At 47.8% G+C, this 57,671-nt stretch carries 51 protein-coding genes, 1 tRNA gene, 1 other RNA gene and 1 pseudogene (2 of these 54 cut by a window edge); 25 read left to right on the top strand and 29 right to left on the bottom strand.

Going from position 1 to position 57,671, the window contains the following annotated elements; genetic code table 11:
- The 7 genes from chvE to CAGA_RS04465 form a co-directional block, all read left to right on the top strand.
- Positions 1-47: the end of a multiple monosaccharide ABC transporter substrate-binding protein gene (chvE, locus tag CAGA_RS04495; RefSeq protein WP_135658199.1), read on the top strand. 1,081 nt of this gene lie to the left of the window's left edge; 47 of the gene's 1,128 nt are visible here — the last part of the coding sequence; the start codon falls outside the window, past its left edge; it ends in the stop codon at positions 45-47.
- Between the two features lie 78 nt (positions 48-125).
- Positions 126-1,682 (top strand): multiple monosaccharide ABC transporter ATP-binding protein, encoded by a 1,557-nt coding sequence (mmsA, locus tag CAGA_RS04490; RefSeq protein WP_135658196.1) that lies wholly within the window; start codon positions 126-128, stop codon positions 1,680-1,682.
- Positions 1,679-2,860, top strand: a complete 1,182-nt coding sequence (gene mmsB, locus CAGA_RS04485; protein WP_135658194.1) for a multiple monosaccharide ABC transporter permease — start codon at positions 1,679-1,681, stop codon at positions 2,858-2,860. The genes mmsA and mmsB overlap by 4 nt, the downstream gene beginning before the upstream one ends.
- Positions 2,861-2,963: 103 nt before the next feature.
- The gene (locus CAGA_RS04480; protein ID WP_135658192.1) at positions 2,964-4,037 is read left to right on the top strand and encodes a GntR family transcriptional regulator; all 1,074 of its coding nucleotides are present in this window, start codon (positions 2,964-2,966) and stop codon (positions 4,035-4,037) included.
- 78 nt (positions 4,038-4,115) lie between these two features.
- On the top strand, positions 4,116-5,774 hold the full coding sequence (locus tag CAGA_RS04475) for a ribulokinase (RefSeq protein ID WP_135658190.1): 1,659 nt from the start codon (positions 4,116-4,118) through the stop codon (positions 5,772-5,774).
- Positions 5,775-5,804: 30 nt separating this feature from the next.
- A complete protein-coding gene (gene araA, locus CAGA_RS04470) occupies positions 5,805-7,286 on the top strand; it encodes an L-arabinose isomerase (protein ID WP_135658187.1) in 1,482 nt (493 codons plus the stop codon).
- Positions 7,287-7,306: 20 nt separating this feature from the next.
- Positions 7,307-8,002, top strand: coding sequence for an L-ribulose-5-phosphate 4-epimerase (locus tag CAGA_RS04465; RefSeq protein WP_135658180.1), 696 nt, complete (start codon positions 7,307-7,309; stop codon positions 8,000-8,002).
- A gap of 228 nt (positions 8,003-8,230) precedes the next feature.
- On the opposite strand, the gene CAGA_RS04460 is transcribed toward CAGA_RS04465, so the two are convergent.
- The 10 genes from CAGA_RS04460 to murC form a co-directional block, all read right to left on the bottom strand.
- On the bottom strand, positions 8,231-8,944 hold the full coding sequence (locus CAGA_RS04460; protein WP_135658173.1) for a hypothetical protein: 714 nt from the start codon (positions 8,942-8,944) through the stop codon (positions 8,231-8,233).
- Between the two features lie 467 nt (positions 8,945-9,411).
- Positions 9,412-9,488, bottom strand: a tRNA-Met gene (locus tag CAGA_RS04455).
- A gap of 678 nt (positions 9,489-10,166) precedes the next feature.
- Positions 10,167-10,907 carry a sugar isomerase domain-containing protein gene (locus CAGA_RS04450; protein ID WP_135658165.1) on the bottom strand — a complete coding sequence of 247 codons (741 nt, stop codon included), beginning with the start codon at positions 10,905-10,907 and terminating at the stop codon, positions 10,167-10,169.
- Positions 10,908-10,909: 2 nt separating this feature from the next.
- A complete protein-coding gene (locus tag CAGA_RS04445; protein ID WP_243112932.1) occupies positions 10,910-12,169 on the bottom strand; it encodes a PTS ascorbate transporter subunit IIC in 1,260 nt (419 codons plus the stop codon).
- Between the two features lie 3 nt (positions 12,170-12,172).
- Complete coding sequence (locus tag CAGA_RS04440) at positions 12,173-12,457, bottom strand: PTS sugar transporter subunit IIB (protein WP_135658159.1); 285 nt, start codon at positions 12,455-12,457, stop codon at positions 12,173-12,175.
- Between the two features lie 74 nt (positions 12,458-12,531).
- Positions 12,532-14,457, bottom strand: a complete 1,926-nt coding sequence (locus tag CAGA_RS04435) for a BglG family transcription antiterminator (RefSeq protein WP_167875154.1) — start codon at positions 14,455-14,457, stop codon at positions 12,532-12,534.
- Positions 14,458-14,726: 269 nt separating this feature from the next.
- Positions 14,727-14,987 carry an HPr family phosphocarrier protein gene (locus CAGA_RS04430; RefSeq protein WP_135658139.1) on the bottom strand — a complete coding sequence of 87 codons (261 nt, stop codon included), beginning with the start codon at positions 14,985-14,987 and terminating at the stop codon, positions 14,727-14,729.
- 227 nt (positions 14,988-15,214) lie between these two features.
- A complete protein-coding gene (locus tag CAGA_RS04425; protein WP_135658136.1) occupies positions 15,215-16,351 on the bottom strand; it encodes a cadherin-like beta sandwich domain-containing protein in 1,137 nt (378 codons plus the stop codon).
- A 75-nt stretch (positions 16,352-16,426) separates the two neighbouring features.
- Positions 16,427-16,942: a glycosyl-4,4'-diaponeurosporenoate acyltransferase CrtO family protein gene (locus CAGA_RS04420; RefSeq protein WP_135658134.1), complete on the bottom strand. Its 516-nt coding sequence runs from the start codon at positions 16,940-16,942 to the stop codon at positions 16,427-16,429.
- A 114-nt stretch (positions 16,943-17,056) separates the two neighbouring features.
- Positions 17,057-18,436 carry a UDP-N-acetylmuramate--L-alanine ligase gene (murC, locus tag CAGA_RS04415; protein WP_135658132.1) on the bottom strand — a complete coding sequence of 460 codons (1,380 nt, stop codon included), beginning with the start codon at positions 18,434-18,436 and terminating at the stop codon, positions 17,057-17,059.
- 283 nt (positions 18,437-18,719) lie between these two features.
- Between murC and dpsA the strand changes: the two genes are divergently transcribed.
- The 4 genes from dpsA (at position 18,720) to CAGA_RS04395 (ending at position 22,066) form a co-directional block, all read left to right on the top strand.
- Positions 18,720-19,580, top strand: coding sequence for a dipicolinate synthase subunit DpsA (dpsA, locus tag CAGA_RS04410; protein ID WP_243112931.1), 861 nt, complete (start codon positions 18,720-18,722; stop codon positions 19,578-19,580).
- Between the two features lie 3 nt (positions 19,581-19,583).
- Positions 19,584-20,165: a dipicolinate synthase subunit B gene (locus CAGA_RS04405; RefSeq protein WP_135658130.1), complete on the top strand. Its 582-nt coding sequence runs from the start codon at positions 19,584-19,586 to the stop codon at positions 20,163-20,165.
- A gap of 73 nt (positions 20,166-20,238) precedes the next feature.
- Entirely contained in the window at positions 20,239-20,766 is a 528-nt protein-coding gene (locus CAGA_RS04400; protein WP_135658128.1) for a hypothetical protein, read from the top strand.
- Positions 20,767-20,791: 25 nt separating this feature from the next.
- Positions 20,792-22,066 carry an O-acetylhomoserine aminocarboxypropyltransferase/cysteine synthase family protein gene (locus CAGA_RS04395; protein WP_135658126.1) on the top strand — a complete coding sequence of 425 codons (1,275 nt, stop codon included), beginning with the start codon at positions 20,792-20,794 and terminating at the stop codon, positions 22,064-22,066.
- Between the two features lie 88 nt (positions 22,067-22,154).
- Here CAGA_RS04395 and CAGA_RS04390 read toward each other — a convergent pair whose 3' ends face one another.
- The 5 genes from CAGA_RS04390 to CAGA_RS04370 are packed head-to-tail and all read right to left on the bottom strand — an operon-like array spanning position 22,155 to position 27,148.
- Complete coding sequence (locus CAGA_RS04390; protein WP_135658124.1) at positions 22,155-22,877, bottom strand: GltB/FmdC/FwdC-like GXGXG domain-containing protein; 723 nt, start codon at positions 22,875-22,877, stop codon at positions 22,155-22,157.
- Complete coding sequence (locus CAGA_RS04385) at positions 22,867-24,105, bottom strand: NAD(P)/FAD-dependent oxidoreductase (RefSeq protein ID WP_135658122.1); 1,239 nt, start codon at positions 24,103-24,105, stop codon at positions 22,867-22,869. Before CAGA_RS04385 ends, CAGA_RS04390 begins: the two co-directional genes overlap by 11 nt.
- 5 nt (positions 24,106-24,110) lie before the next feature.
- Positions 24,111-24,542: a 4Fe-4S dicluster domain-containing protein gene (locus tag CAGA_RS04380; protein WP_135658120.1), complete on the bottom strand. Its 432-nt coding sequence runs from the start codon at positions 24,540-24,542 to the stop codon at positions 24,111-24,113.
- Positions 24,543-24,545: 3 nt separating this feature from the next.
- Complete coding sequence (locus CAGA_RS04375) at positions 24,546-26,054, bottom strand: glutamate synthase-related protein (protein WP_135658118.1); 1,509 nt, start codon at positions 26,052-26,054, stop codon at positions 24,546-24,548.
- A complete protein-coding gene (locus CAGA_RS04370) occupies positions 26,054-27,148 on the bottom strand; it encodes a class II glutamine amidotransferase (protein WP_135658117.1) in 1,095 nt (364 codons plus the stop codon). The genes CAGA_RS04375 and CAGA_RS04370 overlap by 1 nt, the downstream gene beginning before the upstream one ends.
- A gap of 368 nt (positions 27,149-27,516) precedes the next feature.
- Between CAGA_RS04370 and CAGA_RS04365 the strand changes: the two genes are divergently transcribed.
- The 3 genes from CAGA_RS04365 to CAGA_RS04355 all read left to right on the top strand — a co-directional run bounded on the left by CAGA_RS04365 (position 27,517) and on the right by CAGA_RS04355 (position 31,940).
- Entirely contained in the window at positions 27,517-29,610 is a 2,094-nt protein-coding gene (locus CAGA_RS04365) for a glutamine synthetase III family protein (RefSeq protein WP_135658115.1), read from the top strand.
- A 261-nt stretch (positions 29,611-29,871) separates the two neighbouring features.
- Positions 29,872-31,335 (top strand): outer membrane protein assembly factor BamB family protein, encoded by a 1,464-nt coding sequence (locus tag CAGA_RS04360; protein ID WP_167875153.1) that lies wholly within the window; start codon positions 29,872-29,874, stop codon positions 31,333-31,335.
- Positions 31,332-31,940 (top strand): DUF4430 domain-containing protein, encoded by a 609-nt coding sequence (locus tag CAGA_RS04355; RefSeq protein WP_135658111.1) that lies wholly within the window; start codon positions 31,332-31,334, stop codon positions 31,938-31,940. The genes CAGA_RS04360 and CAGA_RS04355 overlap by 4 nt, the downstream gene beginning before the upstream one ends.
- Before the next feature lie 96 nt (positions 31,941-32,036).
- Here CAGA_RS04355 and CAGA_RS04350 read toward each other — a convergent pair whose 3' ends face one another.
- From CAGA_RS04350 to CAGA_RS04330, 5 genes are all read right to left on the bottom strand, one after another.
- Positions 32,037-33,032 carry an SPL family radical SAM protein gene (locus tag CAGA_RS04350; RefSeq protein ID WP_207669543.1) on the bottom strand — a complete coding sequence of 332 codons (996 nt, stop codon included), beginning with the start codon at positions 33,030-33,032 and terminating at the stop codon, positions 32,037-32,039.
- 195 nt (positions 33,033-33,227) lie between these two features.
- Positions 33,228-34,055: an AmmeMemoRadiSam system radical SAM enzyme gene (gene amrS, locus CAGA_RS04345; RefSeq protein WP_135658106.1), complete on the bottom strand. Its 828-nt coding sequence runs from the start codon at positions 34,053-34,055 to the stop codon at positions 33,228-33,230.
- Entirely contained in the window at positions 34,052-35,437 is a 1,386-nt protein-coding gene (gene amrA / locus CAGA_RS04340; RefSeq protein WP_135658104.1) for an AmmeMemoRadiSam system protein A, read from the bottom strand. The genes amrS and amrA overlap by 4 nt, the downstream gene beginning before the upstream one ends.
- A gap of 157 nt (positions 35,438-35,594) precedes the next feature.
- Positions 35,595-35,937, bottom strand: an RNA gene (rnpB, locus tag CAGA_RS04335) — RNase P RNA component class A.
- Positions 35,938-35,992: 55 nt separating this feature from the next.
- The gene (locus CAGA_RS04330; RefSeq protein ID WP_243112930.1) at positions 35,993-37,450 is read right to left on the bottom strand and encodes a nicotinate phosphoribosyltransferase; all 1,458 of its coding nucleotides are present in this window, start codon (positions 37,448-37,450) and stop codon (positions 35,993-35,995) included.
- A 405-nt stretch (positions 37,451-37,855) separates the two neighbouring features.
- Between CAGA_RS04330 and CAGA_RS04325 the strand changes: the two genes are divergently transcribed.
- Both CAGA_RS04325 and ytvI read left to right on the top strand, forming a co-directional pair.
- The gene (locus CAGA_RS04325) at positions 37,856-38,113 is read left to right on the top strand and encodes a helix-turn-helix domain-containing protein (RefSeq protein WP_407932286.1); all 258 of its coding nucleotides are present in this window, start codon (positions 37,856-37,858) and stop codon (positions 38,111-38,113) included.
- A 131-nt stretch (positions 38,114-38,244) separates the two neighbouring features.
- Positions 38,245-39,366: a sporulation integral membrane protein YtvI gene (gene ytvI / locus CAGA_RS04320; RefSeq protein ID WP_135658100.1), complete on the top strand. Its 1,122-nt coding sequence runs from the start codon at positions 38,245-38,247 to the stop codon at positions 39,364-39,366.
- Between the two features lie 273 nt (positions 39,367-39,639).
- Here the strand turns inward: ytvI and CAGA_RS04315 are convergent, their stop codons facing one another.
- The 3 genes from CAGA_RS04315 to CAGA_RS04305 form a co-directional block, all read right to left on the bottom strand.
- Positions 39,640-39,795, bottom strand: a complete 156-nt coding sequence (locus CAGA_RS04315) for a rubredoxin (protein ID WP_135658098.1) — start codon at positions 39,793-39,795, stop codon at positions 39,640-39,642.
- 44 nt (positions 39,796-39,839) lie between these two features.
- A complete protein-coding gene (locus CAGA_RS04310; protein ID WP_135658095.1) occupies positions 39,840-40,091 on the bottom strand; it encodes a DUF6514 family protein in 252 nt (83 codons plus the stop codon).
- Between the two features lie 157 nt (positions 40,092-40,248).
- Complete coding sequence (locus CAGA_RS04305) at positions 40,249-40,770, bottom strand: phosphatase PAP2 family protein (protein WP_135658093.1); 522 nt, start codon at positions 40,768-40,770, stop codon at positions 40,249-40,251.
- A 92-nt stretch (positions 40,771-40,862) separates the two neighbouring features.
- Here CAGA_RS04305 and CAGA_RS04300 point away from each other — a divergent pair, with 92 nt between their 5' ends.
- Complete coding sequence (locus CAGA_RS04300; RefSeq protein ID WP_135658091.1) at positions 40,863-43,445, top strand: calcium-translocating P-type ATPase, PMCA-type; 2,583 nt, start codon at positions 40,863-40,865, stop codon at positions 43,443-43,445.
- Positions 43,446-43,548: 103 nt separating this feature from the next.
- Here the strand turns inward: CAGA_RS04300 and CAGA_RS04295 are convergent, their stop codons facing one another.
- Positions 43,549-44,589, bottom strand: a complete 1,041-nt coding sequence (locus CAGA_RS04295; protein ID WP_135658090.1) for a lysylphosphatidylglycerol synthase transmembrane domain-containing protein — start codon at positions 44,587-44,589, stop codon at positions 43,549-43,551.
- Positions 44,590-44,755: 166 nt separating this feature from the next.
- Here CAGA_RS04295 and CAGA_RS12600 point away from each other — a divergent pair, with 166 nt between their 5' ends.
- The 4 genes and pseudogenes from CAGA_RS12600 to CAGA_RS04280 all read left to right on the top strand — a co-directional run.
- Positions 44,756-44,920, top strand: a complete 165-nt coding sequence (locus CAGA_RS12600) for a ferredoxin reductase domain-containing protein (protein WP_167875152.1) — start codon at positions 44,756-44,758, stop codon at positions 44,918-44,920.
- A gap of 150 nt (positions 44,921-45,070) precedes the next feature.
- Entirely contained in the window at positions 45,071-45,271 is a 201-nt protein-coding gene (locus CAGA_RS12955) for a spore coat associated protein CotJA (RefSeq protein ID WP_135658088.1), read from the top strand.
- The gene (locus CAGA_RS04285) at positions 45,268-45,528 is read left to right on the top strand and encodes a spore coat protein CotJB (protein ID WP_135658086.1); all 261 of its coding nucleotides are present in this window, start codon (positions 45,268-45,270) and stop codon (positions 45,526-45,528) included. The genes CAGA_RS12955 and CAGA_RS04285 overlap by 4 nt, the downstream gene beginning before the upstream one ends.
- A pseudogene (locus tag CAGA_RS04280) lies at positions 45,528-45,722 on the top strand (manganese catalase family protein); the annotation flags it as partial. The gene CAGA_RS04285 and the pseudogene CAGA_RS04280, both read left to right, overlap by 1 nt.
- A gap of 168 nt (positions 45,723-45,890) precedes the next feature.
- Here the strand turns inward: CAGA_RS04280 and CAGA_RS04275 are convergent.
- The 5 genes from CAGA_RS04275 to CAGA_RS04255 all read right to left on the bottom strand — a co-directional run bounded on the left by CAGA_RS04275 (position 45,891) and on the right by CAGA_RS04255 (position 53,841).
- On the bottom strand, positions 45,891-48,800 hold the full coding sequence (locus tag CAGA_RS04275; RefSeq protein WP_135658082.1) for a hypothetical protein: 2,910 nt from the start codon (positions 48,798-48,800) through the stop codon (positions 45,891-45,893).
- Between the two features lie 347 nt (positions 48,801-49,147).
- Complete coding sequence (locus CAGA_RS04270; protein WP_135658080.1) at positions 49,148-50,413, bottom strand: hypothetical protein; 1,266 nt, start codon at positions 50,411-50,413, stop codon at positions 49,148-49,150.
- 23 nt (positions 50,414-50,436) lie between these two features.
- Complete coding sequence (locus CAGA_RS04265) at positions 50,437-51,816, bottom strand: MORN repeat-containing protein (RefSeq protein ID WP_135658078.1); 1,380 nt, start codon at positions 51,814-51,816, stop codon at positions 50,437-50,439.
- A 100-nt stretch (positions 51,817-51,916) separates the two neighbouring features.
- Complete coding sequence (locus CAGA_RS04260) at positions 51,917-53,113, bottom strand: hypothetical protein (protein ID WP_167875151.1); 1,197 nt, start codon at positions 53,111-53,113, stop codon at positions 51,917-51,919.
- A gap of 545 nt (positions 53,114-53,658) precedes the next feature.
- On the bottom strand, positions 53,659-53,841 hold the full coding sequence (locus CAGA_RS04255; protein ID WP_135658074.1) for a hypothetical protein: 183 nt from the start codon (positions 53,839-53,841) through the stop codon (positions 53,659-53,661).
- A 117-nt stretch (positions 53,842-53,958) separates the two neighbouring features.
- Between CAGA_RS04255 and CAGA_RS04250 the strand changes: the two genes are divergently transcribed.
- The 4 genes from CAGA_RS04250 to gpmI all read left to right on the top strand — a co-directional run.
- Positions 53,959-54,459: a tRNA (cytidine(34)-2'-O)-methyltransferase gene (locus tag CAGA_RS04250; RefSeq protein ID WP_135658072.1), complete on the top strand. Its 501-nt coding sequence runs from the start codon at positions 53,959-53,961 to the stop codon at positions 54,457-54,459.
- A 119-nt stretch (positions 54,460-54,578) separates the two neighbouring features.
- Positions 54,579-55,772, top strand: a complete 1,194-nt coding sequence (locus CAGA_RS04245; RefSeq protein ID WP_135658070.1) for a phosphoglycerate kinase — start codon at positions 54,579-54,581, stop codon at positions 55,770-55,772.
- 200 nt (positions 55,773-55,972) lie between these two features.
- Complete coding sequence (gene tpiA / locus CAGA_RS04240; RefSeq protein ID WP_135658068.1) at positions 55,973-56,740, top strand: triose-phosphate isomerase; 768 nt, start codon at positions 55,973-55,975, stop codon at positions 56,738-56,740.
- A 33-nt stretch (positions 56,741-56,773) separates the two neighbouring features.
- Positions 56,774-57,671, top strand: the 5' portion of a protein-coding gene (gene gpmI, locus CAGA_RS04235) for a 2,3-bisphosphoglycerate-independent phosphoglycerate mutase (protein ID WP_135658066.1). Its footprint extends 614 nt past the window's final position; the window shows 898 of its 1,512 coding nt (coding positions 1-898); the start codon lies at positions 56,774-56,776; the stop codon falls past the right edge of the window.

The raw sequence follows: 57,671 nt of genomic DNA, 5'->3' as shown, positions 1-57,671 counted from the left end.
AGGAATTGATTGATTCCAACTATTATAAGGAATCAGATATTTCCTGATTCGTTTGAAGCTCAAAACTTGGGCGACAGTTTATGCTGCCGCCCAACCGATTACTATACAAGAGCGAGGTGCGTAGCATGGCTGATGTCATCCTGGAAATGAAGCATATCACAAAGGAATTTTCCGGGGTAAAGGCCTTGGACGATGTAAATTTTACGGTGGAAAGAGGTGAGGTTCACGCCCTTTGCGGGGAAAACGGAGCGGGAAAATCCACCCTGATGAACATTCTGTCCGCCGTTTACCCGTACGGCGAATATTCCGGTGAAATTATTTACAATGGCGAGGAATGCAAATTCCGCGACATCCGGGACAGCGAGCGCAAAGGCATTGTTATTATCCATCAGGAGCTTGCTTTAAGCCCATATCTTTCGATCGCGGAAAACGTGTTTCTGGGCAATGAAATTACAAATATAAAAAACGTGATCGATTGGAGCAAAACCAGGAAAAAGGCAAAGGAAATCCTCGAAAAAGTCGGGCTGCCGGACGAAAATGTGAACCTGCCCGTCAATAAGCTGAGCGTCGGCAAACAGCAGTTGGTTGAAATTGCGAAAGCGCTGGCAAAAAAAGTGGAGCTGCTTATTCTGGACGAACCCACGGCTTCCCTGAATGATGAGGACAGCAAAAAGCTTCTCAATATTATACTGGGCTTAAAAGAGCGCGGCATTACCTGCATTATGATTTCCCATAAGCTGAATGAACTGAGTCAAGTAGCGGACAGCATCACCGTCATCCGCGACGGCAAAACAATTGAAACCCTGAAAAAAGGAAGGGACGATCTGAACGAAGACCGGATTATAAAGGGCATGGTCGGCCGTGAACTGACAAACCGCTATCCTCCCCGCGAAAGCAAGCCGGGGGATATTGCGTTCGAGGTGAAGAATTGGACGGTGCACCATCCGGACGACCCCAAGCGCGTCGTGCTCAAAGATGTAAACTTCTATGTTAGAAAAGGTGAAGTAGTTGGTTTTGCGGGACTAATGGGCGCGGGACGCACGGAGCTTGCCATGAGCATTTTCGGCAAATCGTACGGAAGCAACCTTTTCGGGGAGCTTTATAAAGACGGAAAAAAGATCGTTTTACGCGATGTTCAGGACGCCATCCGCAACGGAATTGCCTATGCTTCGGAGGATCGTAAGGATTGCGGCTTGGTGCTGATCAACGATGTCCGCTGGAATATGACGCTTTCCAGCCTGCGCGACCGTTTTTCCCGGCATTGCGTCATTGACAAAAACGAAGAAATCCTGGCAGCCGAAGAATACCGGAAAAAGCTCAACATTAAGACGCATTCCATCAAACAGATTACGGGTTCACTTTCCGGCGGAAATCAGCAGAAAGTGGTTCTTTCCAAATGGATTCTTGCCAACCCCGACATCTTGATTTTGGATGAACCAACGCGGGGAATTGATGTAGGTGCAAAATATGAAATTTACGAAATCATCAACGACCTTGCGAAAGCGGGAAAGGCAGTCATCTTTATTTCTTCCGAAATGCCGGAGCTTCTCGGCGTTTGCGACCGGATTTATGTCCTGAATCAGGGCGAAATAGCGGGCGAACTGGAAAAGGAAGATTTTTCTCAGGAAATGATCATGAAAATCATAATGTCACACACCAGAAGGGAGAAGCAGGCGATATGAATTCTAGTCTTGAAAAGAAAAGATCCGGGAGTACGAACATCAAGCAATACGGAATGCTGATTGCTCTCATTGTCATCTATTTCATTTTTAATCTGCTATCAGGCGGAAAAAATGTCAGCCCAATGAATATCAACAATCTGATCATGCAGAACAGCTATGTTGTTATCCTTGCGGTCGGCATGCTGCTGTGTGTGTTAACCGGCAACGTCGACCTTTCCGTCGGCTCCGTGGTTGCCTTTACCGGCGCCGCATGCGCCATCATGGTTTTAGACTTACATATCCCTACTCCCGCCGCGTTTTTCGGGATCCTCGTAAGCGGACTGCTAATTGGCGCTTGGCAGGGTTTCTTTATCGCCTATCTGAAGGTACCGGCATTCGTTGTCACACTTGCAAACATGCTGATTTTCCGCGGGCTGACCATGGTTATCCTCGGCGGTCAGACAAAGGGCCCGCTGCCTACGGAATATGTGCAGATCGGGGCGGGCTATCTGCCGGAAATTTACACCAATATCGGCGGGCAGAAAATCGAACTGCTTTCCATATTGGCCGGAATTGTCACATCCCTGATTGTCATTTATCTTGAAATCCGCTCTGTCAACAAGAAAAAATCCTACGGATTTGAAGTTCCTGCCGCATGGCAGGAAGTTCTGAAGCTCGCCATCATTGTTTTAATTATTAATTTCTTTACCATTAAGCTTGCCTTTTACAACGGCCTGCCGGTTGTGCTTGCGCTGATGCTGGTACTGATTATTATTTACACATTCATTACCAACAACACGGTTCCGGGCCGCCAGATTTACGCCGTTGGCGGAAACGAAAAAGCGGCAAGGCTTTCCGGCATCAAAACCCAGCGCGTGATGTTCTGGATTTACGTAAGCATGGGGCTTATGAGTGCGTTGGCCGGCATTGTCCTTTCCGCGAGAAACGCCTCCGCTACACCGAAAGCGGGCGACGGTTTTGAGCTTGACGCAATTGCATCCTGTTACATAGGCGGTGCGGCCGCGCTCGGCGGAAGCGGCACAATCATCGGCGCGGTAGTCGGTGCTCTCATTATGGGCGTGCTGAACAACGGCATGTCGCTGATCGGCTGGTCCGTTGATATCCAGCGCGTTGTGAAGGGACTGGTCCTTCTGGGTGCTGTAACAATCGACCTTCTTTCAAAGAAAAAGGCTTCCTGATACGGCCGATAGTGCTGCTTAAGATGTATTGACAATGTATAAAATATTCATGTATCATGGTTTCAAAAGTAACGCTTTACGCTAGAAGGAGAGGCAGCACTGAATGGAAATGCCGAAATATATGACTCTGGTCACCTGGATCAAAAAGAAAATCGAATCGGGAGAACTAAAATACGGTGAAAAGGTGTATTCCGAAAACGAACTGAGCGCCATGTTCCATATCAGCCGGCAGACGGTTCGGCAGGCAATCAATATTCTGGCTCAGGACAAATACCTTGAAAGCAGGCAGGGCAGCGGTACCTATGTCGTTTTCAACACAACGGTCAAACGGGAACCGACCAAGACGATCGGTGTAGTGACCACTTATGTTCGCGCATACATTTTTCCGCAGATTATCCGTGGAATTGAAGATGTGTTGACAAAGAATGGGTATTCCATGCAGCTTGCATTCACGCACAACAAGATTCAGAATGAAAGCCGGGTGCTGCGCTCCATGCTGGAAAAGGGCATGGACGGAATGATCATTGAGCCGACCCAAAGCGGCCTGCCAAATCCAAACTTTAAAATTTATGAAGAAATCCAGCGACAAAGAATACCGGTAATATTTATCAACAGCGGCTATCCGGGCATGAAAATCCCCCATGTGTCCCTGAATGACCGCGCGGCCGGGCTGCTCGCCACAGAATATCTGATCCGCGCCGGGCACAAGCGGATTGCGGGTATTTTTAAGTCGGACGACCATCAGGGGCATCTACGCTACGCCGGATACCTGGATGCCCTGTTGAAAGCAGGGTATGAAATCCATGATGAAAACGTGTTTTGGTATTCCACACAGGATGTCCCCGATTTTTCGAAGTTTGAGCAAATTATCCTGCGGCGCATAGAGGGCTGCACCGGGCTGCTGTGCTACAATGACGAGGTCGGCATGCGGATTGTGGAGATTATGAAAAGGAACGGTATTGCGATCCCGGAGGACCTGTCGCTGATAAGCATTGACAATTCGGATCTCGCAGCTCTTTGCGAGGTGCCACTCACCTCGGTCGCACATCCCATGAATGTTTTAGGAGAAACCGCCGCACAAAACCTGCTGCGCCTGATTCAGGACCATACATTTAAGGCTACGGTTGATTTTGAACCGAAAATTGTAGAGCGCAAGTCCGTAAGAGTGCTTGAATAGGTATCAGAAAGGGCTGAAAGGCCTTTCTGTTTTCGGCAAAGTTGTACGTACATTTTTTTAGGATTGGAGGATGTTGTAATGGCAAAATATACAATTGGAATTGATTATGGTACGCTTTCCGGTCGAGCGGTTTTGGTGGACGCCAGGAGCGGAAACGAACTTGCTTCTTCCGTTTACGAGTATCCCCACGGGGTAATGGATAAAACCCTGCCGGACGGAACGCCGCTCGGCCACGACTGGGCACTACAGGATCCGCAGGATTACCTGGACGTGCTGGCGCATACCATTCCAGCCGTTCTGAAAGAATCCGGCGTATCCCCGGACGATGTGATCGGAATCGGAACCGACTTTACGGCCTGCACGGTTCTTCCGGTAAAGGCGGACGGAACGCCGCTGAGCTTTCTTTCGGAATACAAAAGCCGCCCGCACGCCTATGTAAAGCTTTGGAAGCACCATGCCGCGCAGGATCAGGCAAACCGGCTGAATAAAATTGCAGAGGAAAGGAACGAACCGTGGTTGAAAAACTACGGCGGAAAAATTTCTTCGGAATGGACGATTCCGAAAATCTGGCAAATCGTTGAAGAGGACCCAGAGATATACGACGCGATGGATCGGTTCATCGAAGCAGCGGACTGGATTATCTGGCAACTTTGCGGAAAAGAAACGCGCAACTCCTGCACCGCAGGCTATAAGGAAATCTGGAACAGGCGCACGGGCTTCCCCACTAACGACTTTTTTAAGGCGCTTCATCCGAAGCTTGAACATGTGGTGGACGAAAAGCTTTCCCGCGACATCCTCCCGCTTGGCAAAAGGGCGGGTACGTTGACCCCGGCAGCGGCAAAGCTGACCGGTCTGAAAGAGGGCACCGCAGTTGCTGTGGGAAATGTTGACGCGCATGTGTGCGTGCCCGCAGTCGGAATCGACGGGCCTGCCAAAATGCTTGCGATTATAGGCACCTCCACATGCCATATTATGATGGGGGAAGATGAACGCCAGGTGCCTGGTATGTGCGGCGTGGTGGAAGACGGCGTCATGCCGGGCTATTTCGGCTACGAGGCCGGGCAGTCCTGCGTGGGGGACCATTTCGCATGGTTTATCAACAACTGCCTGCCGGCTTCCTATTATGAGGAAGCAAAACGGCAAAAGAAAAATATCCATCAGTACCTGCGGGAAAAGGCGGAAAAACTGCGTCCCGGGGAAAGCGGACTGCTCGCGCTGGATTGGTGGAACGGAAACCGCTCCGTTTTGGTCGACGTTGATTTAAGCGGCATGATGCTAGGAATGACGCTTCAAACCAAACCGGAGGAAATTTACCGCGCACTAATTGAGGCAACCGCCTACGGCACGCGTATGATCATTGAAAATTACCGCGCCCATGGCGTTCCGGTGGAAGAATTTTTCGCCTCCGGCGGAATTTCCCAAAAAGACCCCATGACCATGCAAATTTATGCGGATGTGATTAAGATGCCCGTAAAAATCGCAGGTTCGCTTCAAGGCCCCGCGCTTGGCTCCGCGATTTTTGCTTCCGTCGCGGCGGGTAAGGAAGCCGGCGGCTACGATAGTGTATTTGAAGCAGCCCGCGCAATGGGAAAAATCAAAGATACCGTCTATTATCCGATTCCGGAAAATTCGGAGCGGTACGATGCGCTTTTTAAGGAATACCGCATTCTGCACGACTATTTTGGGCGCGGCGAAAATGATGTAATGAAGCGCTTGAAAGCCATAAAGAAGAACTAGCGGTTCGAAATTAGAAATCGGAGGATACATATGTCAACTTTAAAAAAATATGAATTCTGGTTCGTGGTTGGAAGCCAAGACCTTTACGGGGAAAATGTGCTGAAAACCGTTGACCGGCATTCGCAAATCATGATAGACGAATGGAATACAGATCCATCCATTCCCTGCACACTGGTTTTTAAGCCTGTGGTGCGCAATTCCGAAGAAATCTGCAAGGTTATTGCAGAGGCAAACAATGCCCCCCGGTGCGCGGGAATTATCACCTGGATGCATACCTTTTCCCCGTCAAAAATGTGGATCCGCGGGTTTTCGGCCCTGCAAAAGCCGCTGCTCCACCTCAACACACAGTTCAACCGCGACATCCCGTGGGACGATATTGATATGGATTTCATGAATCTGAACCAATCCGCCCACGGCGACAGAGAACATGGCTTCATCCTTGCGCGCATGCGCATTGCGCAAAAGGTGATTTCCGGCTACTGGAAGGACCCGGTAATGCGAGAACGCATGGGGCGCTGGATGCGCGCGGCGGTCGGCGCATTTGAGAGCCGCAGGCTTCGCGTGCTCCGCATTAGCGACAATATGCGCGAAGTGGCCGTAACAGAAGGCGACAAGGTGGAAGCGCACATCAAATTTGGCTGGCAGGTTGACCATTACGGCGTCGGCGATATCATCCGTATGGTGGATGCCGTTACTGAAGAGGAAATCGACGCCCAGATGAAGGCGTACATGGAAGTTTACGATATGGCAACGGATAACCTCGAATCTGTACGTTATCAGGCACGGGAAGAAGTCGCGCTTCGGAAGTTTATGGAAGAAGGAAAGTTTGGCGCCTTTCATACCAATTTTCAGGATTTGCAGCAGCTTCGCCAACTGCCCGGCCTTGCCGCACAGGACCTGATGCGCCTGGGATATGGCTTTGCCGGGGAAGGCGACTGGAAGACCGCCGCGCTTTGCCGCATTATAAAGCTCATGACGGCCGACTGCCAGGGTGGTACGGCATTTATGGAGGATTATACCTACAACTTTGACCCGGAATGCGCAATGAATATGGGCGCCCATATGCTTGAGGTATGCCCATCGATTGCCGCGGATCGCCCAAAAATCAAGGTGGTTCCGCTGGGTATCGGCGACCGCGAAGACCCGGCGCGTCTTACCTTCAAGGCGAAAGCCGGCCCGGCGGTGCTTGCAACAATTATCGATATGGGCGATCGGTTCCGTATGATTGTCAACGATGTGGAATGCCAGGAGCAGGTTCACGAAATGCCGAAGCTCCCGGTAGCCGCAGTCCTCTGGAAGCCGCTCCCGAACCTTGAAACCTCCGCGGAAGCGTGGATCTACGCGGGCGGCGCACATCATTCCGTCCTCAGCTATTCGATTACGGCAGAAGAACTGCGCAATTTTGCAGAAATCATGGATATTGAATTCATTCATATCGGTAAGGAAACCGAGATCAACGCGCTTTGCAAGGAACTTACATGGAACGAACTGGTCTGGAAGCTGAAAAAGTGATCCGAAAGGGATGAAAACAAATGCTGGAAGAATTGAAAGAACAGGTTTGTGAAGCGAACCGTCAGCTCCCCATCCACAATCTGGTGGTATTCACATGGGGGAATGTTTCGGGAATCGAGCGAAAATCCGGACTGTTTGTAATTAAACCCTCCGGTGTGGAATACGACAAGCTTCGGCCGAAGGATATGGTTGTTGTGAATTTGGACGGTGAAAAAGTGGAGGGCGACCTGAACCCATCCTCTGACACACCGACACACTGCGTCCTGTACAAAAACTTTGCTGCGGCAGGCGGAATTGTCCACACCCATTCTCGCTGGGCGACAATTTGGGCGCAGATGGGGAAGCCTATTCCGGCTTACGGCACCACGCATGGCGACTATTTTTACGGGGCAATTCCCTGCACCCGGAAGATGACTCCGGAGGAAATCGCAGGCGCTTATGAAGCGGAAACCGGCAATGTGATTGTAGAAAGCTTCAAAGGGACGGATCCCGCTACGATTCCCGCCGTTCTGGTGAATTCTCACGGACCCTTTGCCTGGGGCAGGGATTGCTTTGAGGCGGTGCACAACTCCGTCGTATTGGAAGAACTGGCCATGATGGCCTGGCACACGCGGGTAATGACTGCGGGCTCGGATGAAGCAATGCAGCGCGAGCTGCTTAACAAGCATTTTTGGCGTAAACACGGCACGCACGCATATTACGGACAAAACACTTAACAAAAACCTCTTCCCTCTATTCACAGAGGCCATGGCGAATACGCCATGGCCCTCAATTTATTTTTATAAAACTATGTTCCAAGTTTGCAAAAATATAACTGTGCTTATAAGTCTAAAGGTTAATTGGCACATTAAATCTACATAACCATTTCCATCTGCCGAAAATGCCGGACCCCCCCTTTTTTCAAGCCTTTATCAAGGCATTGCCTAAGGCAAATTGGGCGTTGTTCATTTTTCCGCTCCCTCAAGATAATCCGCTGCGTTAAACAGACTGTTTTCAAATGTGATTTGTGGCAGAAAAGATTCCGGAAGATTAAAAAAATCTCCGTCACATGAAAATGCATCCCCTTGTATACTCTTTGGCCTGCTTTCGTAAGCGTATAAGCTTTCGTCTTTATCCCTTGCAAACCACGGATACCCGGCTTCGACACACAGCCGCATGAAAGCCCTTTCGTCTTCGGAAAACTGCGGTTGCCGGATGATTTTTAGTTCGCCGTTAATAATGTCTTCAAGGATGAAATGCAAAGCCTTTCCACAGCTACTGACGCCGTAAACATGACCATCTGCTCCGATTGCAAAAGTGCCGCTGCACCCGGAAATTTTAAACTTTTCCCCCACTTTCAGCGGGTTATCTTCTCCGCCGAGTATATAGCAAATACGGGGCAAATCAGGCTTGTAAAGATCAGAAAATTCGAAAATGGTATAGCCTTCTTCCTTGAAGTGTGAAATACTTGAAAATGTCAACCCTTCTTTTTCATCTGAAGGTCCAATGTAGTATACTGTGCTTTCCTTATATATCTCCCAATTACTTTTGCTGGAAGCTATCCCCTCACGACACCACTCTATTCCTCGCTTATCGCACTCGGTAAGGAACATTTCGGCTTCCTTTTCCGTCTTACAATGGACGGCGTTTTTGTTTCCAATCTTCTCCCAATCAAACATGATACTTGTCTCCTTTCTTCTTAGCCTTCGGCTGGGAAGAATATGTCCAACCGTAAAAGCCAGCTTGAAGTTTATCATGGTTCCAACCGGGTTACCATCCTTGCACAGCTTCTCGTATGAGTTTTAAAAAAATAATGCCATATTACCGGACAACTCTTGCAGTCATAGACCTCCGCAATTCACCCCGTGTAAATCAGATATAAAAGAGCAAAAAATAAGCCCCGCGCCAATAACGGCGAAGAGCTTATTGAATATGGAAAGTATTTAAACACACCAAAAATAAAGATGTTTCGATCCTGCTGTATGCGCTTACGAAGCCTAAGCGCTTCAGCAGGCTATATAAAGTCAAAAACATCAGCGAAAAAGACTCCGAAACGGTTTCCAACATGATTGTGAAATACATTCTAAATGATGCCGGCAAATAAAAACAAAACAAGCTAGGAACCGCATAATTCCTAGCTTTTGTTTGGTTGCGGAGGCAGGATTTGAACCTACGACCTTCGGGTTATGAGCCCGACGAGCTACCGGACTGCTCCACTCCGCGATATTTACTTGTGCATGCTTAATAAGCCAATCTGCACTACTTCGTTTAGAGCGCCTTAATATAATAGCATAGGTGCGCCTATATGTCAACACCTTTTTTAATATTTCCATCTGTAGGATTGTAGGACTACAATAGATGTTGGACAGTTAAAAAAATAAAGGCAGGAATGGATCCATCGGTTAAAATTGAGTTACCACACAAAATTCATCGAAAGGACATGCCATTCCTTCATGAACAGTATAACACAAGACATGAAGTATAGGCAACCCCTAATTCGCTATGTGGAAAAGTTTCGAGTTAGCCGCGCCAGTAGAAAATACCATAAGAGCCGTTCGTACAATTACTTCTGAAAAGCCCGGTACGATGGGACAATTGAATCTCTGGCGTGTCATTCTCGCCAGACACGGCAATATCCACATTGCCGAAACTGGTTCATAAGGTCTTGTTACTGTGCCCGTTCCGGCTGTTTGATTGCAGCGCCCGCTGGAAAGCGTCTATACCGTAGTCTTTTTGGATGCCATCCATTGTGTTGCTTCCATTCTACACCTCAATGAAGGTTTACACAAACTTCGGGACGGTCTCAAAATTGAAGACATCGCCATTTATACAGAGGTTCCCTAACGTCTTATAATAGACTGAGGAGGAACCAACCTTGAGATTCCTCCCCAAATCCATATGTTAATAACTGTAATGTATGTTTTGCTTGTATTCCTCATAGATCTTTCGGTTAAGCTCATCTCCGCCGTCTACATTCGCACTATAAAAAATCGGCGGGGTTTTCAGCCCTGCATCCACTAATGCCTGTGCAGTTGCCGCAACTATTGAGTTTAAAATGGATGCGCCAATTACGGTTGATGTCGGGCTTACTTTCTGTTTGATTCCCTTAATTGCAACACAGGCATCGCCCTTTTCGCCATGGTTATCAATGACGATATCACTCACTTCGTACAGTTTTTTCCCAGAGGGATGTCTGGATGTTACCGACTTTGAATAGCGAAGATTCGTAATGCAAATAACAGTAGTGTTCCGTTTTTTTGCCTCCAATGCCACTTCAATGGTGACCGGATTCCTGCCGGAAACGGAATGGACAATTAATACATCGCCTGCCCGCATTGGTGTTTTCTGCGCAAGGAGTGTACCGTAGCCGACCAGCCTTTCCATTTTGCTAGTGTGCGTAATGGGGAAAGTATCCAACATTACCTCTCTCCCAAAAATCGGGTTGATTACAACCAATCCTCCGGCGCGGTAGAACATCTCCTGCGTCAGGATTCCTGCATGGCTTGCACCAAAAACGTAGACTGCATGCTTTTCCAGTACTGCTTTTGTCAGCACCGCCACCGCATTTGCCATTGACGCCGATTCCTTCGTTTCTACTGCATCAATGAGCCGCCGGATTTCACTAAAATACTGAAATTGCATGATTAAAACACCGCCAGAAGTTTATCAATTAGATTCGCAATGATGCCGAAGAGCGAAAGATCGTTGCCTCCGAAAATCAGCATCCAATTCTGAATGGTACCGGAATACATTACAGCAGAAAACCCTACCAAGCCTACCATCACAACAGATGCAACAGCTGTCCCTACAATACATCCGCGCAGTCCTCCCTGTCCTTCGCCGATAACAGCCGCCGCGCCGCATTCAAAGAAAGAAGTGATGACCAGCGGAATCAGCATAAGATGAAACACATTTGTCATGTTGCAGATTAAAACAAGGATTGTCGATGTTATGATCGCAGTAACAAATCCGATCAGAACCGCATTCGGTTTATAGTTGAATATAATCGGACAGTCAAAGGCCGGAATCGCATTGGGAACAAGCTTATCCGAAATTCCCTTAAAGGCCGGAACAATCTGATTGATGAGCATGCGCACACCCTGCAGCATTACAATAAGTCCTGCGCCGAAGTTCAGCCCCTGATTAACAGCAGTCATAAACAAATTCTGGTCCTTCGCAACGGAAGAAGGAACCGCAAGGCCTACCGCAATAAACATAACAAATATCACAACCGCGCCGGTAATGGAAATCTCACGGAAAAAAGAAAGTCCCTTTGGCAGCGCCAAGCTTTCCGTAGATTTTTCCTTATTCCCTACTTTTCCCGCTACAAAGCCGGAAATCAGGCTTAAGATACCCGTTGGGTGACCCAATGTAAAGGATTCGTCGCCGGTAACCGCAAAAACATATTTACGAAGCAGCCATGGCATAACGGACCAGTAAAGAGCGGAAAATACCGCACTAATGCCGATCAGCGCCGGCCCTTTGAGCCCTGCTTCCACACCGGCGGCCACAAAGATGAACGGGAACCACCAAAGCATATGACCGGTTAGGAATATCGTCTTGACCGGGGTAAACCTTGCAATCAGCAAATGCAGGAGAAGGCCTATAAACATAGCCAGCCCGACATCGCCGCCGTAAGTGCCGGTAAACGTCACATCGTTCAGTCCTTCCGCGGTGCCGCTGCCGGCGCCGGAGAGTATCTGAAACGCGGAATTAATCGGCGATATGGAATTTACCAGCATACCCACGCCCGCATTTAAAATTAACATACCAAATGCCGCAAGAAGAGTTCCTTTTACAATTTCCGTAAATTGCTTTTTTTGTAAAATGAGACCAAGCATTGCAATCAACCCAAGCAAAACCGGTGGATTGCGCAAAATATTCGTTGTAATGAAATCCATCATGAATTATACCCCCTTCATATCACTCAAAAACTTTTCAAAAACTTCCTTTACTTCCGCTAAATCCATATACTTCTTTACACTATAAATGGGTACGGTACACGAGCCTTTCAATTCGCCGGCTAATTCTGCACTTGTGAAAATGGCGTCACATTGTGCCCCACGGGCTGAATTGATATCCGTTGTTTCCACCTCGCACGCAACATCCATCTGCTTGCAAACCCTGTCTAGGCTCATCTTTAAAATCATGGACGACCCGCAGCCAAAACCGCAAACTGCAAAAATTTTCATTTTTTACACCTCCTTAATCAATTCTTTTTAATGTTTTCGAAGGAAAGCCACGTTAAAATGCTCCGCAAAACGACTTAATACCGGTTCAGCAAATCCAGAATTTCTTCCCTATCCCCTTTGCGGAACAATTGAAGATTTTCCCGATCGCTAAGAATATCGGAAAGATTTGCGAGTGCATCCAAATGGGAGGAAGAATCGACCGTTGCAAGCACTAAGAACATATTCACCGGATTTCCAACCAGATCGACCTCCTCTTTTACAACCAACAGCGACATGGCAAGCCGGTTCACCCGACCATCCGGCTTTGCATGCGGAAGCGCAAAATAATCGTCGAGAACGATATACGGCCCAAAACGATTCACGCTTTCAATCATGGCATCCACATAAGGCGGTTCGATGGAATGGTCATCCAAAAGGGGTTGAGCCGCCAGCCGTATTGCCTCCTGCCAATTTTCTACATGCTGGATAATTTGAATTCTGTTTCCATAAATAAGGTCTTTGAGCACAGGATTTTTTTCCTCCTTGTTTTCTTGTAACCGAGGGCAGATCAGCCTGCTTAAATTCTTGCGAAGTTGATCTTCATCGAAGATATCTGCGCTTTGACGAATGACATTCATGAGCAATTCAACATCATACGCGTAGGAAAACCCGGAAAAATCAAGCAATTTATTCATGATATGCTGTATGTCCATTTTTGTAAGAATCGGGTTGACAACCATCACATTTTCATAGCCCGGCAATTCAATCGTAGAAATGATATAGTCATAGCTTCCGGTATAGTGGGGAAGGCTGCTCATCGCAATGGTGTCCACGACTTCTACGGCTGGAATATATTTATAAAGCTGAATTTTTAGTGTTTTCGAAACCATCAATCCATTCGGGCAAACGAGGAGCACTCTGTTCCTGCGCACTCCGTTGCTCCGGCTGCCGGAAAGATAGCCACCGAAATAGGCTGTAATGTATCCGATTTCTTCATCGCTCATATTGCTTAGTTCACGGAACTCTTTCCCGTTTTCATAAACAACCGAACGAACAATTTTGTAAAGCGATCCATGCTGCACATTGATTTCAGAAAGGCAGGGGTTGTTTACCGGAAAATGAAACTTGATGCGGTAGTAGGACGAGAGCAGGTGCCGCTTAATATTCTCTTTGAACTCCTCTTTGGACTCCAGAGTAATCGCCGTTCTGGACTCAAATTTTTCAATCAAGCGGTTTACGTAACGGTCAATCCGGCTGTCATCCACCTGATGGTTCCAGCTGGGAAGGGACGCAATGTAAGCGGCGAGATACTGCCATTCATGCAAGTTTTCCGTATCGATTAAAGCGGAAAGCGCATGGAAGTAAGAGAACTCCTCCGTTTCGGCGAAATCGCCTTCCGCCTGCACAAAATGCCTTTGCGCGATCCTGCGGCTGACAAAAGCGAGAAACACAGAAAGGTTTCCAAGGGAATAGTCCGTCAATTGAAGGTTCTGGTCTTGGTTAAACGCAACAACCCGCGGTGAAATTCGGCTGATAAGATCCACGTTTTCCTGCATAAGCGCCAGATAAAGCTCTCGGATTTTTATTTCGTTACCCAAAACAGAATATTGCGGTTTTGTCCGAAGGGAAAGCCCTTTCCCTTTTAACAGGCGCTTAATCTCCTCTATATCACTAATACAGGTGTTTTTGCTCATTCCCATCTCGTCAGCGAGTTTTTCAAGCGTGAAAGGTTCTTCGTCCAAAATCTTACCGAGGATATAATTCTGTCTGCTGTAAGCCGCATAAGGGTCAACCGGACCCGCGCCGCTGATAAATTTTCGCAGGGCGTTATAATTGCCAATACAGGCAAATTTTTGCCCGATTCTTCGGATTTGGCCGCAGCCTTTAATCTGGTGGTTAATGCTTTCAATATCATAATACAGTGTTCTTTTTGAGATTTTAAACGTATCAAGAAGCTTCTGCAAGGTCGCACCGTTGTTATTAAAAATAAAACTTAAGATATTGCTCTCCCTGTTTTTCATAATCCTTCTTTCCATCAGCCAAATAGTGACTGTAACCCTCGTTTTTTATTATATTGGATAAATAATAAAGCTCAATACCAATCTATTGCACACGTATTGCACAAGAACTATCCAAACAGAAGAATCGATTTAGGGATTCTCCATAGATTTCATGAAATAATTATGAATAAAACTCCTATGAATAAGCGCAAGCCGTCGAACGGGCGGCTTGCGCTTTTAAAGAGTATTCGGATTTTTCAGAACCGAAACCGGATAATCTGAATGTTCCCTTAAAGATTTTGCTCAAAATACTTTTTCAGTTCATCTGCAGCTTTCTCCTCATCGGTACCTTCCACGGTAACAGTAATCGTTTCATCCTGCTTAACGGCCAGACTCATAACGGAAAAGATTTTTTTCGCATCTGCCGTTTTGCTTCCCCCTTTATCAATTTTTATTGAGGAGGCATACTGGGCCGCCTGCTTAACAAGCAACCCTGCCGGACGAGCGTGAAGTCCGTCCGGATCCGTTATTTTGTAGGTAAACGTCTTCATTTAAATTCCCTGCCTATCAACAATTTTTCGGAGTTCACGACTCCTTTATATCAATCATAACATAATCCCAACACTTTGCAAGAACATTTCTCTGCACAGGTTTTGCACAGGCAGGAAATCGCTACTTCCCGCATACCGGAGGTGTTCGCATGGCAGCAAATAAGGCCCGTCTTCTTCATGAAAACGGGCCTTATTTAAGCATTTCACAAATACTTTTTTGCTCAAATTTACTTTCTGGGTGCTATGCGGAGATAAAACGTCAAAAGGATTCCCACCATCAAACAAAGGACAGTTGTGAGCATCCCGATAAAAAACGTGGGTATCTGATTCCCAATCACATAGATATTGCGGTCGCTGTGGTTGGTATAAGACGGCTGCTGAACGGCTGCCTGTATCGCCTGCTGATCCTCCTGTCCGGCTTCGGCAGGTACTGCGGCGGCATACTTTCCCGCCTGTTTCGTTTGCCTTGTCTTTACGCTGTTCTCTTTCTTCCGTGTTTTCTGGTTCTGACTGGAAGCTTTCCCCTTTGGCAAGGTTTCGCTTTCGAGCCTGTCCGGCTCCTCATTGGAAACAGGTACCGGTTTTTCGCCGCGGAAAACCGTTATAACATATTCGGTCTTTACCTTTTTATCGGCTGACGTTACCGTCGCAATAATTGGCGTTGTCGTTCCTACTTTATACAAGGACTTCCGGTTAATACGCACCGTTCCGCCGTCCCGTGCGGCAGCGGAAAACTCGATGGAATCCACATGGCTGTCCACATACAATTTGTATTTATAGACATCGGGAGAAAAGGGAGGAATCAGCTCGCCCTGATAGGGCTGGAGCGAAGCAAGCGAAGCTTCATCGGAAGGCTCTTCCTTCGGGGGATTCACAACCGCCGTCAAAGTTTGGTTAACGGAAACATCAAGACGCATTGCATTATAATTGCAAACGTCGTTAATGTGCGCCCCTATATTTGCTTTTCCCGCAGGCGCATTGTTCTTTACCTGAAAGACAAACGACAGAATATTCCCGGAAAGCTCCGGCGCCGTTGGATGATCCACATTACACACATACACACTACGGATGGGATTCCCAGTACTGTTGGTGTACATGGTGCCGCTTTTAATCTGTGCCGACGTTTCTGTGCGTACAAAACTGAACACCGCGGCATCATAGTCAATCGCCATACGAAAGCCCGCAGCGGTATCAGCCGTCTGGTTTGCAATAAGCTGTACCTTTATAAAATCACCGGCGGACACAGACGATTTATCCAGGCTATATGTAAAATAAGGAACCGGATCCGCACTTGCGCTTACCTTGATTACCGTAAGGCATAAGAAAGCGAAAACAAAAGTGAAACAACACGTATGCCTCTTCACAGCTTATCCTCCCGCTTATAAAAAATCAGCCGTGCCGTCAAACGGCAAAGCTGATCTCATCTTTTCTACATATCATTAAGCGGTAACAGTTTGACTCATGCCGTTTTCATGGCTATCACGCAAAAGCTTCTTGCGCAGAATTTGCAAACGGAAACGGTTATAACGCTGTATAATCGCAAACGGCAAATTGCCCAGCATGATCATGAAAGAAAAGACTAATCCGACTAACAATGGATTAATCAACAGGATGACCACCGCGCAGATACAGTTTTTCATATGCATCCATTCGCCGCGGCAGGTTTCAAAAATAAATTCGTCAACATACTCTATGGAAATATCCGTAAGATGTTCTTTCGAAAAGCCGCCCTTCCCTATATGCTGCGGAACCTTATCCTTCCAATATTGAATCTTCAGCTTCTCCCGGTACCAACGACCGCCGTGTTCCCACTCTCTCGGGGCAAACCGTTCTTTTTCCGGGGTGAATTTGGAATGCGGAAGGTAAACGCAAGCAAAAAAGACTGTTAAATGCCATACGAAAATAATGAACAAATTCCAAAGATACATGTTTAGAAATGAAAGATTTTTCAGCATTTAATAATGTCCCCCTACAATCCTATTCAAAAGCACATGCCCTATTATGACACATATATGCTTATTTGAACATAGACATTATAATCCATTTGTAGATTTTTCGCAAGAAGAAGGTCAATTCCGCTTCTTATATTTCTCTACAATCATATTAGCACATTTGTAAACATCCCCGCCGCCCAGCGTAAGGATTAAATCCCCTTTCTGCGCATTGGCGGTAACATATGCGGTGATTTTCTCAAATGTTTTAAACCATACGCTCCCGGGAATCTTTTCCGCCAGATCTTTGGCGTAAATATGGTAGGTATTTGTTTCGCGCACCGCCAAAATTTCGGAAAGGACAACCCTGTCAGGAATGGAAAGCGCCTTTGCAAACTCATCCAGAAGCATATAGGTTCTGGAATACGTATGCGGCTGGAATACGGCCCATACCTTGCGGAAACCCATCTGCATGGCCGCCGTCAGCGTAGCGGTCAGTTCCGTGGGATGGTGCGCAAAATCGTCCGCCACCGTAATTCCGTCAAAAGTTCCCAGAATTTCAAAGCGCCTGTGCACACCGGTGAACCGCCCAAGACTGGCTGCGATTTTCTCCGGCTCCACGCCGAGCTGGTCGGCAGCAGCAAAAGCCGCCAGCGCATTATATATGTTATGCTTTCCCGGTATGACCAGTTGTACGTCCGCGACTTTTTTTCCGTTCTTTACAACACTAAAGCTTTCTCTTGCTTCTTTTGTGTCCGCTATATTCTCCGCGTGAAAATCATTCTTCGCATCCAAGCCGAATGTTACAATAGACGCATGCACAAGACCTTCCACCGCTTTCATGGAGTTTGCGTCGTCCCCGTTAACAATCAGCGTTTTGGAAGTCTGCTTTGCGAACCGGCGAAACGACTTGATGATATTCTCCACCGTCCCGAAATAATCGAGATGGTCGGCGTCCACGTTCAGAATTACGGAAACCTCCGGATGCAGTTGCAGAAACGTATCCACATATTCGCAGGCTTCACAGACAATCGTACCGGAATTGCCGACACGGCCGTTCCCGCCGATCAAGGGCAGCTTCCCGCCGATAACGGCGGAAGGATCCTTCCCGGCGTCCAGCAGGATCTGGGTGATCATCGCGGTGGTCGTCGTTTTTCCATGTGTACCGGAAACCGCCACCGGATGCGGATAGCGCCGGGTAACGATTCCCAGCATCACGGAACGCTCCACGGTCGGAATTCCCTTCGCACGCGCGGCCATCAGCTCCGGGTTATCGTTTTTTACAGCCGCCGTATAAACCACCATGTCGGCGTCGCCAATATTTTCGGCCCTATGCCCCATGAAAACAGGAATTCCGTAGGAACGAACCCGGGCAAGCGTATCGGATTCATTCATATCCGACCCGGTCAGCTCGAATCCCCTGCTATGCAGGATTTCGGCAAGGGGGCACATCCCGGAACCGCCGATCCCCACAAAATGTATTTTTTTCACATCTGATAATTCGTCATGATACTCCATCTTCGAATTGCTCCTTAAATATAAATATATGTTTACAGTCTGCCGTTATGTAGCGGCCCGGCAAATCTTGGCAAATCGAGAAAAGTGGCAGCCATGTGCCTCACGGCTGCTTTCTTTGTTAACACATTTGAATTGTCTTTTTTCTTTCTATTATATTGCCATACCCGTTTATAATAAACATATTTTTGAATATTTGCAACAGAAAATATTAATTCGCCGGAATATCACACTGACCGTCCGACTCCCATAGTATAAAGGAAAGAAGTGTTCGGAGGTTTGAGTGATGATTGATATAAATAGTTTTGGCGTTCTAGGAGGAGACAAACGACAAATCGCTCTGGCTGAATCCATCGCATCGGACGGTTACACCGTATATGCTTTTGGATTTGAAAACGTTGAATTTTCAAGGGATGTCAAAAAAGCGGGACTGGAAGAAACAACAGCACATTGTGAAAATCTGATTCTGCCCCTCCCCGTTACAACCAACGGGCTGCACCTGAACGCACCGTACTGTCAAGAAAAAGTGGAGTTAAACGACAGCTTTGCAGAGCTTATGCGCGGAAAACAGGTTTACGGGGGCATGATTGGAAAGCTGATTCAAACCAGCGAGGTCTGGGACTCCATTGATATTTACGATTATTACAACCGGGAGGAATTTACCATTCATAACGCAGTACCGGCTGCCGAAGGAGCAATCGAAATCGCCATGCGCGAGTATCCCGGGACCATAAACGGCAGCAAATGCCTTGTTGTCGGCTTTGGAAGGATTGGGAAAGTCCTTGCCTGGATGCTGCGCGGCATCGGCGCGGCAGTAACGGTAAGCGCCAGAAAGCACGCGGATATTGCCTGGATTGAAGCGTACGGATACACCTCCGTTTTCACGGATAATATCTGCGAAAAGGAACAATACGACGTGATCTTTAATACCGTTCCCGCTATGATTTTTAACCGGCGAATACTTTCCAAAATGCATGCAAAACCGTTGATTATCGACCTTGCATCCCAGCCGGGAGGCGTTGATTTCGAATCTGCTGAAAATCTCGGCATCAAAGCGGTGCACGCCCTCTCCCTTCCCGGAAAGGTGGCGCCAAAGGCAGCGGGAGAAATCATTAAAACGACCATATACAACATTATGGAGGAGTAAGGAATGGATAGCATGAGAATCGGATACGCTCTTTGCGGCTCCTTCTGCACTTTCTCAAAAGCGATCGAACAGATGCGGGGGCTTGCCGAAGCGGGATACGCAATTTTACCAATAATGTCGCAAAACGCCGCTTCAACAGACACCCGTTTCGGTAAAGCGGATGATTTCATCTGGGAAATCGAAGACATCTGCGGAAGGAAGGTTCTGAAAACAATCGTTGATACCGAACCGATCGGTCCAAAAAAAATGCTTGACCTGCTGATTGTCGCGCCCTGTACTGGAAACACCCTTGCGAAAATCGCAAATGGAATTACCGATACAAGCGTAACCATGGCGGTGAAATCCCACCTGCGCATCGGCCGCCCGGTGCTGCTGGCCCCGGCGACGAACGACGCGCTCGCGGCTTCGGCCCAGAACATCGGAAGGCTGTTAAACTGCAAAAACATTTATTTTGTCCCGATGCGGCAGGATGACCCGGAAAACAAGCCGTCCTCGGTCGTCGCGGATTTCAGCCTCATTCCGGCCGCCGCGCTCTGCGCGCTGGAGGGCAGGCAAATGCAGCCGGTCCTGCTGGGAAACAGATAATATTTATTCATGTTTCTTGTAATAAGATCAGGAAATATGTTATTATAAAAGATAAAGAAACGGAAGTGAAATTATGCTGTATTGTTCCAAATGCCAATTGCTTGTAAACGACAAGATGCAGCGCTGCCCGGTATGCAGCTCCAAAAAACTCAGGACGCTGGAACAGGATGATCCGGTGCTTCTGATGACGGCTTCCGAAGAAAAAGCCGGGATGATCCGCGCCGCCTTCCGGGAAAAAGGCGTTGTCTTTGAAGAACGCAACTGCGGTATCGGCGGTCCGCCCGCCGCGATTGTGGGGAAGCCCTCAAATACCGACATAAATTTTTTTGTACGGTACGGGGAACTGCATGCCTGCGAAGACATTCTCCGCGGCATTGGAATTTTGGACGCTTCCGATGCTGAGCTACAAAAGCCTGCGAATAAAACGGATCGTACAGATAATTCGGACTCCACACCGGAGGAAGCCCCGGTGGAAATGAGCGCTGGAAAACGTTTTTTCATCCGGGCCGTTTCCGCGATTGTGTTTATATTTTTAGTCTGGGGTGTGGTTGCCTTCGCAGATTGGGCGGCGGAAGCCTTAAAAGCCTTTTTCACCAGATAAAATGATAATATAAAGGAGATTGAAAATGAGCCAGTATCACATTGACACAAGGTGTATCCACGCCGGTTACGAGCCGGAAAACGGCGCTCCGCGCGTACTGCCGATTGTTCAGAGCACAACCTTCCAATATGACAGCGCGCAGACGCTCGGCGAATTGTTTGATTTGAAAGCCGACGGCTTCTTTTATACACGTCTGGGAAACCCGACCATTGACGCAGTCGAGAAGAAAATCGCGGCGCTTGAAGGCGGTGTTGGTGCGATGCTAACCTCCTCCGGGCAGGCAGCCTCTCTGATATCCGTTTTCAACATCTGCCACGCCGGCGACCATGTCGTAAGCTCCAGCGCTATTTACGGCGGTACCTTTAACCTCTTTTACAAAACAATGAAGGAAATGGGGATTGAATTTACATTTCTTCCCCCCGACTGTTCCGAGGAAGAACTGAATGCTGCATTCAAGCCCAACACGCGCTGCGTTTTCGCCGAAACGCTTTCTAATCCGTCCTTGATTGTTACGGATCTGAAAATGTTTGCAAAGACGGCGCATGCGCACGGCGTGCCTTTGATTGTTGACAATACCTTCCCCACTCCGATAAACTGCCACCCCTTTGCATTCGGAGCGGATATCATAACACATTCCACAACAAAGTACATGGACGGCCACGCCGTTCAGGTTGGCGGGGCCATTGTGGACAGCGGAAATTTTGACTGGAACAACGGGAAATTCCCCTGCTTGACGGAACCGGACGAATCCTATCACGGGATTATTTATACGCAGCAATTCGGAAAAGCGGCTTACATCACAAAGGCCCGCGCGCATCTGATGCGCGACCTGGGCGCGCAGGCAAGCCCGACAAACGCCTTCCTGCTCAACCTGGGGCTGGAAACGCTGGGCGTCCGCATGGAGCGGCATTGCAAAAACGCCCTTGCCGTCGCAGAGTATCTGGAACAGAGCGAAAAAATCGCATGGGTGAATTATCCCGGTTTAAAGAGCAACAAGTACTATGACCTTGCGAAAAAATATATGCCAAACGGCACCTGCGGCGTTATCTCCTTCGGCGTGAAGGGCGGCAGGGAAGCGGCGGCAAAATTCATGGAGGGGCTGAAACTTGCCTCTATCGTCATTCACGTGGCGGATCTGCGCACCTGTGTGCTGCACCCGGCAAGCACCACGCACCGCCAGCTCAGCGACGAACAGCTGAAAGAGGCCGGTATCGGTCCAGACATGATCCGGATGTCGGTCGGCATTGAAAATGTGGAAGATATTCTTGCCGACATCGACCAGTCCCTTGCAAAACTTTAATCTATATTGCAACATAACAGAAGCGGCGGAGCATCACGCTCCGCCGCTTATCTTTAGATTATATTTAAGGGATTGCAGCTTAAAAGTATTAATTAAAGGTATAAAGGGATTTGTACGGGTTTTTCGTATTCGGGGTTAAAACAAAGAAGCCCTTCGACAGCACTTCTTTTTTATCAATTCCAAAGACAGCACAGAATTCGTCGAGCCAAACATCGATTTCCGCCATATCCTGTGGCGTGGCAGGGGTCGCCTGCACCTGCTTCGGCAAATCCGGAGGAAGCTCTTCGCAGCGAAGATAAATCCTGCCGCCGTGCATCCCCGTACCGCAATGGCTGCCGACCGGCGCTTTTTTATCAGAATTTAGCCCAAGCACAATAATCGTACCGCCCGCCTGGTATTCGCCCAGAAAGCTTCCGGCCTCGCCGCCGATGATTAAGAGCGGATGATGCGTTTGATACGCCTTCATATGAATGCCCGCGCGGTATCCGGCGTTATGGCGGACGAAAATTTTCCCGCCGCGCATAGCGTAGCCTGTCGCATCGCCGCTGTTCCCGTTGATAATGATTTCCCCCTCGTTCATCGTGTCCCCCGTCGCGTCCTGCGCGTTTCCGTTTACGCGGATGGTTCCGCCGTTCAGATAACTCCCCAGATCATTTCCCGGGATTCCGTTGATCGTAAGGCGCTTTCCGCTCATGCCGGACCCGATGTACCGCTGTCCCATGCAGTTATCAATCATAATTTCCGTGTCTTTCGCGAAACGCACTTCGTTATTTAAATCTTGAAAGTGCTTCTTCTCCGCGTTAATTTTCATTTCTGGCACCTCCAAGTTTTACGGCCCGTTCAGCAGCGGTAAACGCCATGAGCTGCGGCTTTTCTTTAATCAATTCGTAGTCGATGCTGTCCAGCGGAGTCCTTTCCCGAATCAGGGAGGTATAGATGCCGGCTCGCGCCACGTCCCCGATTAAAATATATCCCTTTAAAAGATTGTCTTTGGATACCATTTTTTTATAATTGCTGCCTTCCTTTACAACATACGCCTCGCCGTCATAGCTTCCGGCGGTAACAATGTGCAGCCCGAAGAAACCGACCGCGTTCATCGGAATTGCCTTATTGTAGCTCTTTTCTCCACCCGCCATGGTGATTCCCGCGGTTTCTCCCTGCATGTAGGCATTCGGAAGAAGCGCGAGCACCCGCTGCTGATTGACCGTAATATCCAGGCTTTCGCTGCAATCGCCCGCCGCGTAAACATCGGGAAGATTGGTTGCGCAGTGAGCGTCGGTCAGAATTCCCCTATTCACCTTACAGCCAATGCCGGCGGCTAGCTTCGTTTCGGGCCGGACGCCGACCGCCAGCACCAGAAGATCAAATTCAAGCTCCGTTCCGTCTTTCAGGCACGCGGTGTTTTTATGGAACTGCGCCACGCTGTTGGCAAGGTAAAATTGCACGCCCTGCTCCTCAATATGCTTCCGTACAATTTCAGAGCCCTCTTCGTCGAGGATGCTTGGCAGGATACGCGGCGCCAAATCCACCACGGTTACTTTCTTTACCTTGCGGAGAATTCCCTCCGCGCATTTCAGGCCGATAAGCCCGGCGCCGAGAATCAGCACGCGGCTTTCGGGATTCAGTTCCGACTGCAGCACTTTCGCGTCATCCAGCTTCATGAAGGAAAACTTCTTTTTTACTTCGTCCAGCCCCGCCATCGGCGGCACAAACGGCGCGGAGCCGGTCGCGAACAAGAGCTTGTCAAACGGGACCTGCTCCCCGTTCTCCAAAAGGACCCGCCTTTTTGTGTAATCTACTTTTTCCACCGCAACGCCAAGCATCGCCTTCACTCCGTTGTCCTCATAAAAGCTGTCGGGACGGTATTTCATCCGCTGTTCGTCGGTTTTCCCATAGATAAGGTAAGAAATGAGCGGGCGGGAATACACATGGTACGGTTCCTTCGAGATCACCGTAATGGCTCCGTCCGGATCGACGGAACGGATTCCCTCGATACAGCCGACCGCGGCGGCGGAATTGCCGATAATCACATAATTCATCTCGCTCACCTCTCCTCAAATACAATGGCCCTGTTCGGGCAGCCCTGCACACAGGCCGGCTCGCCGAACGCGTTGTTTGTGCAAAGCTCGCATTTCTGAACAACGCTACCGTCGACGCCCGGCATGATGGCGCCGTAGGGGCAAATCATAATGCAGGTGTAACAGCCGACGCATTTGTTCTTGTCAACCGCAATCACGCCGTTATCCGCACGGAGCGCTCCGGTAATGCAGCTTTTTACGCAGAGCGGCTCCGCACAATGGCGGCAGGAAACCGCAAAGCTGATGCCCTGCTTTTCTTCAATCCGTATTCTCGGATGGATACGAATGTCCTTCAGCGCCTTTACCATATCGTCGCTTCCGGAATTGGCAAACGCACAGTAATATTCGCAAAGATGGCATCCGAGGCACCATTTCTCATTTACATAGATTCTTTTCATCGCTTATTCCCCCGCGTGCTTGATACCCAGAATTTCAAGCTCTTTCTCGTTGAGTCCGATTCCGCGCAGCATCAGGCGGTTGCCTTTGAGCGCTTCGATCGAATTGATGCCCATGCCGCCCATCATTTCCTTTATTTCGTGCTGCCACGCGGAAACGAGGTTGACTAGGCGTTTGTAACCGATATCGGGATTCAGGCGCTTTACAAGGTCGGGCCGCTGGGTTGCAATGCCCCAGTTGCATTTGCCTGTTTGGCAGCTTCTGCAAAGGTGGCAGCCAAGCGCCAGCAGCGCCGCCGTAGCAATGTAAACCGCATCCGCGCCCAGAGCGATCGCTTTCACAATATCCGCGGAGTTTCGGATGCTCCCGCCGACCACAAGGGAAACGTTGTTGCGGATTTTTTCCTGCCGCAGCCGTTCGTCCACCGCCGCAAGCGCAAGCTCGATCGGGATACCGACGTTGTCGCGTATGCGGGTCGGTGCCGCGCCGGTGCCGCCGCGGTAGCCGTCAATCGCAATGATGTCCGCACCGCTGCGCGCAATGCCGCTGGCGATCGCGGCCACGTTATGGACCGCCGCGATCTTGACGATAACCGGCTTTTTATAATCGGTTGCTTCCTTTAAGGAGTAGACAAGCTGGCGCAGGTCCTCAATCGAGTAAATATCATGGTGCGGCGCGGGTGAAATCGCATCCGAGCCTTCCGGAATCATGCGTGTACGTGACACGTCGCCGACGATTTTCGCCCCCGGCAGATGCCCGCCGATGCCCGGCTTCGCACCCTGCCCGATTTTAATTTCGATTGCGGCGCCCGCCTCCAGATAGTCCTTATGGACGCCGAAACGTCCCGAGGCCACCTGGACGATCGTGTTCGCGCCGTACCGGTAAAAGTCCTCGTGCAGGCCGCCTTCGCCGGTGTTATAATAAATTCCAAGCTCCTGCGCGGCCCGTGCAAGGCTTTCGTGCGCATTGTAGCTAATGGAACCGTAGCTCATGGCGGAAAACATGACCGGTACTGAAAGCTCCAGATTCGGCGGAAGGTTTTCCGTTTTTAGGGTGCCGTCCAGATTGCGCTCCGGTTTTTCTGGCCGCTTGCCCAAAAAGGTTCTGGTTTCCATCGGCTCGCGCAGCGGGTCAATGGACGGGTTTGTCACCTGTGACGCATTAATCAGGATTTTATCCCAGTAAACCGGATAGGGCTTTGGATTCCCCATGGAAGAAAGCAGCATACCCCCTGTTCCGGCTTGGCGGTAAATTTCGCCGATCACCTCGTTTGTCCAGTTCGCGTTCGTCTTGAATGTATGGTCTGTTTTTACAATTTTCAACGCCCTAGTGGGACAGAGCGCTACGCAACGGTGGCAGTTCACACATTTGGATTCGTCGCTCTTCATCAGGTTCAGTTCCTGATCATAGGAATGCACCTCGTTGGCGCATTGCCTTTCACAGACACGGCAAGCAATGCAGCGCTGCGGATTGCGGATTACTTCATATTCGGGATATAAAAAATCAATCGGCATTATGCATCCACCCCCTTGTTCAGCGTTACGATCACCGGTTCTCCGCCCTTTGGCGACCAGATTTTATCCAGGTTCGGTTCGATCGCCCGAATCGCACATTCTTCGCTTGCGACGTAGGTCATGCCGCCCTTTTCGGCAACGACCATGGAACGCAGCTTTAACCGGTCGTTCAAGGCCATCATCCCGCCGCTGAAGCCCAGCAGGATGGAGAACGGACCTGTGATAAGCAGGCTTGAATAGACATTGCGCAGGTACGTAAACCTTTCCTTTTCCTTCTGCGGCAGCCGGTCAATTTCGCTCCAGAACGGGGCGGCAATCACATCCGCCACCTCGTGGAGGGTCAAGTGCTGCTTGCGGTTCAGATAGTCGATGATATAGGTGATGACCTCCGTATCCGTCAGAAGGGTACATTTATAGCCGAACATTTCGATGAACCGGCGGTTCGCGTCATAGGAGGAAATCTCACCGTTATGTACAACCGAATAATCCAGCATGGCAAACGGGTGCGCGCCGCCCCACCATCCCGGCGTGTTGGTTGGGTAACGCCCATGCGCCGTCCAGCAGTAGCCTTCATATTTGTCCAGGCAGTAATACCGGCCAACATCCTCCGGAAAGCCGACCGCCTTGAACACGCCCATATTTTTTCCGCTGGAAAACACATAGGCCCCTTTTATCTGCGTATTGATCTTAACAACACAGCGCGCGACGAATTCCCTTTCGTCCAGCTGCGTATCCTTCAGCAATTTTTCAAACGGAATTCCGAAATAGCGCCAAATGGCGGGTTCATCCGTAATGATCGGCATTTTCCTTGTGGGGATCTTCTCCGCGACGGTTACGTCAAAGTTCGCCATAATTTCCTTTTCACATTCCTCTTTCGCGCGGACGCTGTCATAAAAAACATGAATGGCATACAGATCCTTGTTGCGCGGATAAATCCCGTAGGCCGCAAAACCGCCGCCCAAACCGTTGCTCCGGTCATGCATAGTGGAAATTGAACGGATAATGGCTTCGCCGTTCAACTTCTTGCCGCTGCGCGAAAATATCCCTGATATGGCGCAGCCCGAAGGTATCCTTACATCTCCCTCTAATCGCATAAAACTGGCCCCCTGCAATTTTTGTTAGCAAATTCATTTACACTATCAATATCAATAATGCAATTTTTACATTTTGATAATGCATATTAAATTCTTTTTGGTATTCATAATATATTTTTATAAGGCCTATGTCAATACATATTGCATGATTATATGATCGAAATTGCAATTTGTTGCAATCTGTCATAAAAAAAGCCTGTTATAAACCAGTTTTGCATGAAATATTATCAAATCTTGCAAATTTTGATTTTTTCAGTTGACATTTATCCCTGAACGTCATATAATAATCGCATAACAGCAAAGGCGCTGTAGGGTTTGGCCCTATAGTGCCTTTTTATTTTTTGAAATTTATGCAGGGAGTGATATTCATGGGCAAAGTTCCTGAAATGTTCGGCAGCATGGTTTTCAACGATTCGGTAATGAAGGAAAAGCTGCCTAAGGAAACCTATAAAGCACTAAAAAAAACCAGGGAAGAAGGAAAGCCGCTGGACCCCAGCGTGGCGAACGTGGTCGCGAATGCGATGAAGGAATGGGCCATTGAAAAGGGGGCTACGCATTTTACGCATTGGTTCCAGCCGATGACTGGGATTACCGCAGAAAAACACGACAGCTTTATTTATCCGGTCGAAAACGACAGGGTGATCATGGAATTTTCCGGCAAGGAGCTGATTAAGGGGGAACCGGACGCTTCCAGCTTCCCGTCCGGCGGGCTACGCGCCACCTTCGAAGCAAGGGGCTACACAGCCTGGGATCCGACGAGCAATGCTTTCATCAAGGACGGCACCCTATGCATCCCTACAGCGTTCTGCTCCTACGGCGGGGAAGCACTCGATAAGAAGACTCCCCTTCTGCGCTCCATGAACGCCATCAACAAGCAGGCTATGCGCATTTTACGGCTTTTCGGAAACACCGATGCAAACCGCGTCATTACCACCGTCGGCTCGGAACAGGAGTATTTCCTGATTGACAAGGCAATGTACGAGAAGCGCAAAGACCTGATTTACACCGGCAGAACCCTATTCGGTGCGAAACCCCCGAAGGGGCAGGAACTGGAAGATCACTATTTCGGCGTCATTAAGCCGAGAGTATCCGCTTATATGAAGGAGCTGGACGAAGAGCTTTGGAAACTCGGTATCTTAGCCAAGACGAAGCATAATGAAGTTGCCCCTTCCCAACATGAACTCGCTCCCATTTTTACGACTGCCAATGTTGCTACCGACCAGAACCAGCTCACCATGGAAATCATGAAAAAGGTTGCCACAAAGCACAACCTTACCTGTCTGCTCCACGAAAAGCCGTTTGCCGGCGTAAACGGAAGCGGCAAGCACAATAACTGGAGTATTTCGACCGACACCGGCGTGAACCTTCTGGAACCGGGCGACTCCCCGCGTGAAAACGCGCAGTTCCTGCTTTTCCTTGCCGCAATTATTAAGGCGGTCGACGAACATCAGGATCTGCTCCGCATTTCCGTGGCCAGCGCCGGAAACGACCACCGTCTGGGGGCAAACGAAGCGCCTCCGGCCATTGTTTCCATATTCATCGGCGACGAGCTGATGGGCGTTCTGAAATCCATTGAAGACGGTACGGCTTATAAGCAGAAGGACAAAGCCTTCATGAAAATCGGCGTGGACGTCCTACCAACCTTCCCGAAGGATTCCACCGACCGCAACCGTACCTCCCCGTTTGCCTTTACCGGCAATAAATTTGAGTTCCGCATGCTCGGCTCCACGGTTTCCATCGCCTGCCCGAACATAATGCTCAACACCATTATTGCGGACGCATTGTGCGATTTTGCAGACGAGCTTGAAAAGGCGGAGGATTTCAACAGCACCTTGACGGAACTGATTCGGAAGACCGTGAAAGAGCACAAGCGCATCATCTTTAACGGCAACAATTATTCCGATGAGTGGGTCGAAGAAGCGAAAAGGCGCGGGCTTTTAAACCTGCGTTCCACCGCGGACGCCCTGCCCTACTATATCAGCGATGCAAATGTAAAACTGTTTGAAAAGCAAGGGGTATTCTCTAAAACAGAAATCCATTCCCGCTACGAAATACAGCTTGAGAATTACTGCAAGCAAATCCATATTGAAGCGTTGACGATGGTGGATATGGTGAAAAAAGATATCCTCCCGGCGGCATGTTCGTACATGAAGGATATCAGCAAGGAAGCCATCAATAAAAAGCAGCTCTGCGCAGATATCTGCTGTGAACTGGAAGAAACGCTTCTGAAGAAGCTTTCTACGCTCAGCGCCGAGCTGTACAAAAAAACCGTTGTGCTGAAAAGCTCCGTAGAGCCGGAAAAAGAATTCAAGGATGTTCTGGAGCAGGCGCAGTATTACCGCAATACGGTTTTTGCCCGAATGGAGGACGCCCGCGCGATTGCGGATGAAATCGAAAGTCTGGTCGGCAGAAAATACTGGCCTTACCCGACCTACGGTGATCTGCTTTTCAGCGTAATCTAAACCTTCCTGTTTTCTTCCTGATCCGCCCAAGGCTTGCAGTCCGCGGACGGAATCAGGATGCAGGTTCCCCGTTTCTTTTAAGTACAAGATCTTTACATATCTTCCTATATAAAGGGCGCGGTTTGTCTGGCAGGCCGCGTCCTTTATATTTTCCAGATTTTCACAGGCATTTCCGCTGTATGGTTTATTTTGCTTGCAATACTGGAACAATCCCCTCATAATAAAAAGCATATGTGTTATAATTTTGTTGGAGGGATGACCATGAAATCCAAAAGAATTCGATCGGCGCTATGCGCCATTACACTTGTGTTCTCCATATCTGTCTGCGCCGCGGCGCAAAGCGCGCAGGATTGGCCACAGTTTTTAGGTTCCCCGCAAACTCCTGGCATTGCCGCCGCCAAAACCCCGGTAAATCCGTCGGCCGCGAAGCTGCTGTGGTCAATAAAACACAGTACGACCAGCGAATACAATGGAATGAAAATGGAAAGCAACGCCTGCGGCACCCCGATTGCCGTTGGCAATTCCCTATATCTGACCCTGTCCAGCGGCACACTTCTAAAGTTGGACGCACAAACTGGTAAAACTTTGGCATCCGCTTCCTGCAAGGATATCCCGCCTTATAATTCGCAAATCGCCTGCGGCGACGGAAAGATTTTCGTACCGCAGCAAACATCCGCCGGCGTGCGGATTTCCGCATTCGATATGAACAGCCTTGCCTCCGTATGGCAGAGCGATACCATCGCCTACGGTTCATCCGCACAGCAGATTGCCTCTCCCATTATGTATTACGGCCACAAAATCTATTTCGGAACGTATACGCAGGACCCCAAGACCTATGCCTACAATTCCGGCGTGTACGCCTGCCTTTCTGCGGAAAACGGCAAAACCGCCTGGAAGCATGAAAACGCGGCCGCAGGCTATTACTGGAACGGCGCCGCTGTGGTCGGCTCCGCCATCGCGGTTTCAGACACAGCCGGCAATGTTTCCACCTACCGCCTTGCGGACGGTTCCCCGGTCAGCACCGTTTCAGCAGGCGGGCCGGTGAATTCGACTCCCTGCTATGCAAACGGGAGGATTTACGTTTCCGTAAAAAGCGGCTATATCTATTCGGTAAAAGCGAACGCGAATGGGCAGATCGTCGCGGGCACCGCTTTAAAATCCGCTGCTTTGGGAAACAACATCTCCTCCAGCCCCGTCGTATACAACGGCAGGCTCTATGTCGCCGGGGGCGGTTACGGCGCCGAAACGCCTTTCTCTGTATTGAACGCGGCGGATTTGAAAACCATTTACCAGATCAAGGGAATCCAGTCCCAGTCCTCCCCCTTGGTCACCACCGCCTACGCGACCGCCGCAAACAAGAACCGGGTGCTTATCTACGTTACAAAATACGGAACGGCTGACCAGAATTCCGTGTTCTCGAAGGATTCCTCCTGTGTCTACGTTATCTCCGACCATGAGGGGCAGACAAAGCCTTCCTATGAAACGCTGTTCACCCCTTCCGCCGCGCAGAGCTGTTCGCAGAGCCTGACCTGTTCCGCCGACGGCACGCTGTTTTATTACAACGACAGCGGAAACCTATATGCAATCGGCAGCAAATCGGCTATGCCCGCCCTGAAAACCGGGGAGAATGCTTCCGTATGGATTGCCTCCGTCATTTTGGCAGGCATAGCTCTGGCTTTCCTGCTGAAAACAAAAATAACCCATAAAGGGGCGGACAAACGGTGAAATATATTAGAAAAATCTTTGCTCTGTTCTGTATTTTCGCCGTTCTTTCCGGATGTAAGGCGAAGTTTCCTTCCCAGCATGCGGCAATCTCGGCGGGCGCACCTGAAAGCTCCGCTATTTCCTCAGAAATAGCGGGCCAGGGGGAAACTTCGGGCGCCGCTTTCTCCGCGAACGTTTCACAGACCGCGCCGAATACGGCTTCCGGTTCCGCAAAAATGATAAAAAAGGAATTGCGCTGCACATTGTTTATCTCGTGCAACGATATTTTGAAAAACCGGGAAAAATTTAGCGAAGACAAACTTTCTCTCGTACCAAAGGATGGGGTTATCCTCGCGGAAAAGAGCGTGGAAATCAAAAACGGGGAGACAGTTTACGACGTGCTCCTGCGCGAAACGAAATCGAATGGCATTCCGATGGAATCCGCCTCTGCTCCTGTTTATCAGTCCATTTATATAAAAGGAATTCACAATATCTACGAAAAAGATTTCGGCGCATCCAGCGGGTGGACATACACGGTGAACGGAAAACAGCCCCCTGTAGGCTGTAACCAATATCAATTAAAAAACGGCGATAAAATTCAGTGGCTGTTCATTTGCGGCGCTTAAGGCACCGTACCTTTCCAGACTATTTTCTTAAAAAAACTCAAAAAATAATAAGGGAGGAACTTCTCCGTTTTTCGTTTTGCAGTTCCTCCTTTTTATTTAAACAATATATAAGATTTTGTTTTTCCCGAAGCGCCGGCCGATCTCCTGCCTTAAAAATTGCTCCCCCGACGCGCGCAAAGGGGCAGTATAGCAGTATTTCCCCCGTCCCCTGCCCGTCATCTGCCCTTTGTGAAAAAGCTGTACGGCGTTTGGGAATGCCTCCGTATTGATTGCATTCTGAACGTAGCTATACGTCATAAAAATGATTTCAATAAACATGCTCTTTTTCACAGCCGGTGAAAGCCGTTCCTCCAAAATATCCAGAAGCTCACGATAAAGAAGCTCCCAATTTTCCAGCAAAATAACCGGCGCAATCAAAAGCCCGACGCGATAGCCCGCTTCACCAAGCCGATTGACCGCGGCTATCCGGTTGAAAAGCGGAGATGTTCCGAATTCCACCTTCGAAATAATCTCCTGCGGATTCACGCTCATCCGCGCAATCACCCGTCCACGGTGATCAAGCGTTAACAAGGAATCCACCGAATCAAATTTCGTGGGAAAGGTAAGAAATCCTTTCTCCAATTTTGCAAACTGCTCAATTGTCCACGGCAGATTGCCGGTAATCGTATTTTCCAGTATCAGGTCGCTGTTGCTTCCGATTTCAAAGGTCAGATCGCGGTCCGCGTTTAAAGCGGTCTTCATGAGCTTTCGCAGCATTTCCTCCCGGTTTACAAACAGCCTTAAATACGAACATTTATTATAGTTACACACCAAATAGCAGTACAGGCACATTGCGCTGCAGCCGGAAGATGTGTACGGCACCAGGAAATCGGAAACCTTATGGTTTGGAACATACTTATGGGTTTTGCGCACCCCGACAACCAGATACCGCTTCATGCGGGCAAAATCGCTGTTGGGCCGGGTGCGAAGCTCGTCAATCTTGTTATGGCTCTCTATGGGAATCCACGGCGCGTTGGAATAGCGTTCGCGCAGGGCTTTGCCAAGCGGATAGTCCAGCGCGGCAGGCTCGTAATAAATCTGCTCCGGATACAAGGCGGATCGCCTCCTCCGGATTAGTATGACTTAAGCTGCTTTTCTTATGTAAGCCATTTCGGATTACAGGCGGCCGGATGGCAAAAAAAGGCCGTTCCGGCTCCCATTTGTTATTAATTTTAGTAATATATCATTCATATTATACTCATAGTAAACAAAAGCAGAGGTTGGAAAGCCTTCCGACCTCTGTTTTTTTCAGCAATTCCCCTTATAAACATACCGCAGATTTTTACGTGCCGTTTCCGCCAGACAATCAATCGTTTCCACCGGCGTGGGACCGCGGTCGGTCATCCGCCAACGCGGGAAAAAGCGCGAAACATGCAGCGGGATTTCCGGGCTTACGCCGGCAAGCCATCTGGAAAGCGCGTCCATTTCTTCCACGCTGTCGTTTTCCCCCGGAATCACAAGCGTGGTAACCTCCACATGGCAGCGTTCCGCCGCGATTTGAATGGAACGCTTAACGGTTTCCAAATCGCCGCCGATGGCTGTGTAAAAACGCTCCGTAAACCCTTTCAGATCGATGTTCATGGCATCAATATCCGGAAGAAGCGCCTGCAGCGGTTTTTCATTGATGTTCCCGTTGGTTACCACAACATTTTTCAAGCCATGCTCCTTTGCAAGCTTTGCACAGTCCCGGACATACTCGTACCCGACCAGCGGTTCGTTATAGGTATAGGCAATCCCGATGTTCCCGCGCGGGAGCAATTCCAGCGCTTTGCCCACAAGTGCTGCCGGGGAGACCTCGACGGTTTCAATTTGCTCCCCGTCCGCCATGGAAATCTCGCAATTCTGGCAAAACGGGCAGCGCAAATTACAGCCGTAGCTGCCCACCGACAAAATCCTGCTTCCCGGATAGAACCGCTGCAGCGGCTTCTTCTCAATGGGATCAAGCGCCAGCGCGGTCAGCCTGCCGTAATTTTTGCAAACGATTTTCCCGCCTTCATTGCTGCGCGCACGGCAAAAGCCGGTTTGCCCTTCTTGCAGATTGCAGAAATGGGGGCACACCTCACATACGGTTTTCATGTATGACGCACCACCTCAAACCGTTCGAGCGAAAAGCGCTCCCCACGGTGAATCCCTGCCTTCTGCTTTGCGATGGACACCTGCTGTTCCGGCGTATCCACCCCCTCCAGATTCGGCAGAAGAAGGCCGCGCTTATATCCGCTTGATACGATCACGCCATAGCGTTTCACATCCAATTCCGAAATGGACGCAATCGGTTCCGGTTTCGCAAGCACATCCACGCTGTATACAAGATCGGGCAGTTCCGACGCGGTTACGGATGGAAAACGCGGATCTTCCACGCCTGCGCTGACCGCATTTTGCAGGATTTCCTCCGCCACGTTGCCGGTCACCGGTTCAATCGTGCCGATACAGCCCCGGAGTTCCCCGTATTTTTTCAGGGACACAAATACGCCCGCCCGCTGTTGAAGCATTTTTTCCGGAAGGCCGTCGGGCATATTCGCCCGCATGCCTGTTTTAATGAATGTTTCCAGGGAAAGCCGTGCCAACCGAACATAGGGATCCTCCTTTTCTTTCACGGCGTTAAGATGCGCCCGATGTTCCTTTGCATAAACGGCATCAAAGTGACGGAGGTCGTCCTCCCCGGTAATTTCAAAGGAGCAAACAGCATAGCCCACGCCGAACGGCCCTTCATAAGAAAGAAGCTCCGGGCGTACCGCTTTCCCATCGAGTGCGCCCGCCATAATCATAAAAGAACGCAGTCCGCATTCCGCGGCCGCACCGCAAAATGCGGGAGGGAAAGTGAGAAAGCGCAGGAAATCGCCCTTTGCCATCGCATCTGTGACTTGCCGGTCAAATTCCGGACTTTCTTCTGCAAAGCCATACGGCCCCTCCGCCGTCAATTTATGGGAAAGGTCGCCGCTGGCAACAAAAACGACCCGCCGGTTCAGCTTTTCGGCAGTACGAGCAATGCATTTCCCAAGGCGGTAATGCTCCAGCGCGGGCAAGCCGGAAAGGCCAATGCGCACCAGCCGATACCTGACCGGCGTCTCATTTAAAAAGCGCAGAGGAATCAGCGTACCATGGTCAAGCATTTTGTCCTGCCCGCCCAACGTCCCGGCCGGGAGCCCCGCTTTTCCGGCTTCTTCCTCCAGCGCCCGTACAAACGCGCTATCGTATTGTGCCTCCAGGGAAACGCCGGGAATACCGAAGGCTTTCAAATTGCCGCATGCCTTTTCGCCCGGGGAAATATGGAAGTAATCCGCGTACAGGGTCGCATGGGGCGAAGTCACCACAACGGTATCCGGTTGAAGCGCCGCGGCCCTACGGGCAGCTTCCCGATAGGCGTCAATCGTCCTTTGTATCTTCCGTTCCTCTCCGCGCCCGACTTCGGGCAGGATAATCGGCGGATGAGGTACAATAAACGCACCCACAATCGACATGAAAACCGTCTCCTTTCCGTATAAAAAAGAACCTGTTACAGGATCATTATAACACGTATTCCGCTGTATAATCAGGAAATTTGTTTGAAAGGCAGACCCGTAAATATAAACCGCAGAATATGAAAAAACCCGCTGAATCAGCGGGTTTTCTTTTAAAGATACGACCAGGCCTATAAGCCGAGTTCTGTCGTGAACAGCCATCTATCTTGGCCGGATGTTGCCATCACGGCTCAATGCCACCTTCTCGGGACGCGCCGGGCCGACGCATTTGTCCCTCTGCGGTGTTGCTCCGAATAGGGTTTGCAGAGCCGCGCGGTCTCCCGCGCGCTGGTGAGCTCTTACCTCGCCTTTCCACCCTTACCGTTACCGGCGGTATATCTCTGTTGCACTTTCCCTGGGGTCGCCCCCGGCGGCCGTTAGCCGTTATTCTGCCCTGTGGAGCTCGGACTTTCCTCGGGTACGTCCTTTCGGAGTATACCCGCGGCTGTTCAGCCTGCTCGTATTCATTATTTTAATCGTTTTTCCCCTGCCTGTCAACCGACAGGATTTGGGAACTTAAAAACGGTGCTCGGAAATCAGGCGGTTTTTTACGTCCCAAAGCTTTTGCGACAAGTCCACATAATATTGGTGCGGGTTTTCAAAACGCGTTACTTCCTCCCACAGCGTGTCCACCTGCTTCATGCAGTATTCCCTTATTTCATCTAAATCCCGCGGCTTTGCTATACACTTTCCGTGTTCAAATATTTTCTCGCGCAGCTCCACCGCGCGGAAATTGGTAACCGTCTTGCGTTTCCAGATATGATCCGGGTCGAACAGCTCATAGGGTTTGCTGTCGTCAATCACTTCGTCATGAAGCGTAATGACATCGGCAATCGCCTTTCCGCTTTCCCGGTCGTACAAGCGCCAAAGATTTTTAAAACAGGGCGTCGTAATCTTCGCCACATTTTCACTAATCTTAATTTTGGGTATAATATTTCCCTGCGCATCTTCCACCCCGCTGAGCTTGTAAACCCCGCCGAAAACCGGCTCGCTGGAAGATGTGATCAGCCTTTCGCCGACACCGAAGCTGTCGACGCACGCACCTTGCATAAGCATATCCCGTATTATATACTCGTCGAGAGAATTGGAAGCGCAGATTTTACAATCCTCAAATCCGGCCGAGTCGAGCATCTTGCGTGCTTTACGGGAAAGATATGTAATATCCCCGCTGTCGATCCGGATTCCCGCCGGGCGGAAGCCGCGCGGAACCAGTTCCTCGTTGAATACTTTAATCGCATTGGGCACCCCGGATTTTAAAACATTGTAGGTGTCAACCAGCAAAGTACACTGGCTTGGGTATTCCCTCGCATAAGCGCGAAACGCCTCCAGCTCGCTGTCAAAAAGCTGAATCCAACTGTGCGCCATAGTACCCAGCGCCTTAACGCCGTAGTCCCGGTCGCAAATTGTACACGCTGTTCCGCAGCAGCCGCCGATATAGGCCGCTCTTGCGCCCAGAATCGCCCCGTCGGCGCCTTGCGCGCGCCGGGAACCAAATTCCATTACCGCCCTTCCCTGCGCCGCTCGGACAATTCTGTTGGCCTTTGTAGCGATCAGGCTTTGATGATTGATTGTAAGCAGGAGCATGGTTTCAATAAACTGTGCCTGAATTACCGGCCCGCGCACGGTAATGATCGGTTCAACAGGGAATATGGGGGTTCCTTCCGGAACAGCCCATACGTCACAGCTAAATTTAAAGTTTTCTAGATAACGGATAAAATCTTCATTAAAAATTTTGCAGTCTCTCAAATATTCAATATCTTCTTTTGTAAAGGTAAGATTTTCAAGATATTCGATAAGCTGCTGGACGCCCGCCATAATCGCATATCCGCCGTCGTCCGGAACGCGCCGGAAAAACATGTCGAAATAGACGATCGTGTCCGCATATCCGTTTGTAAAATAGCCGTTGGCCATGGTAATTTCGTAGAAATCTGTCAGCATGGTCAGATTGGTTTTCAAATCATTCTGGTTTTTCATATTATTCAGCTCCATAAAATTATTAATTTGCTGTAACTCTACCTTATCGCCTCGTCATATTATAGAACAACAGCAAATTAAAATAATAACAATATTGATTTTCGCGCACAATTTTAACAAAATTATAACCATTTCTAAAGAATATTATATCAATCTTAAGGCAAAATAACAAATAAGATATAAGAATTTCTTTAAAATATTAATAATTTAAAAATAATTGATTTTATTTGTGAATTTTTTTAATATTTTATTGCATTTTAAACAATAAAATATTATACTATTAGATATTAACAGAATTTATACTGATAAATTTCCATACCAATGTAAATTTTCAGGAAATTTTGTTATGGCGCTGTGCAAATGGAATAATAACTGTGCGTAAATTTAAAATTAATGCGGGGGGAGATGAACTCAGTGAGATTACGCAAACAAGCACTTGGTACACGTAATTTGGTCGGTGCGCGTGTGGAGATGGCGCGTAAAAACCAGGGTATGAAGCAAAAGGAACTGTTAGCTCAGCTTCAGGTCAACGGTGTTGATATGAATGCATCGGGCTTGTCCAAATTAGAAGGGCAAATCCGGTATGTAACAGATTTTGAGCTTGCCGCCTTGGCAGACATCCTCAACGTGTCCGTTGACTGGCTCCTGGGCAGAGAAAAATAATTGCTTTCTTGAAAGCAAGATACGAAGCGCTTCGCAAATTGCGGGGCGCTCTTTTTCTACTTCCTTTTTTGTCACGGATCGATTATAATTATAATACTATTTCATGCCGTGAATAACAAGGAGGTTTTCATTTGTTCGAAAAGCGTCAGCTTACCAGGTTAAAGCCGCTTCTTTACTTTTTTATCCAATATACTGTGGTATTTTTTCTGTTTGCGATAACGTTAAAATATACCTTTCCTTTTTTCGCAGGATTTTTACTGGCGCTTGCCGTACAGCCCCTTGTAAATGCTTTAAAGGAGCGCCTGCATTTCAAGCCCGGTGCGGCCGCCGCGATGGCAACGCTGATTGCTTTCTGTGTTGTGTTCGGCATTCTGTTTTTAATCGGTTATTGGCTGATCAATGAAATCAGCCATCTGCTCAACAACATCTCTGCCGACGTCGGGTCCGTAACCGAACCAATCAACCAGATGATCCGCACAGCCAGCGAATATTTGAGTAAAATCAATCCAAGATACGTACAGCAAAATCAGCAGCAGATTATAAACATCGCCCAATCCGGCGCAGGCATTATTAAAACGATATTCGGCAGCATACTTGCTTTTTTAACCTCGCTGCCTGCCATCATCACTATGTTCATCGTGATGATCTTGTCAACATACTTCTTCTCGAAAGATATGACCAGGATTAAATCGCATATTATGTCCCTGTTTTCGAGAAGCGCCGCATTTAATATCCGGTCCGCTTCGCAGCATGGTGTAAGCTTAAGCGGAAAATACATTTGCTCCTATCTTTTTATCTACTTTATAACATTTATTGAAACCCTGATCATCTTTTTCGCCTTGGGTATTCCGTATCCCCTCGTCCTGAGCATTATTACCGGCATTGCGGACGTTCTGCCGGTTTTGGGGCCCGGCACGATTTATATCCCCCTGGCGTTCTTCTATGTGATAAAAGGCAGCTTCCTGAAGGCAGGAGCCTTGCTTTTATGCTGGTTTTTGATTATTGCAATCCGTCAGGTGATCGAGCCGAAAATAATTTCTTCCTCCATCAATATTCATCCTTTGACCATGCTCGCCGCTATTTATTTTTCTTTGGTTGCCCAAAATTTCTGGCTGCTGATCTACTTTTCCGTACTGCTGATTCTTTACAAAATCCTGACACATCTGGAAATTCTTCCGAGCCTGTTTGAAGAGCAGGAATCCGCTCCCACAGAACCGACGGAACATCACACCCATGAAAATATTCAATTCTGAAATTCCCCGAAAATTATGAAAGAAAAGCCTCGCTCCTTGGCTTCGCCATGGAGTGACTTATTACAACAAAGAAAGGGCGGCCGGCAAAAGTCGACTACCCTTTTTTTCGCGCTTATCAACTTTTTCATAACATTAGATTCTTTCCAATACTTTCTCAAATGAATTTCGTTCAATGACCTTTACAACCCCACTAATTCTCTTGGCTCTTACATAGCCGTTCTGCGTTTAGAAAAAACATCGCCTTAAAAATGTACGCATAAAATGATCTCCGGACTATTCTTCGGAGAACATATCAATCCCCATCCCGCAAACCAGGCAGGTCCAGTTTTCCGGCAGGTCTTGAAATGAAAGCCCGGGTACAATTCCATTCTCAGGAGCCCCGGCATCGGGGGCGTATACATAGCCGCATGAAATGCAAATGTATTTCAATTTTCTCCCCCTCCCCGATCAATTTTCGACAATTGTCAGCACAATCAATTTGGGCTTTGGAAATCGTCGAAATTTTCATCTTCAATAATTTCGCTTAGGTTTGTAGGAAAAACTGAACCGCAACGCAGCTTTTTTGCTACATCCATAACCTTTCCAAAATCATAAGATACGATCTGGACTGCTTTTTCCACACGGGTTACCTTTATTTCGATTCCGTACCCCGTGCTGCGGTTTCCGAAGACATAGTACTTAAGCGTACAGTTTTTCAACGCAATATTTCCTATGCATTTTTTCATCCCATTCCTCCTTTATTGTGTGAATGAACATCACACTTTACTTGTATCATAATGCATGAACCGAAAATATTCAATATGAATCAACGTATTTAATTACCAAAATTTTATTTTCGCAATATATTCAAAAAATCACGTAAACAAAAACCATATTTAGTAGTCAAATTTTCGACTTTTTTTCGTAAAAAGCTGAAAATTTTATAAAAATATACGAACATAATACTCCAAGTATTGCGCCGCAAAGAATATCCGAAGGGTAATGTACGAATAAAAACGTCCGGGAAAATGCAATAAGAAAAGCAAGGAAAAAAGCTGGAATCCCAAAATTCTTATTGGCTTTCCATAAGGTAAACGCGGCGGCAAAGGAGGATGCCGCATGGCCGGAGGGAAGGGAATAGCCTTCCGGCGCCGGGATTAATAGCTGGTGACCGGGATACGTTACGAAAGGGCGGGGCCTTGCAAGCAAAGGCTTCAGCATCATTTCCCCTAAAATATGCGTTACCACAAGGATTCCCAAAAGAAGGATTCCGTTCTTCCGATACTTTTTGGAAATAACCATGCAAAAGGCGGCCATTACCCAGATCAGCCCGCGATCGCCCATTCTGGTAATGTAAGGAAAAATCCAGTCTGTAAATTCATTATGAAAATGATTTTGGATAAAGTTAAAAATTGTAATATCCAATATTTCTACCTCTTTCTGTTTCGTTGTTTTATTATACCATATTTTAGCCCCCTTTCGAATATACTTTAAAACAGAAACGGGGGTTGATAAAATTGGAATGGCAAAGCCTTACAAAAGAGGATTGCGCAAAAAAACTTGGTACAAACATGAAAACCGGCCTTTCTTCCGGTCAAGCAGCCGAGCGGCTGAAAAAATACGGCAGGAATGAACTACAGCAGCCAAAACGGAGGAGCTTGCTGCTTCGTTTCCTCGCTCAGTTTTCGGATTTTATGGTCATCGTCCTTTTAATTGCCGCAGGAATTTCCTTTATAACTTCCTTCCTGGAACATAACAATGACTACATAGACTCCATTATTATCCTATTTATTGTAACCATGAATGCAATTATCGGTCTGGTACAGGAAAGCCGGGCGGAAAAAGCAATCGAAGCCTTGAAAAAGCTTTCCAGCCCCCACGCGCATGTTATTCGCGGCGGAGAAGAACAACGGATCTCGGCATCCGAACTGGTTCCCGGCGATCTGGTCATTCTTCGCGAAGGCGATCTGGTTCCTGCCGATTTGCGCCTAATTGAAGCGGTTAATTTAAAAGCAGAGGAAAGCGCACTTACCGGAGAAAGCCTTCCGAGTGAAAAGCGCGCCGATTGCATCTGTGCTGCCGATACCCCGCTTGGCGACCGCTACAATCTTTTATATTCCACCAGTTCCATTGCCGCAGGCCACGGCAAAGGCATTGTTACGGCTACGGGAATGGACACGCATGTGGGGAAAATTGCACATATGATTACTAACCAGTCTGCCCCCCAGACCCCGCTGCAGAAGAAGCTGGCGCAAACGGGGCACTGGCTTGGCAGCGGTGCTCTCGTCATATGCCTCATCATCTTTATCATGGGCCTGTTTCAGCATATCCCGCCCATTGAAATGTTCCTCATTTCAATCAGCCTTGCCGTCGCGGCCATTCCGGAGGGGCTGCCCGCCGTTGTTACAATCGTCCTTGCGATCGGCGTTAGGCGTATGGCGGCAAACCGGGGAATCGTGCGGCGTATGCCTGCTGTGGAGGCGCTTGGAAGCGCCAGCGTGATCTGTTCCGATAAAACGGGAACCCTTACGCAAAACCGGATGAGCGTGGTTGAACTGAGAGATGCAAGCGGCCCGGTTGAAATACAGACGGAAAAGGGCAGGCAGATTCTGGATCTTGCCTCCCTGTGCTGCAACTGTACTGTCAGCGGCAAAACGATTCACGGCGACCCTACGGAAGTCGCCATTGTGGCGGTGGCTCCAACGGAAAAAAATAGACTCGATGCCCAATTTCCCCGTATACGGGAAATCCCGTTCAGTTCCGAGCGGAAAATGATGACGACAGTACATCGTTTGAGCGGAGGGCGCTTCCGTATCATTGCAAAAGGCGCACCGGATATTTTGTTTACCCACTGCACAAGCGGGGCAGCCCGGCAAAACGAAGAAATGGCCTCACGCGCGCTGCGAGTAATCGGCGTCGCTTACCGGGACGTTGACGTTTTGCCCGAGAAGCCGGAAGAAATTGAGCAGAACCTTATTTTTTGCGGCCTGATCGGAATGATTGACCCGCCACGCCCACAGGTAAAGTCCGCAGTGGAACTCTGTAAAAAAGCGGGGATTCTGCCCGTCATGATTACCGGGGACCACGCAGCCACAGCTGCGGCAATTGCAAAGCAGCTTGGCATTCTCGAAGGAAAAAAACGGGTAATTACGGGATCCGCCCTTGACGCGCTCAGCCAAAAGGAACTGGAAAAAAACATCTACGATTATACCGTATTTGCGCGTGTCTCGCCGGAACATAAGGTCAGGATTGTAAAGGCTTTTCAAGCCCATGGAGAAGTGGTCGCTATGACCGGTGACGGCGTAAACGACGCCCCTGCCCTGCGCGCCGCGGACATCGGCTGCGCAATGGGTATTTCGGGTACTGACGTGGCCAAGGCGGCGTCCGATGTGATTTTGACAGATGATAACTTTGCCACAATTGTCGCTGCTGTACGCGAAGGCAGGGGCATTTATGAAAACATTAAGAAAACCGTTCATTTTTTGCTTAGCTGCAACATCGGTGAAATCCTGACGGTGTTCGTCGGCTTCCTTCTGCGTTTGCCCACTCCACTACTGGCAATCCAGCTTTTATGGGTAAATCTAGTTACCGATTCCCTCCCCGCGCTTGCGCTGGGCGTAGAGCCGATTGATAAGAATATTATGAACCGAAAGCCGCTAAAGCCCAATGAAAGCATTTTTTCCGGAGGGATGGGCTATAACATCATCGTTGAAGGCTGTCTGATCGGAACATTGTCCCTTTTAGCTTACAGTATCGGCCGTATTTATTTCGATCTTGACCCATCCGCGCCGGTTATCGGGCGCACGATGGCTTTTGCCGTTCTCAGCCTTTCCCAGGTAGTTCATACGTTTAATATGCGGTCTACCCGCTCCATCTTTGAAGCGGGTATCTTTGCCAATCCAAAGCTGGTGCTAGCCGCAATTGCCTGCGTTGCCCTGCAATTGGCGGTCATTGTAATCAAACCGCTTTCCGTCATATTCAAAACATCGATGCTCACAGGCTATCAGTGGCTGATTGTCGCATCGCTTTCCTTTATCCCCCTCGCCGTTGTGGAAATCGAAAAGGCAATTACATTTCGAAATAGCAACCATAGGTTATAAAAACGAATCCAAAGTCAAACACCTGTCGCAAAATAACATAAAGACCTTCTGCCGTAAAATCAATTGCGGCAGGAGGTCTTTTACGTTCCTGTAAAGACTTATTTTATTCAACGATCTTATCCGGTACATTATACCGTTTTCCAATATAAGCGAAAACTGCGCCAAATAAAATATTCGAATAATAGCTGATAATGCGCCAGAGCAGAATTGCGGGCAAGATTGCAGAGCCAAAAAACATTCCGAAGAAAATATAAAAACTGCCTTCTGCGCCACCAGAAGCCCCCGGAAGCGGAACAAAGGCACTTACCATCGCCACAAACACCTGCGCGGCAACCATGGTCGTAACGGGAACCTCGTGCATACTAAAGCTGCGATAAATAAAATACGGAATCAAGCTGTTTAAAGTAATTTGAAAAACGGTAATAACCAGAACCGGAATATATAGCTTGATGGAATTCCCCATCAGTTTGGACGCATTGTGAAAAACTTCAAGTTGGCCGTGAATTTTTTCATAGCGTTCCGCGGGATGACGGCAAAGTTTTATACGGTGGAGGAACTGAATAACCGCATTTACAAGCTTGTTCGTTGTTGTTGCACTAATCATGAACAATGCCACCAGAAAGATAAATGCGCTGTTTGAAATTAACCCAATGATCGTAACAAAAGAAAAATTACTGACGCTGGTTTGGAAAAAGCGGAATTTCCATGCAACCAATACAAGAGAGTAGCCAACCATAATGACCTGATAAGTAAGTGTTTTTACCGCAATGATGGAACCTGCTTTCCCAGTATCCATCCCCATTTTGCGCATAGAATAAATCTGCATAGGCTGGCCGCCTGTTGAAAACGGCGTCAACGCACTATACAGCAGACCGATCATTCCAACGCAAAAAGAACGATTATAGTTCCAATTCGGGTAAAGATGAACGCACAGTAAATTTAAAGCACAACCTTCACAAATCCAGCATAATACAGCGCTTGCAATCGCCATGAATAACCAGCGCAGTCTAAGCTTTGTTATGATTTCCCCTAATGTAACAATTCCTTCCGTAGTAAAGAAAAAGTACAATAAAACACCCGTTGAAAGTGCTAACGTTATAATGACAAGTAGGTTCTTTTGTATTGTCTTTTTCAAAGTAGCCATATTTTCTCCAATTACTATAAATTGTCCATCTGTTCGATGAATAATAATTTAATATTATATATTATATCATAAATACTCGTATTTACAAAATGAAGAATAAACTAACGGGAATTATTTCCCTTAATATTTCCTCTCATTCTTCATAAACTAGGAGCGAGGTGAGAATATGGCAAACGGATTAAGCGATCTTTTAGCATCAAATGCAGACATAAATCAATACTTCGCTTCATTACCTGCAAATGTCCAAAATGTAGTTTCGGGCTGTGGTGAAGATATTTGCACATTGGAGGATTTACTTCGCTGCATTAAAGGTGTTTGCGGAACTTGCTAAAAAATAGCGAAAAACACAGGAGAGAACATTTCCTTCTGTGTTTTTCTTTTTCTAAATACTTCCCCAAAAGTACCCCTATTTCACATGCTGTCCAAAATTTGCATAATATAGGATTAGGTTAAGCCCAATAAATAAGAAAGGAGAAAATCAATGGAGAATATGAATATTCTGGAAGGGGATGCCTGTCTGATTACACGGACCCCGCTACCGGCTGTAACCGTCGTTGCAATGGCTTACGTACCTTTCCAGCAATTTGGTACGATATATGATCCGGAAAAAGGACTACGCAGTGGCACGATATTCCCAGACCTTGACAAACCATTTCTTGGGGGAAGAGGTGCTTCGAAATGAATGAGCAGGAAATGATGTTAAGAAGAATTCGTTCCTATCAATTCACAATGTGGGAGCTTCACATTTTCTTAGACACCCACCCAGGCGATTGCACAGCAGCGCAAAAGCTGGAGGAATACCGCAAAATAACGACTGATCTCATTGCGAAATATGAAGCCGCTTACGGCCCGATGAATGAAACCAGCGCGACGACCAGCCGTTGGGCATGGATTTCCGATCCATGGCCCTGGGATGTAACCGAAGGGGGGAAAGCTTAATGTGGAATTATGTTAAACATTTACAGTATCCCATTAATATAAAAAATACAAACCCAAAACTTGCGCAAATGATTATAGCGCAATATGGCGGACCGGATGGCGAGCTTGGTGCCTCCCTTCGCTACTTGAGCCAACGCTACAACATGCCGTACCCGGAACTGAAAGCAATTTTAACTGATATTGGAACCGAAGAACAGGATCCACCGGGTTATCAACCGAATTCATACATACATTTTTAAAAATGCAGCACAAAGCGGCGGCCTGAGCTGTCGCTCAAACCGCCGCTACGCAAATACAACTATAACTTATTTTGTTGAGATAGTAATAATTTAATTAAGAAATTGCCTATTTTTAAGGATTACTTAGCCAACAGTTGCAACAAAAACCTTAACGCCGTTTACATAAACGCCAGATTTTGCGCCAACTTTGCCAACAGATGTGAGCTTGTAGAAGTAGTCGTTACCAACTTTCTTCACGAAAGAAGCCTTGAAAACACCTGCTGTACCAACAGAAAATGTCGGTGTAGTTGTAGCAGTAACCTTTACTTGGTAAGAACCTTTAACGGTTACATCCTTTGTTGTGTCACAAGTGAAAGCCGGAGCTTTAATTGTAACAACACAAACCTTTGCACCGTTGAGGTAAATACCAGCGGAAGAACCTACCTTACCAACTGCGGTGATCTTGTAGAAGTAATCGTTGCCATTCTTAGAAGCAAGAGCTACATTGAAGGCACCCGGTGTACCAACCGTAAAGGAAGGAGCAGTTGTAGAAGTAACTTTGAACTGATAGGAAGCGCCCTGAGCAAGAGAGAAGTCATTTGTTGTGTCAATCTTTGCTTCCGGAACAGCTATTGCTGTGATCTCGCACTTTGCAGCGCTGTAATCTTCAACTTCATAACCGTCTGCATCATAAAGTGTAGCGGTCAGAGTTGCATGGTTCTGGCTTGCGAAAGTAGAATCAATGCTATTGACCTTAACTGTAGCAGTATTGCCATTTGTAGTCATAGAGAACACATCGCTGCTGCCGCCATCGAGATCCCACTTAACTGTGTAACCGGCCGGAATGGTAGTACCGTTCGGATAAGCAGTAGCTGTGAATGTCTCGGAATAACCCTTCGCAATGTTTGCAGAAGTCTTGTTGATCTGAATGCCAGCAAAGCTTACACTCTTAACCTTGAAGGTATCTACATTGCTCGCTGTGGACTTTTCAAGTGTAAAGCCATAGCAATCGAAATCATCAACATCTACATTGCCAGCATCAGCCTTGAATGCAACTGTACCAGCGGCAAAATTACCATCGAGCTTTAACTTCGTGCTGGAAGCACTTTCTTTTACATAAAGCTTTCCAGGAACAACGACCATTGTGCCGTCGCCATCAACCGTACCAGCTTTAACATCATCCTTGAAAGTGATTGTAGAATCAGAATCAACAGAAATTGTATCTACATCCACTTTACCTGTTACAGTAACATTTGTGTCTTCGTTCTTAGTTTCAATGCTACCGTCTGCCGCATTAATCGGAGCCGGAATTGTGCCGGTGAAGATATCGTCTTCGTCATCTTCATTGCCAAGATTGAGTTTAACATCATCATAGTAGTCGAAATCAATCTTGCCAACCTTTAATTCCATATTGTCGGTATTGTACAGAGTAAATTCTGCATCTTCATCTGCAGCTTTCAGAGCGGAGATAGAAACTTTCGCTTCATCAGCGTTGACAGTTACTTTACCAGCAGCAGCAATCTCACCAACAGTTACTGTATGATCATCATCATTTGTTTCAATTTCTACATCACCGTCAGTCTTGATGTTGCCAACTGTTGCACCATCAATGTTAATCGACTCTTCATTATCATTCGCATCTGTTGTATCAATATTACCAACTTTTGCTCCATTTGTGATCGTCAGCTTTGCTTTAGTTGAATCGTCATCGCCAATGGTAACATCGCCGACTTTACCTTCATCAATAGTAACTTCACCATTATCGATGTCAACTTCGCCTACATTGCAATCGCCGATCGTCAACTTGTTCATTTTACCGGAAATCTTCTTGATGTTAACATCTTCATTAACGGTAACAGTATCAGTATCAGTCGGGAATTTGATTTCCTTGTCAGTAAGATTTACATCATTGCCGTCAAACTGTGTAAATCCATCTAAAATGCTCTTACCGTCTTTTCTGATTGTGTAGTTTATATCGCTAGCTTTTCCAGCATTATTGACGGTTTTCTTAAAGAGATACCGAGCATCGGAAGAGTCCGTTGAATTATAGCTCTTTAATGCTTCAATATCAATTTTCTTTGCAATTTTGGCTTTTAAGGTATACTTTTCATCGGAATCTGTAGAAGCTTTATAAGTAGCACCATCTTGCACAAGCTTTTTGGCGGTAAGCGTAATATTGCCTGTGCTTGCATCACCGGTAATCTGATTTTGGCTGTTTAGTTTACCAACTACTGCATACAGAACGCCATTGACATCTTGCGCTACATCTTTTGCCCTCATATGAGCATCATCAAACTGATCTTGGAATACTTTCTTACCGTTCACAGTAGCTTCGGTCAAGAAGTGGATATCACTTGAACCGCTTGTTACCTCAAGTGTAAAACCGCTGTCTTTATAATCCTTCTTATCTTTTGACAAGAAGATCTTATGTGCAGGGGTGAGCACAGCATAGCAACTATCTTCACTCTCAGGTTGTGCAACGAAAGCACCAATCTCAACTGTTGCGCCTGCAGTCATCGGTATATCGTCTAATTCATCTACACCTTTGCCAACACCGTTCGAATCTTTTTTGCCTAATACAAGCTGATCCTTGTCATAAACATGAACGGTCAACTTCTGAGAAGCTTTTACAGTATACTCATTTCCGTCATCATCTGTGTAATCAGCCTTGAACAAAACGGAAATAACTTCTGTACCAGTTTTCGTGCTGCTCTTTAATCTAAGATATGCATCGTCATCATTATTTCTAAGCTTTAAGGAAACCAGCCTATCGCCAGAAATATGGGAAATTGACGAAACCTTTACATTGTCAACATCCTTGTGGTTCTTTGTTTCCATATTGAAGCCTGAACCGTTGGCTGCGAGAAAATCATTAAGATCGATTTCTCTGTCGCCAGTTCCACCGTTGCAGAGATAGATATCATCTTCTGCGGTATCAGTAACAACTCCCGCCATCGACTTTGTCGCGGCGAAAGCAAAGTTTGCCGAAAAGCTGGATACTACAAGTGCTAAAGCAAGCACAAGAGAAACCACTTTTCCCGTGATTTTTTTCATCCTTTTTGTCCTCCTTAAAATAGTTCGTTTTGCGTATTTGCGTGTGCTATGAGAATTTAACATACATGTTCGCCATGGGTGTTAAGATATTCTCCCCCTGACTTGCAATGGTTTCGTGGGAACTCTGCCAATAATGCGTTTGGCATAGCCGCAGCCACAACCACCACTCATATGTTTAATTGGATTATAAGATATTTGGCAGGCATTGTCAAGTATATATTGGATATATTTTTATATAAAATTTGGTTTTAATTTTAATATCTTCCAGCAATAAATCCATATTTATCCATTATGGCAATGTATGTAGAAGTTGAATGAAAAATAATTCCTTTTTATTGCGTTCTTCTTTACAATTTACTCATATAAATCGGCTTGTTATCGCATAAACAGGAACGGGGAACATCCCGGTTAATCTGGTAAATTCCGCAAGGCGCCGGTCCATCCTGGCTATGGCAATACGGGCATTTGATTGTCAGTCCCGGTTCATGCAGCTCATAGCAGCAATTCATCCGATTACAGGAGTATCCGCTGTTTTGGAACCATGCGCAGGCAGAACAGTCCGTGCAGTGCTTTATTGAGGGCAGGTCAAGATATTCGCCGGCAACCGGCTCCGGTTTCCTATTATTCCCATTACTGATCAGAATATGCGAAGCGCTGATTTCGTTGAACAGATGGCTCCATGCCCCCGCCGCGCCATGCTGCGGGGCTTTCAAAATATAGTAGCCGTCATATAGTTTGTCTGAAATGGCATCCATACTTTCCGGCGCGGCGGAACCGGTCATCAGGATATCATCCGTGCTGGCCTCGCTTTTGCGCCGGTTCTGAAAAATAATGCTTGCGGCCTGCTGTTCCCTTTTGTATGCCTCCCGGGTCGTCGGCCGATCCAGAATTTCCGCAATATCCGGGGCAGAAGGCAGGGATTTCAGCCGCAGCCATAAATTTTCGATACTATTAAATATCGTACTCATACGGCTGATATCCTTCGGATTTACAGGGGAGGTTCCGCAGCAGGCAAGATAAGCGGCGCAAAACTGCTCCTTCAGCTTCAGAAACTGCCCCGCCTCCTCCGGAAGGAACGGGGATGAAAGACAGACGTTCATATCTTCCACCGCCGCGGAAAACAGGTCTGAAAATGGATAATCTGTTGCGGCTGGCCACAAAACGTCGTAAACAACGCCGTCAAACTGGAAAGTCGAACCCATTTTCAGCGCAAAAATCCGGCTGTCCGATTTCTTTAACAAAACGCTAAAGATGCGAAGCAAGAATATGCTTTCCAAATAGAAATCATCCTTTTTATTGGAAAAAGCATAAGTAAAAAGGGCAAATTCCAATAAAAGCGCCCTGCCGCGCTTATCGCAGGGAGAAGCAGGCAAAAAAATCCGGTCAAAGGTATTCGGATTGATTTTCAAAAGCTTCTGAAACCCGCAGATTTCCGCTTCATGATAGTGCGTAAGCAAAAAATCGCGGTACACCGCACCGGCATACCGCTTCATGATATCGGAAATACTGCCCGTCCCAGGCTCACCACAGTCAACCATCAATAGATCTTTATTTGCTCCGCGCAGCACAATGCATTCGCCGCTGCTTACATTATGTAATTCCATGCTCTGCATATTTCCACCCTCTATCCGTTCACCTATTTCTGAATCCGTTTGTATCCTGAGTAATATTTATCCTCCCGAAATTCCCCTGTAAACACGATTTCCCCGTTTTTATATTCCGTACCGTGTCCATGGCGCATCCCGTTTTTCCATTCGCCCGTATAGATTAAATTCCCCTCCGCGTCGAACGCGGCGCCGTTTCCTGTGGGGATATTGTTCTTCCATCTTCCGAAGAATATGGTGCCGTCCCGGGAACTGTAAGAAATCCCAAGGCCATCGCGTCTATTCGCCTTCCAGTCGCCTACATAACAGATTTTCCCCGATTTATAATAATACGCGCCGAAGCCATCCCGCTTATCATCCACATAGTCGCCTTCGTAAGCGGTATAGCCATTCTGCATCTGCGTTCGGCCGCGCCCCTGGCGCAGGCCGTTAATCACCTTTCCAAAGTAAAGGTAGCTTTCTTCCGCGCTGATAACAATGCGTTTTGTCGCCTTTTCCAGATGCAGAGGCAGATAATCACTAATCTGTGTTTCGCCATTCAGCCCTTTTGCCGCAACCGTGTAACGCGCAGGCTTTACCGGTTCATCGGTACTGAAAATTTCATGATCCGCCGCATAGTCCGCTTCCTGTGCGGTTTGCCCCGAAGGATTTTCCGTCTGCTGCTCTGCCTGCGATTCCAGAACCGATTCCGGCTGCGCGGGTTTTGCTGAACCGTCATTCATAATATAGGTGAATGTTATTGATTCTTCTTCCACATACGGCCATTTGGGGATCAAGCTCTCTTTTCCCGTATTCAAATCGTTCAAAACCGATATCCGGCTCTCAAGTTCTTCCTTTGTGCAGTAGCAAAAACTGCCTTCATCCGTTTCGGCGTAAACCTGCGGCTCGCCCGCAAGCGTATTTATTAGGCTCTGCTGCGCCGTTCCCTCGTTGTTCTCAAAGGGGAACAGCCTTACGGCCTCGTACTTCCCCGTCTTGGCATCCAGCTCGAGAAGAAGCAATTCCTTACTGCCCTGCACGGGTTTTAGAAAGGCGACGGGGCGTTTTGTGTCGCCCTGGTAATACGCGGTCTGAAGCCAGCTATGATCTTTCGCATAGCGGGCTTTGCTTATGGTTTCCCCTGCCAGACTCCTTGTCCATATACAGTAACCATAAACCTCCGGGTAAGATTCCTGCAAAAGGATTTTGCCGCTGCTTTTCCTCCAGAGGAACTTCCCTTTCCCGATTTTATAATGGATCGAAATATTGGTTCCTGCCAAACATTTTTTATATTTTCCGGAGGAGCTTTTGCGGGTCGTCAGATAATCGCGTCTTACCCCGGTTAAAATCGCACTATTTTGCGCATTGCCATCAAAAGGCCTGTAACAAACCATATAAAAAACAGGCGCAAGATTCGAATCTTGCACAGGCATGTCGGGGCCTCCTTCCTCAAATACAAACTATTTTCTTACTATTATATAGGATATTATGGAAAACTTGCAATAGATGTGAATGAATAAAGTGGTTTAATGTTTAATTATGTATTTGCTCCGCATACTTCAGTTCGTAAATATTTCTGAAATAGCCGGTGCCCGGCATGGCCCAGTCGTAAAAGGTGATTCTTTTCAAATCCGTAGTGCCGCCGATCTGTACTACGGATTCATCCGGATGCTCTACTGTGCAGGCGCTGGTGGTCATAGGCGTAAACAGCCTCACCTGAACGCCCCACTTGTTTTTTGTCTTGGCGTCAAGGGCAAATTCGTGCTCAAGGAATTTACAGGGATAGTGAAGAGAAAAACTGTAGTTACAGGAAATATTATTGATAAACGGAGTGATAAGATTGCATTCGTAAGCTATATTAATGGTTTCCCCCGCCACGCCCGGATACAGTTTGAAACGGAAAGCAAGCTCGGTCATAACGGTACCGCTGACATTGTCGTATACCTGCCGTACAGTAAAAAAACTCGTCAAGTCGCTGTAATTCGAGTTTTCATGGATATTGATATATTTTATTAAAGGAATGTGGTTCACCGTACAGCTTATATGCGGCAGTATTTTCTTAATAGTTTCCTGATCGGGTATATCCACAAAATGGTTCAGCGGCTGACACATGATAATTTCCCGTGGCTTCGTGGTCTGAAAAACAATCTGCTGCTGGCCTTTAATCGTTCGCATAAGGAGGGAAGAATCCTCCGAGATTGAGATAACCTCCGACCGGTGTATATAGTTATAAAAAGGCTCATCCGCCTGACTTCGTACAAACCGCTCAACCAAGTCGATAACAGATCGGTTTCCCACATAAGTGGCGATTTGATGACGGATATTTGCCGCGTAAACAACATTCAAAAGCTGCCTCAGCTTTTCCGAATCGAAGGTGTCGCAGTTTATAGTATCACAGATTTTTTGAAAAATAATCTCGGACTGAGCTGTGCAGCGCGAAGACACATGGCTGGCGAAATCCATTTCGGAATTGGCATAGGATTCCTCATAGCATCGCTTGATAAATTTCGAAATTTCGCTTGCGCAAACCCTTTTCAGATTCACGTTGTTCATTGGAACGGTTAAGGAAGCCGCCGCCTTTTCCAAAGTATTCGATATGAGGTAATTTTCACTAACAATCCGCGCAAAAGTGGAAAAACGCCGAACCGTACTGACCGTAGGTGCAAAGGAGCGTGTCAGGGCCGCCGCAAATTCGGACCCTATATTTTCCGGGTGCAGACCAGAGGGCATCTTATTCAGCTTTCCATGTCTAAGCTTTGAAAGCGTAGATTCCGATATATGCAAAAAACGGGCTATATTTTTATATTTTATTTCCAAAGGTTCTCCGGCCAGTAAGGATAAAAAATCATTAAATAACAACGCTTTTTTTGCATTCCTTAGATTCATGTTTTCGCTCCCAACGTTATAATTCAATTAGTAGAAGTTCACCAAACATTTGGCATAATTTACCATATTATAGCATATTCCATCTGGTTGGGAAATAGAAATTCGTAAGTTTTCTTTTCAATTTGTATGAAAATCAGCAATTAGTGACCAAACGCACAACTGAATTTCGCTTAGCGCAAAAATTCGGTGTACAGCAGGGGTTCGCCATTAATACAAAAGTGGCGTTGATTTTCTTAATCCTGATTTATCCTTGTTTTCGCTTTTCTAAGTTATTATAATATATTAAGAAACGAAAGAGTGCGTTTTATGTATCGTGTCCTTCCGTTAAAATAACGAACCCTCGGCGGGGAAATCCCGCCGAGGGTTTTACCGGATATGTCCTTTTGAAATTACATTCGAAACATGCTCTGCACGTTACCAAACATGCCGTTCACCGCACGCATGGCCTTATTTGCATTGCGTCTGAACTGCCTGTTGTCCTTCATCATTCTGCTTCCGATCGCAATGGCTGTAATTCCAGCGAGCATACCGGCGCCCATTCCTCGGACAAATCCCATGGTTTCTCGATACATAATCCAAAACCTCCACATTGAAAATAAAATCATAAGGCCTTTCAATATCTTCCCCTCTTTCTTTCAGTTTATTGTTGAAAATAAATACCAAATTATGAATGAATAAAGGAGTTTATCATGCCAACACTGAACATCGTAATGGTTGAACCGGAAATTCCGCAGAATACCGGCAACGTGGCGCGCACCTGCGCCGCAACGGGCGCTCGGCTTCATCTGGTAGGGCCGATGGGCTTTCGAATTGACGATAAAAAACTCAAGCGCGCCGGGCTTGATTACTGGCACCTGCTTGATATCACCTATTACGATAGCCTTTCCGATTTTTTCAGCCAAAATACAGGCAATTTCTTTTTCTTTTCCACAAAGGCAACACATATTCACTCAGATATGCACTACCCCGACAACTGCTACCTGTTTTTCGGAAAAGAAACCGCGGGCCTGCCGGAAAAACTTTTATATGAAAATCCCGACCACTGCGTGCGTATTCCCATGCTGAACAACCCGGACGCACGGAGCTTAAATTTATCGAATTCTGTGGCGATCGGCGTATATGAGGTGCTGCGGCAATGGGGATATCCGAATCTGCTTTGCAAAGGACAGCTTCGGGAATACAAATGGTGATTATTTTTTAACAAACTTGTCTGAAACGCCCCAATTTGCTTGAAATCTTTTACAAATTATTGTATAATAACGAAAGTGTTTTGAAATTTCCGAAATCATAATATAAAGGAGCGGTAAGCATGAACTATCTTAACAAAAAGACCGTAGAAGATATTGATGTCGCGGGCAAAAAAGTATTGGTCCGCTGCGATTTCAATGTACCTTTCGATGCGGAAGGCAATATCACGGATTCAAAGCGTATTGATGAAGCACTGAAAACCATCCGTTACCTGGTAGACCATAAGGCAAAAGTAATCCTCTGCTCGCACCTGGGCCGTCCGAAGGGCGAGTTCAACATGAAATTTTCCCTTGCCCCTGTTGGCAAATACCTCTCGAAGGCGCTGGGACAGGAAGTCAAAATGGCAACAGACGTTGTCGACGACAGCGCAAAGAGCATTGCTGCTTCCTTAAAGGACGGCGAAGTCGAGCTGATTGAAAACGTCCGCTTCCATAAGGAAGAGGAAAAGAACGATCCCGAATTTGCAAAGCAGCTTGCCTCTCTGGCCGAAATCTATGTAAACGACGCATTCGGCACCGCCCACCGTGCGCATGCCTCTACAGCGGGCGTTGCGGCATACCTTCCGGCTGTGTGCGGCTACCTGATCCAGAAGGAAATCACAATCATGGGCGGCGCGCTTACCAATCCGAAGCGTCCGTTCACCGCTATTCTTGGCGGCGCAAAGGTTTCCGATAAAATCGGCGTTATCACCAACCTGCTCGACAAGGTCGACACCCTCATCATCGGCGGCGGCATGGCCTACACCTTTATGAATGCGCTCGGTTACTCCATCGGTACCTCCATCTGCGAGAGCGACAAAGTCGAACTTGCAAAGGATATGATGGCAAAAGCCAAGGATAAGGGCGTTAAATTTCTGATCCCGATCGACAACGTTGTCGCGACCGAATACAAAGCGGACGCAGAGCATAAGGTTGTTGACTCTGATAAAATTCCCGAAGGCTGGATGGGCCTTGACATCGGACCGAAAACCTCCGCTCTGTTTGCCGACGCGATCAAAGGCTCCGGCACGGTTGTCTGGAACGGGCCGATGGGCGTTTCCGAATGGGATAATTTCGCAGCCGGCACAATTGCTGTTGCAAAAGCGGTTGCAGACAGCGGCGCTATTTCCATTATCGGCGGCGGCGACTCCGCCGCTGCGGTTGAGAAGCTCGGCTTCGCGGATAAAATGACCCATATTTCCACCGGCGGCGGCGCTTCCCTTGAATTCCTTGAGGGCCTTGAATTGCCCGGTATCGCATGCCTGAACGAAAAATAATTCTTTGAACACGAATGCGGCAGCCCTGCTGCCGCATTAAAATTATGATTTCAGGTCTTGCCTGTATAATAAACTTAAGCGGATTCCGGGAAAATTGTGACCACAGGAATCCTTCCGGATATATTTATACGGGCAGCAATTTTCACCGAAACCGATTTATGCTTAGGCAACAGACAAGGCCGAGCAAAGGAGAATGGATTATGAATAAGAAGCTTAGAAAAGCAGTAATTGCCGGAAACTGGAAAATGAACAAAACGCCGGCAGAGGCGACCAAACTGATTGAAGAAATAAAACCCCTGGTAAAAGACGCGGACTGTGACGTGATCGTCTGCACCCCCTATGTGGATCTTTCCGCAGCATTGGAAGCAACAAAAGGCTCCAATATCGGTGTCGGCGCAGAAAACTGCCACTGGGAAAAGAGCGGCGCGTTCACCGGCGAGGTTTCTGCGGACATGCTTGCTTCCATGGGTGTACAGTATGTCATCATCGGCCACAGCGAACGCAGAACCTATTTTGGTGAAACCGACGTAACCGTTAATAAGCGCCTTCGCGCGGCTTTGGACAGCGGCCTCTCCGTGATTCTCTGCGTAGGTGAGTCCCTTGAGCAGCGTGAGCAGGGCATTACGGAAGAGCTTGTCGCCATGCAGACAAAAATTGCGCTCGGCGGCGTTTCCAAGGACGATCTGAAAAAAGTCATTATTGCTTATGAGCCGATCTGGGCGATCGGAACCGGCAAAACCGCTACCGCACAACAGGCGAACGAGGTTTGCTCGGTTATTCGCGAAACAATTAAAAAGCTCTACGATGCAGCAAGCGCAGACGCATTCACCATTCAGTACGGCGGTTCCATGAACGCGAAGAATGCGGCGGAACTGCTTGACCAGCCTGACGTTGACGGAGGCCTGATCGGCGGCGCTTCTTTAAAGCCTGCTGATTTTGCAGAAATCGTAAAGGCAGCAAGCAGGTAAATTATTCCCGAAAGGCAGGTCTGGTTAAAAAACATGAAAAAACCATTAATACTAATGATCCTCGACGGGTTCGGTATCGGTCCGGAAAGCGGCAACGCGATTAAGGCCGCCAATAAACCCAATATCGACCGTCTTTTCGCAAACAATCCCCTTACACAAATCGGCGCTTCCGGCATGGACGTCGGTCTGCCGGATGGTCAGATGGGCAACTCCGAGGTTGGCCACACTAACATCGGAGCGGGCCGGATTGTCTATCAGGAACTGACCCGGATTACAAAATCCATTGAAGACGGCGACTTCTTTGAAAACCCCGCGCTGTTGTCCGCCGTTGACAATGTTCTTACCCACGACGGCGCTTTGCACTTAATCGGCCTGCTTTCCGCGGGCGGCGTACACAGCCACAATTCGCACCTGTATGCTCTGCTCGAGCTTGCAAAGAGACGCGGCTGCAAAAAAGTATTTGTACACGCTTTGCTCGACGGCCGCGATGTTCCGCCGGATTCCGGCAAGGGCTATATTGAAGAATGCGAGCAAAAGATAAAGAAAATCGGCGTTGGCAAAATTGCCACCGTTATGGGCCGTTATTACGCCATGGACCGCGACAATCGCTGGGAACGCGTTGAAAAGGCCTATGCCGCGATGGTTTACGGGGAAGGCGTACAGTGCGCCGATCCGGTAAAAGCGGTGGAGGATTCCTACAAGCAGAATGTTACCGACGAGTTCGTCGTACCGGTTGTCTGTGCGGAAAACGCGAAAATTCAGCCGAACGATTCCGTCATTTTCTTCAATTTCCGTCCAGACCGCGCGCGCGAACTTACCCGCACGCTGGTTGACCCGGATTTCAAAGGCTTTGAGCGCAAAAAAGGCTTCTTCCCTCTCACCTATGTCTGCATGACGCAGTACGATGCGACCATGCCGAATGTGGAGGTTG

The sequence above is a fragment of the Caproiciproducens galactitolivorans genome, assembly GCF_004768785.1.
Classification (GTDB): Bacteria; Bacillota; Clostridia; order Oscillospirales; family Acutalibacteraceae; genus Caproiciproducens; species Caproiciproducens galactitolivorans.
This window is presented reverse-complemented; position numbering and strand designations above follow the sequence as displayed.

Excerpts from the sequence above, each read along its gene's own strand:
- mmsA (WP_135658196.1), top strand. The coding sequence starts at position 126 with ATGGCTGATGTCATCCTGGAAATGAAGCATATCACAAAGGAATTTTCC.
- mmsB (WP_135658194.1), top strand. The coding sequence starts at position 1,679 with ATGAATTCTAGTCTTGAAAAGAAAAGATCCGGGAGTACGAACATCAAG.
- CAGA_RS04480 (WP_135658192.1), top strand. The coding sequence starts at position 2,964 with ATGGAAATGCCGAAATATATGACTCTGGTCACCTGGATCAAAAAGAAA.
- CAGA_RS04475 (WP_135658190.1), top strand. The coding sequence starts at position 4,116 with ATGGCAAAATATACAATTGGAATTGATTATGGTACGCTTTCCGGTCGA.
- araA (WP_135658187.1), top strand. The coding sequence starts at position 5,805 with ATGTCAACTTTAAAAAAATATGAATTCTGGTTCGTGGTTGGAAGCCAA.
- CAGA_RS04465 (WP_135658180.1), top strand. The coding sequence starts at position 7,307 with ATGCTGGAAGAATTGAAAGAACAGGTTTGTGAAGCGAACCGTCAGCTC.
- CAGA_RS04460 (WP_135658173.1), bottom strand. The coding sequence starts at position 8,944 with ATGTTTGATTGGGAGAAGATTGGAAACAAAAACGCCGTCCATTGTAAG.
- CAGA_RS04450 (WP_135658165.1), bottom strand. The coding sequence starts at position 10,907 with ATGCAATTTCAGTATTTTAGTGAAATCCGGCGGCTCATTGATGCAGTA.
- CAGA_RS04445 (WP_243112932.1), bottom strand. The coding sequence starts at position 12,169 with ATGATGGATTTCATTACAACGAATATTTTGCGCAATCCACCGGTTTTG.
- CAGA_RS04440 (WP_135658159.1), bottom strand. The coding sequence starts at position 12,457 with ATGAAAATTTTTGCAGTTTGCGGTTTTGGCTGCGGGTCGTCCATGATT.
- CAGA_RS04435 (WP_167875154.1), bottom strand. The coding sequence starts at position 14,457 with ATGAAAAACAGGGAGAGCAATATCTTAAGTTTTATTTTTAATAACAAC.
- CAGA_RS04430 (WP_135658139.1), bottom strand. The coding sequence starts at position 14,987 with ATGAAGACGTTTACCTACAAAATAACGGATCCGGACGGACTTCACGCT.
- CAGA_RS04420 (WP_135658134.1), bottom strand. The coding sequence starts at position 16,942 with ATGCTGAAAAATCTTTCATTTCTAAACATGTATCTTTGGAATTTGTTC.
- murC (WP_135658132.1), bottom strand. The coding sequence starts at position 18,436 with ATGGAGTATCATGACGAATTATCAGATGTGAAAAAAATACATTTTGTG.
- dpsA (WP_243112931.1), top strand. The coding sequence starts at position 18,720 with ATGATTGATATAAATAGTTTTGGCGTTCTAGGAGGAGACAAACGACAA.
- CAGA_RS04405 (WP_135658130.1), top strand. The coding sequence starts at position 19,584 with ATGGATAGCATGAGAATCGGATACGCTCTTTGCGGCTCCTTCTGCACT.
- CAGA_RS04400 (WP_135658128.1), top strand. The coding sequence starts at position 20,239 with ATGCTGTATTGTTCCAAATGCCAATTGCTTGTAAACGACAAGATGCAG.
- CAGA_RS04395 (WP_135658126.1), top strand. The coding sequence starts at position 20,792 with ATGAGCCAGTATCACATTGACACAAGGTGTATCCACGCCGGTTACGAG.
- CAGA_RS04390 (WP_135658124.1), bottom strand. The coding sequence starts at position 22,877 with ATGAAAATTAACGCGGAGAAGAAGCACTTTCAAGATTTAAATAACGAA.
- CAGA_RS04385 (WP_135658122.1), bottom strand. The coding sequence starts at position 24,105 with ATGAATTATGTGATTATCGGCAATTCCGCCGCCGCGGTCGGCTGTATC.
- CAGA_RS04380 (WP_135658120.1), bottom strand. The coding sequence starts at position 24,542 with ATGAAAAGAATCTATGTAAATGAGAAATGGTGCCTCGGATGCCATCTT.
- CAGA_RS04375 (WP_135658118.1), bottom strand. The coding sequence starts at position 26,054 with ATGCCGATTGATTTTTTATATCCCGAATATGAAGTAATCCGCAATCCG.
- CAGA_RS04370 (WP_135658117.1), bottom strand. The coding sequence starts at position 27,148 with ATGCGATTAGAGGGAGATGTAAGGATACCTTCGGGCTGCGCCATATCA.
- CAGA_RS04365 (WP_135658115.1), top strand. The coding sequence starts at position 27,517 with ATGGGCAAAGTTCCTGAAATGTTCGGCAGCATGGTTTTCAACGATTCG.
- CAGA_RS04360 (WP_167875153.1), top strand. The coding sequence starts at position 29,872 with ATGAAATCCAAAAGAATTCGATCGGCGCTATGCGCCATTACACTTGTG.
- amrS (WP_135658106.1), bottom strand. The coding sequence starts at position 34,055 with ATGAAAACCGTATGTGAGGTGTGCCCCCATTTCTGCAATCTGCAAGAA.
- amrA (WP_135658104.1), bottom strand. The coding sequence starts at position 35,437 with ATGTCGATTGTGGGTGCGTTTATTGTACCTCATCCGCCGATTATCCTG.
- CAGA_RS04330 (WP_243112930.1), bottom strand. The coding sequence starts at position 37,450 with ATGAAAAACCAGAATGATTTGAAAACCAATCTGACCATGCTGACAGAT.
- CAGA_RS04325 (WP_407932286.1), top strand. The coding sequence starts at position 37,856 with ATGAACTCAGTGAGATTACGCAAACAAGCACTTGGTACACGTAATTTG.
- CAGA_RS04310 (WP_135658095.1), bottom strand. The coding sequence starts at position 40,091 with ATGAAAAAATGCATAGGAAATATTGCGTTGAAAAACTGTACGCTTAAG.
- CAGA_RS04295 (WP_135658090.1), bottom strand. The coding sequence starts at position 44,589 with ATGGCTACTTTGAAAAAGACAATACAAAAGAACCTACTTGTCATTATA.
- CAGA_RS12600 (WP_167875152.1), top strand. The coding sequence starts at position 44,756 with ATGGCAAACGGATTAAGCGATCTTTTAGCATCAAATGCAGACATAAAT.
- CAGA_RS12955 (WP_135658088.1), top strand. The coding sequence starts at position 45,071 with ATGGAGAATATGAATATTCTGGAAGGGGATGCCTGTCTGATTACACGG.
- CAGA_RS04285 (WP_135658086.1), top strand. The coding sequence starts at position 45,268 with ATGAATGAGCAGGAAATGATGTTAAGAAGAATTCGTTCCTATCAATTC.
- CAGA_RS04275 (WP_135658082.1), bottom strand. The coding sequence starts at position 48,800 with ATGAAAAAAATCACGGGAAAAGTGGTTTCTCTTGTGCTTGCTTTAGCA.
- CAGA_RS04270 (WP_135658080.1), bottom strand. The coding sequence starts at position 50,413 with ATGCAGAGCATGGAATTACATAATGTAAGCAGCGGCGAATGCATTGTG.
- CAGA_RS04265 (WP_135658078.1), bottom strand. The coding sequence starts at position 51,816 with ATGCCTGTGCAAGATTCGAATCTTGCGCCTGTTTTTTATATGGTTTGT.
- CAGA_RS04260 (WP_167875151.1), bottom strand. The coding sequence starts at position 53,113 with ATGCCCTCTGGTCTGCACCCGGAAAATATAGGGTCCGAATTTGCGGCG.
- CAGA_RS04255 (WP_135658074.1), bottom strand. The coding sequence starts at position 53,841 with ATGTATCGAGAAACCATGGGATTTGTCCGAGGAATGGGCGCCGGTATG.
- CAGA_RS04250 (WP_135658072.1), top strand. The coding sequence starts at position 53,959 with ATGCCAACACTGAACATCGTAATGGTTGAACCGGAAATTCCGCAGAAT.
- CAGA_RS04245 (WP_135658070.1), top strand. The coding sequence starts at position 54,579 with ATGAACTATCTTAACAAAAAGACCGTAGAAGATATTGATGTCGCGGGC.
- tpiA (WP_135658068.1), top strand. The coding sequence starts at position 55,973 with ATGAATAAGAAGCTTAGAAAAGCAGTAATTGCCGGAAACTGGAAAATG.